The 56,898-nt window shown below is 72.3% G+C and carries 51 protein-coding genes and 3 pseudogenes (1 of these 54 only partly in view); 19 read left to right on the top strand and 35 right to left on the bottom strand.

Features of this window, described 5'->3' with window-relative positions:
- The 3 genes in view from whiA to rapZ are tightly spaced (at most 54 nt apart) and all read right to left on the bottom strand, a layout consistent with a single transcriptional unit that may run on beyond the window.
- A protein-coding gene (gene whiA / locus ABZ807_RS11730; protein ID WP_357155498.1) for a DNA-binding protein WhiA crosses the window boundary here: on the bottom strand, positions 1–832 show its 5' portion. Its footprint begins 149 nt before the window's first position; only the first 832 of its 981 coding nucleotides appear in the window; it begins with the start codon at positions 830–832; its stop codon lies beyond the left edge, outside the window.
- Between the two features lie 54 nt (positions 833–886).
- The gene (gene yvcK / locus ABZ807_RS11725) at positions 887–1,849 is read right to left on the bottom strand and encodes a uridine diphosphate-N-acetylglucosamine-binding protein YvcK (RefSeq protein WP_357155496.1); all 963 of its coding nucleotides are present in this window, start codon (positions 1,847–1,849) and stop codon (positions 887–889) included.
- Positions 1,846–2,757: an RNase adapter RapZ gene (rapZ, locus tag ABZ807_RS11720; protein ID WP_357155599.1), complete on the bottom strand. Its 912-nt coding sequence runs from the start codon at positions 2,755–2,757 to the stop codon at positions 1,846–1,848. Before rapZ ends, yvcK begins: the two co-directional genes overlap by 4 nt.
- A 226-nt stretch (positions 2,758–2,983) precedes the next feature.
- On the opposite strand from rapZ, the gene recQ reads away from it, so the two are divergent.
- Positions 2,984–4,825, top strand: coding sequence for a DNA helicase RecQ (recQ, locus tag ABZ807_RS11715; RefSeq protein WP_357155494.1), 1,842 nt, complete (start codon positions 2,984–2,986; stop codon positions 4,823–4,825).
- 61 nt (positions 4,826–4,886) lie between these two features.
- Here recQ and ABZ807_RS11710 read toward each other — a convergent pair.
- The 5 genes and pseudogenes from ABZ807_RS11710 to rsgA form a co-directional block, all read right to left on the bottom strand.
- A pseudogene (locus tag ABZ807_RS11710) lies at positions 4,887–5,015 on the bottom strand (phytochelatin synthase); the annotation flags it as partial.
- A gap of 424 nt (positions 5,016–5,439) precedes the next feature.
- Positions 5,440–7,380 carry an excinuclease ABC subunit UvrC gene (uvrC, locus tag ABZ807_RS11705; protein WP_357155492.1) on the bottom strand — a complete coding sequence of 647 codons (1,941 nt, stop codon included), beginning with the start codon at positions 7,378–7,380 and terminating at the stop codon, positions 5,440–5,442.
- A gap of 47 nt (positions 7,381–7,427) precedes the next feature.
- Positions 7,428–7,913, bottom strand: a complete 486-nt coding sequence (locus ABZ807_RS11700) for a Rieske (2Fe-2S) protein (protein ID WP_357155490.1) — start codon at positions 7,911–7,913, stop codon at positions 7,428–7,430.
- Between the two features lie 157 nt (positions 7,914–8,070).
- Complete coding sequence (gene uvrA / locus ABZ807_RS11695; protein WP_357155488.1) at positions 8,071–11,016, bottom strand: excinuclease ABC subunit UvrA; 2,946 nt, start codon at positions 11,014–11,016, stop codon at positions 8,071–8,073.
- A 196-nt stretch (positions 11,017–11,212) separates the two neighbouring features.
- Complete coding sequence (gene rsgA, locus ABZ807_RS11690) at positions 11,213–12,292, bottom strand: ribosome small subunit-dependent GTPase A (protein WP_357155486.1); 1,080 nt, start codon at positions 12,290–12,292, stop codon at positions 11,213–11,215.
- A 177-nt stretch (positions 12,293–12,469) separates the two neighbouring features.
- On the opposite strand from rsgA, the gene ABZ807_RS11685 reads away from it, so the two are divergent.
- On the top strand, positions 12,470–13,186 hold the full coding sequence (locus ABZ807_RS11685) for a maleylpyruvate isomerase family mycothiol-dependent enzyme (protein WP_357155484.1): 717 nt from the start codon (positions 12,470–12,472) through the stop codon (positions 13,184–13,186).
- 7 nt (positions 13,187–13,193) lie between these two features.
- A complete protein-coding gene (locus ABZ807_RS11680) occupies positions 13,194–13,847 on the top strand; it encodes an MBL fold metallo-hydrolase (protein WP_357155482.1) in 654 nt (217 codons plus the stop codon).
- A gap of 17 nt (positions 13,848–13,864) precedes the next feature.
- Here the strand turns inward: ABZ807_RS11680 and ABZ807_RS11675 are convergent, their stop codons facing one another.
- Together ABZ807_RS11675 and ABZ807_RS11670 are read right to left on the bottom strand one after the other, a co-directional pair.
- Positions 13,865–14,488: a VTT domain-containing protein gene (locus ABZ807_RS11675; protein ID WP_357155480.1), complete on the bottom strand. Its 624-nt coding sequence runs from the start codon at positions 14,486–14,488 to the stop codon at positions 13,865–13,867.
- Between the two features lie 99 nt (positions 14,489–14,587).
- The gene (locus ABZ807_RS11670) at positions 14,588–15,271 is read right to left on the bottom strand and encodes a 50S ribosomal protein L11 methyltransferase (RefSeq protein ID WP_357155478.1); all 684 of its coding nucleotides are present in this window, start codon (positions 15,269–15,271) and stop codon (positions 14,588–14,590) included.
- Between the two features lie 184 nt (positions 15,272–15,455).
- On the opposite strand from ABZ807_RS11670, the gene ABZ807_RS11665 reads away from it, so the two are divergent.
- Complete coding sequence (locus ABZ807_RS11665; RefSeq protein ID WP_088983014.1) at positions 15,456–15,659, top strand: cold-shock protein; 204 nt, start codon at positions 15,456–15,458, stop codon at positions 15,657–15,659.
- A 299-nt stretch (positions 15,660–15,958) separates the two neighbouring features.
- Here ABZ807_RS11665 and ABZ807_RS11660 read toward each other — a convergent pair whose 3' ends face one another.
- On the bottom strand, positions 15,959–17,299 hold the full coding sequence (locus ABZ807_RS11660; protein ID WP_357155477.1) for a DedA family protein: 1,341 nt from the start codon (positions 17,297–17,299) through the stop codon (positions 15,959–15,961).
- Positions 17,300–17,433: 134 nt separating this feature from the next.
- Between ABZ807_RS11660 and typA the strand changes: the two genes are divergently transcribed.
- Positions 17,434–19,302, top strand: a complete 1,869-nt coding sequence (gene typA, locus ABZ807_RS11655) for a translational GTPase TypA (protein ID WP_357155475.1) — start codon at positions 17,434–17,436, stop codon at positions 19,300–19,302.
- A gap of 317 nt (positions 19,303–19,619) precedes the next feature.
- On the top strand, positions 19,620–20,486 hold the full coding sequence (locus ABZ807_RS11650; RefSeq protein ID WP_357155474.1) for a serine hydrolase: 867 nt from the start codon (positions 19,620–19,622) through the stop codon (positions 20,484–20,486).
- A 9-nt stretch (positions 20,487–20,495) separates the two neighbouring features.
- Here the strand turns inward: ABZ807_RS11650 and ABZ807_RS11645 are convergent, their stop codons facing one another.
- Positions 20,496–21,293 (bottom strand): tyrosine-protein phosphatase, encoded by a 798-nt coding sequence (locus ABZ807_RS11645; RefSeq protein WP_357155472.1) that lies wholly within the window; start codon positions 21,291–21,293, stop codon positions 20,496–20,498.
- A 45-nt stretch (positions 21,294–21,338) separates the two neighbouring features.
- Here ABZ807_RS11645 and ABZ807_RS11640 point away from each other — a divergent pair, with 45 nt between their 5' ends.
- Positions 21,339–22,436 (top strand): dipeptide epimerase, encoded by a 1,098-nt coding sequence (locus tag ABZ807_RS11640; protein WP_357155470.1) that lies wholly within the window; start codon positions 21,339–21,341, stop codon positions 22,434–22,436.
- Between the two features lie 59 nt (positions 22,437–22,495).
- A complete protein-coding gene (locus ABZ807_RS11635) occupies positions 22,496–23,410 on the top strand; it encodes an NlpC/P60 family protein (protein ID WP_357155469.1) in 915 nt (304 codons plus the stop codon).
- A 61-nt stretch (positions 23,411–23,471) separates the two neighbouring features.
- Here the strand turns inward: ABZ807_RS11635 and ABZ807_RS11630 are convergent, their stop codons facing one another.
- Entirely contained in the window at positions 23,472–24,470 is a 999-nt protein-coding gene (locus ABZ807_RS11630) for a TerC family protein (protein WP_357155468.1), read from the bottom strand.
- A 471-nt stretch (positions 24,471–24,941) separates the two neighbouring features.
- Between ABZ807_RS11630 and ABZ807_RS11625 the strand changes: the two genes are divergently transcribed.
- Entirely contained in the window at positions 24,942–25,235 is a 294-nt protein-coding gene (locus ABZ807_RS11625) for an antibiotic biosynthesis monooxygenase family protein (protein ID WP_357155466.1), read from the top strand.
- A 246-nt stretch (positions 25,236–25,481) separates the two neighbouring features.
- Here the strand turns inward: ABZ807_RS11625 and ABZ807_RS11620 are convergent, their stop codons facing one another.
- Together ABZ807_RS11620 and ABZ807_RS11615 are read right to left on the bottom strand one after the other, a co-directional pair.
- Positions 25,482–25,880: a hypothetical protein gene (locus ABZ807_RS11620; RefSeq protein ID WP_357155464.1), complete on the bottom strand. Its 399-nt coding sequence runs from the start codon at positions 25,878–25,880 to the stop codon at positions 25,482–25,484.
- A complete protein-coding gene (locus tag ABZ807_RS11615; RefSeq protein WP_357155462.1) occupies positions 25,877–26,200 on the bottom strand; it encodes a hypothetical protein in 324 nt (107 codons plus the stop codon). Before ABZ807_RS11615 ends, ABZ807_RS11620 begins: the two co-directional genes overlap by 4 nt.
- Positions 26,201–26,628: 428 nt before the next feature.
- On the opposite strand from ABZ807_RS11615, the pseudogene ABZ807_RS11610 reads away from it, so the two are divergent.
- Positions 26,629–26,814: pseudogene (locus tag ABZ807_RS11610) on the top strand (DUF4158 domain-containing protein); the annotation flags it as partial.
- Between the two features lie 54 nt (positions 26,815–26,868).
- Here ABZ807_RS11610 and ABZ807_RS11605 read toward each other — a convergent pair.
- The gene (locus ABZ807_RS11605) at positions 26,869–27,093 is read right to left on the bottom strand and encodes an ATP-binding cassette domain-containing protein (RefSeq protein WP_357155460.1); all 225 of its coding nucleotides are present in this window, start codon (positions 27,091–27,093) and stop codon (positions 26,869–26,871) included.
- Between the two features lie 195 nt (positions 27,094–27,288).
- Positions 27,289–27,567 carry a hypothetical protein gene (locus tag ABZ807_RS11600; protein WP_357155458.1) on the bottom strand — a complete coding sequence of 93 codons (279 nt, stop codon included), beginning with the start codon at positions 27,565–27,567 and terminating at the stop codon, positions 27,289–27,291.
- 463 nt (positions 27,568–28,030) lie between these two features.
- Here ABZ807_RS11600 and ABZ807_RS11595 point away from each other — a divergent pair, with 463 nt between their 5' ends.
- Both ABZ807_RS11595 and ABZ807_RS11590 read left to right on the top strand, forming a co-directional pair.
- Positions 28,031–28,810: an alpha/beta hydrolase gene (locus tag ABZ807_RS11595; RefSeq protein WP_357155456.1), complete on the top strand. Its 780-nt coding sequence runs from the start codon at positions 28,031–28,033 to the stop codon at positions 28,808–28,810.
- Entirely contained in the window at positions 28,800–29,261 is a 462-nt protein-coding gene (locus ABZ807_RS11590) for a hemerythrin domain-containing protein (RefSeq protein ID WP_357155454.1), read from the top strand. Before ABZ807_RS11595 ends, ABZ807_RS11590 begins: the two co-directional genes overlap by 11 nt.
- Here ABZ807_RS11590 and ABZ807_RS11585 read toward each other — a convergent pair.
- The 4 genes from ABZ807_RS11585 to ABZ807_RS11570 form a co-directional block, all read right to left on the bottom strand.
- The gene (locus ABZ807_RS11585) at positions 29,254–29,844 is read right to left on the bottom strand and encodes a TetR/AcrR family transcriptional regulator C-terminal ligand-binding domain-containing protein (RefSeq protein WP_357155597.1); all 591 of its coding nucleotides are present in this window, start codon (positions 29,842–29,844) and stop codon (positions 29,254–29,256) included. The genes ABZ807_RS11590 and ABZ807_RS11585 overlap by 8 nt on opposite strands.
- A gap of 225 nt (positions 29,845–30,069) precedes the next feature.
- Complete coding sequence (locus ABZ807_RS11580; RefSeq protein WP_357155452.1) at positions 30,070–30,834, bottom strand: hypothetical protein; 765 nt, start codon at positions 30,832–30,834, stop codon at positions 30,070–30,072.
- A gap of 71 nt (positions 30,835–30,905) precedes the next feature.
- Entirely contained in the window at positions 30,906–31,565 is a 660-nt protein-coding gene (locus ABZ807_RS11575; RefSeq protein ID WP_357155451.1) for a transposase, read from the bottom strand.
- Between the two features lie 121 nt (positions 31,566–31,686).
- The gene (locus tag ABZ807_RS11570; RefSeq protein ID WP_357155449.1) at positions 31,687–32,607 is read right to left on the bottom strand and encodes a helix-turn-helix transcriptional regulator; all 921 of its coding nucleotides are present in this window, start codon (positions 32,605–32,607) and stop codon (positions 31,687–31,689) included.
- Between the two features lie 172 nt (positions 32,608–32,779).
- Here ABZ807_RS11570 and ABZ807_RS11565 point away from each other — a divergent pair, with 172 nt between their 5' ends.
- The gene (locus ABZ807_RS11565; RefSeq protein ID WP_357155447.1) at positions 32,780–33,121 is read left to right on the top strand and encodes a YciI family protein; all 342 of its coding nucleotides are present in this window, start codon (positions 32,780–32,782) and stop codon (positions 33,119–33,121) included.
- 74 nt (positions 33,122–33,195) lie between these two features.
- Positions 33,196–34,189, top strand: a pseudogene (locus ABZ807_RS11560) (DUF6596 domain-containing protein).
- 8 nt (positions 34,190–34,197) lie between these two features.
- Here ABZ807_RS11560 and uvrB read toward each other — a convergent pair.
- A complete protein-coding gene (uvrB, locus tag ABZ807_RS11555; RefSeq protein ID WP_357155445.1) occupies positions 34,198–36,306 on the bottom strand; it encodes an excinuclease ABC subunit UvrB in 2,109 nt (702 codons plus the stop codon).
- 302 nt (positions 36,307–36,608) lie between these two features.
- On the opposite strand from uvrB, the gene ABZ807_RS11550 reads away from it, so the two are divergent.
- The gene (locus ABZ807_RS11550) at positions 36,609–38,285 is read left to right on the top strand and encodes a hypothetical protein (RefSeq protein ID WP_357155443.1); all 1,677 of its coding nucleotides are present in this window, start codon (positions 36,609–36,611) and stop codon (positions 38,283–38,285) included.
- Between the two features lie 4 nt (positions 38,286–38,289).
- Here the strand turns inward: ABZ807_RS11550 and coaE are convergent, their stop codons facing one another.
- Entirely contained in the window at positions 38,290–39,471 is a 1,182-nt protein-coding gene (gene coaE / locus ABZ807_RS11545) for a dephospho-CoA kinase (RefSeq protein WP_357155596.1), read from the bottom strand.
- A 639-nt stretch (positions 39,472–40,110) separates the two neighbouring features.
- Positions 40,111–41,601, bottom strand: a complete 1,491-nt coding sequence (gene rpsA / locus ABZ807_RS11540) for a 30S ribosomal protein S1 (RefSeq protein WP_357155441.1) — start codon at positions 41,599–41,601, stop codon at positions 40,111–40,113.
- Positions 41,602–42,042: 441 nt separating this feature from the next.
- On the opposite strand from rpsA, the gene ABZ807_RS11535 reads away from it, so the two are divergent.
- The 4 genes from ABZ807_RS11535 to ABZ807_RS11520 are packed head-to-tail and all read left to right on the top strand — an operon-like array spanning position 42,043 to position 44,100.
- Positions 42,043–42,846, top strand: coding sequence for a class I SAM-dependent methyltransferase (locus ABZ807_RS11535; protein WP_357155439.1), 804 nt, complete (start codon positions 42,043–42,045; stop codon positions 42,844–42,846).
- A 56-nt stretch (positions 42,847–42,902) separates the two neighbouring features.
- Positions 42,903–43,505 carry a Uma2 family endonuclease gene (locus ABZ807_RS11530; RefSeq protein ID WP_357155437.1) on the top strand — a complete coding sequence of 201 codons (603 nt, stop codon included), beginning with the start codon at positions 42,903–42,905 and terminating at the stop codon, positions 43,503–43,505.
- A gap of 42 nt (positions 43,506–43,547) precedes the next feature.
- Positions 43,548–43,766, top strand: coding sequence for a DUF2945 domain-containing protein (locus ABZ807_RS11525; RefSeq protein ID WP_357155435.1), 219 nt, complete (start codon positions 43,548–43,550; stop codon positions 43,764–43,766).
- Positions 43,753–44,100: a DUF3140 domain-containing protein gene (locus tag ABZ807_RS11520; protein ID WP_357155433.1), complete on the top strand. Its 348-nt coding sequence runs from the start codon at positions 43,753–43,755 to the stop codon at positions 44,098–44,100. Before ABZ807_RS11525 ends, ABZ807_RS11520 begins: the two co-directional genes overlap by 14 nt.
- Before the next feature lie 137 nt (positions 44,101–44,237).
- Here ABZ807_RS11520 and polA read toward each other — a convergent pair whose 3' ends face one another.
- From polA to ABZ807_RS11465, 11 genes are all read right to left on the bottom strand, one after another.
- Positions 44,238–46,937: a DNA polymerase I gene (gene polA, locus ABZ807_RS11515; RefSeq protein WP_357155431.1), complete on the bottom strand. Its 2,700-nt coding sequence runs from the start codon at positions 46,935–46,937 to the stop codon at positions 44,238–44,240.
- 86 nt (positions 46,938–47,023) lie between these two features.
- Positions 47,024–47,833: an amino acid ABC transporter ATP-binding protein gene (locus ABZ807_RS11510; protein ID WP_357155428.1), complete on the bottom strand. Its 810-nt coding sequence runs from the start codon at positions 47,831–47,833 to the stop codon at positions 47,024–47,026.
- Positions 47,830–48,810 (bottom strand): amino acid ABC transporter permease, encoded by a 981-nt coding sequence (locus ABZ807_RS11505; protein WP_357155426.1) that lies wholly within the window; start codon positions 48,808–48,810, stop codon positions 47,830–47,832. Before ABZ807_RS11505 ends, ABZ807_RS11510 begins: the two co-directional genes overlap by 4 nt.
- Positions 48,811–48,812: 2 nt before the next feature.
- Complete coding sequence (locus ABZ807_RS11500) at positions 48,813–49,724, bottom strand: ABC transporter substrate-binding protein (RefSeq protein WP_357155424.1); 912 nt, start codon at positions 49,722–49,724, stop codon at positions 48,813–48,815.
- Between the two features lie 33 nt (positions 49,725–49,757).
- Complete coding sequence (locus ABZ807_RS11495; protein WP_357155422.1) at positions 49,758–50,468, bottom strand: ABC transporter ATP-binding protein; 711 nt, start codon at positions 50,466–50,468, stop codon at positions 49,758–49,760.
- Positions 50,458–51,222 carry an ABC transporter ATP-binding protein gene (locus ABZ807_RS11490; RefSeq protein ID WP_357155595.1) on the bottom strand — a complete coding sequence of 255 codons (765 nt, stop codon included), beginning with the start codon at positions 51,220–51,222 and terminating at the stop codon, positions 50,458–50,460. The genes ABZ807_RS11495 and ABZ807_RS11490 overlap by 11 nt, the downstream gene beginning before the upstream one ends.
- A 163-nt stretch (positions 51,223–51,385) precedes the next feature.
- Complete coding sequence (locus ABZ807_RS11485; protein ID WP_357155420.1) at positions 51,386–52,495, bottom strand: branched-chain amino acid ABC transporter permease; 1,110 nt, start codon at positions 52,493–52,495, stop codon at positions 51,386–51,388.
- Positions 52,492–53,442 carry a branched-chain amino acid ABC transporter permease gene (locus ABZ807_RS11480; RefSeq protein WP_357155418.1) on the bottom strand — a complete coding sequence of 317 codons (951 nt, stop codon included), beginning with the start codon at positions 53,440–53,442 and terminating at the stop codon, positions 52,492–52,494. Before ABZ807_RS11480 ends, ABZ807_RS11485 begins: the two co-directional genes overlap by 4 nt.
- A 102-nt stretch (positions 53,443–53,544) precedes the next feature.
- Positions 53,545–54,705 (bottom strand): branched-chain amino acid ABC transporter substrate-binding protein, encoded by a 1,161-nt coding sequence (locus ABZ807_RS11475; RefSeq protein WP_357155416.1) that lies wholly within the window; start codon positions 54,703–54,705, stop codon positions 53,545–53,547.
- A 260-nt stretch (positions 54,706–54,965) separates the two neighbouring features.
- Positions 54,966–56,153 (bottom strand): hypothetical protein, encoded by a 1,188-nt coding sequence (locus ABZ807_RS11470; RefSeq protein ID WP_357155414.1) that lies wholly within the window; start codon positions 56,151–56,153, stop codon positions 54,966–54,968.
- A 64-nt stretch (positions 56,154–56,217) separates the two neighbouring features.
- Entirely contained in the window at positions 56,218–56,838 is a 621-nt protein-coding gene (locus tag ABZ807_RS11465) for a response regulator (protein WP_088972284.1), read from the bottom strand.
- Between the last annotated feature and the right edge of the window lie 60 nt (positions 56,839–56,898).

The following is a 56,898-nucleotide window of genomic DNA, read 5'->3' as shown; positions in this document are numbered from 1 at the left end:
CCTCCAGCGAGGCCTGCCGGTGCTCCAGGCGCAGTTGCCCGGCCGAGGTCAGGTGGTTGGGGGCGTCGTCGGCCAGGATCTCCAGCGCCCGGGTCACCCGGGCGGCGGCGGCCACCGCGGCGCGGGCCGAGCGGCGCAGGTTGGCGTCGTCGAAGTTGGCCAGCCGGTTGGCGGTGGCCCGGACCTCGCGGCGGACCCGGCGCTCCTCCCAGGCCAGCACACTGGAGTGCGCGCCGATCCGGGTGAGCAGCGCGGCGATCGCGTCGCCGTCCTTGACCACCACCCGGTCCACCCCGCGCACCTCGCGGTTCTTGGCGGTGATGCCGAGCCGGCGGGCCGCGCCGACCAGGGCCAATGCGGACTCCGGCCCCGGGCAGGTGATCTCCAGCGCGCTGGAGCGGCCCGGCTCGGTCAGCGAGCCGTGCGCCATGAAGGCGCCTCGCCAGGCGGAGACCGCGCAGCACACGTTCGCCGCCACCACGTGCGGCGGCAGGCCGCGCACCGGGCGGCCGCGCACGTCGAGCAGGCCGGTCTGCCGAGCCAGGGCCTCGCCGTCCTTGACCACCCGGACGATGAAGTGGCTGCCCTTGCGCAACCCGCCGGAGGCCAGCACATGGATCTCGCTGGGGTAGCCGTACACCTCGGCGATCTCCCGGCGCAGCCGCCGGGCCACCGCCCCGGTGTCCAGCTCGGCCTCCACCACCACGCGACCGGAGACGATGTGCAGCCCGCCGGCGAAGCGCAGCAGCGCGGCCATCTCCGCCCGCCGGCAGCAGGGCTTGGGCACGTCGACCCGACTCAGCTCGTCCTTGACCGCAGCCGTCATCGCCATTCTGCGCCCCTCCACGGACCGGTACCGGCGTGTCGCCGATGATTACGTACGTGCTTAACGATCGGCGCCCAGGACAGGCACCAACGCGGCGCCCAGGGCGGCCGGATCATGACGGGGAGAGCCGTCGGGGACGGCAACGGGGGCGAGGACCAGCCGGGCACCCAGCGATTCTGCCGCACGTCCAGCCGGTTCGGGGTCACCCACCGCCTTGGAATCGGCCAGCACGAAGTCCACGGTGAGCTGCGGCAGGTACGAGTGCAGGGCGGTCAGGTGGTCGGCGACGGAGAGGCCGAGGGTCTCCTTCTCGGCCGCCAGGTTGAGGGTGACCAGCCGTCGGGCCCGGCTGGTCACGATCGCGGCGGCCAGCCCCGGCACCAGCAGGTGCGGCAGCACGCTGGTGTACCAGCTGCCCGGCCCGAAGATCAGCCAGTCGGCCTCGCCCACTGCGGCCACCGCCTCGGCGCAGGCGGCCGGGGCGGTGGGGGTGAGCCGCAGGGACTCCACCCGGCCGGTGGTCACCGCGACCTGGTGCTGGCCGCGCAGGGTGCGAACCTCCTCGGGGTGCTGCGGGTCGGCGCCGCGCACCCGCGCCTCGATGCCCACCGGCTGGCGGGACATCGGCAGCACCCGGCCCACCGCGCCGAGCATCGCCCCGGCGTGCTTCAGCGCGGCCACCGGGTCGCCGAGCTGCTCCATCAGGCCGCAGAGCACCAGGTTCCCCACCGCGTGCCCGGCCAGCCCGTCGCCGGAGTCGCCGGCGAACCGGTGCTGGAAGAGTCCGGCGCTGCGCCGGGTGGCCGGGTGGTCGCCGGCCAGCGCGACGAGGGCCTGCCGCAGGTCGCCCGGGGGCAGGCCGCCACGCTCGGCGCGCAACCGGCCGCTGGAGCCGCCGTCGTCGCCGACGGTGACCACCGCCGTGATGTCCAGGTCGAGGTCGCCGGCGCAGTGCCGCAGCGCGCGCAGCGAGGCGGAGAGCCCGTGCCCCCCGCCGAAGGCGACCACCTTCGTCGCCGTCATTCCCGCCCCAGGTCCCGGTGCTGCGCGTAGGCGGCCAGATCCGACTGGCGCAGCCGGCCGGCCAGTTCCTCGGCGATGGCCACGCTGCGGTGCTTCCCGCCGGTGCAGCCGACCGCCACGGTCAGGTAGCGCTTGCCCTCCCGCTCGAAACCGGCGGTGGTGGCGTTGACCAGGTCGGCGTACGCGGCGACGAAGGCGTCCGCGCCCTCCTGGCCCAGCACGTACGCGCTGACCGCCTCCTCCCGCCCGGTGTGCTCGCGCAGCTCCGGCACCCAGTACGGGTTGGGCAGGAACCGGGCGTCGAGCACGAAGTCGGCGTCCGGCGGCAGTCCGTACTTGAAGCCGAAGGAGAGCACGGTGACCCGCAGCCGGCGGGCGTCCTCGCCACCGAAGAGCTCCTCGATGCGCCGCCGCAGCTGGTTGACGTTCAGGTGGCTGGTGTCGATGATCACGTCGGCCTGGTCGCGGGCCTCCTCCAGCAGGCCGCGCTCCACGGCGATGCCGTCGGCCAGCCGCCCCTCGCCCTGCAGCGGGTGCGAGCGCCGGACGCTCTCGAACCGGCGGATCAGCACCTCGTCGTCGGCGTCGACAAAGACCACCCGGGGCGAGAAGCCACGCTCGCGCAGCTCGCGGATCGCCCCGGCGAGGTCGGTGGAGAAGGCCCGCGAGCGCACGTCCAGCACCATCGCGGTACGCCGGGCCGCGCCGCCGGCCTTGACCGCCAGCTCGGCCATGTCCAGCATCAGCGCCTGGGGCAGGTTGTCCACCACGTAGTAGCCGACGTTCTCCAGGGCCCGGGCGACCGTGCTGCGACCGCCCCCGGACAGCCCGGTGACCACCACCAGCGTGGTCTCCGCCTCCGCCGTCGCCGCGCCGCCGTCCGGGGCGTACCCGTCGGCCGTCCGCACCTCGCTCACCTACTACCCCCCAGCCGTGCCGCGTCCGGTTCGTCCCGGACCCGCATGGTCGATCAGCGACTCTATCCCGCCGGGCGGCATCGATCGGTTCCCGCCCGTCCGACCGGCGCCGGTGTCGGCAGACCCGGCCTTCGGAAAAACCGGCCCCAGCCGACCCGGTATTCCCGCCCCGGGTCGGCGACGACCGGTTGTCGGCGCCGGCTCGTAGACTGCGCGGATGACCTCCCCCACCGACCTGCGCACCGAGGACGCGCTGCGGGTGCTCCGCCGGGTCTTCGGCTACGACGCCTTCCGCGGCTTCCAACGGGAGGTCATCGACCACGTGGTGGCCGGCGGCGACGCGCTGGTGCTGATGCCCACCGGCGGCGGCAAGTCGCTGTGTTACCAGATCCCCGGCCTGGTCCGCGACGGCGTGGCGGTGGTCGTCTCCCCGCTGATCGCGCTGATGCAGGACCAGGTCGACGCGCTGACCGCGGTCGGCGTCCGGGCCGGGTTCCTCAACTCGACGCAGGACCTGGAAGCTCGCCGCCAGGTCGAGAAGGCCTTCCTCGCCGGCGAGTTGGACCTGCTCTACCTCGCCCCGGAGGCGCTGGGCTCCCGGGCCACCCTCGGCCTGCTCGACCGGGGCCGGATCGCCCTGTTCGCCATCGACGAGGCGCACTGCGTCTCGCAGTGGGGGCACGACTTCCGCCCCGACTACCTCGCCCTGTCGATGCTGCACGAGCGGTGGCCGCAGGTGCCCCGGATCGCGCTCACCGCCACCGCGACCAGCGCCACCCGTGCCGAGATCGCCACCCGGCTCAAGCTGACCGACGCGCGGCACTTCGTGGCCAGCTTCGACCGGCCCAACATCCAGTACCGCATCGTGCCCAAGAAGGAGCCGCGCCGGCAGCTGCTCGCCCTGCTGCGCGACGAGCACCCCGGCGACGCCGGCATCGTCTACTGCCTGTCCCGAGCTTCGGTGGAGAAGACCGCCGAGTTCCTGGTCGCCAACGGGGTCGCCGCGCTGCCTTACCACGCGGGACTGGACGCGACCACCCGGGCGACCAACCAGCAGCGCTTCCTGCGCGAGGACGGCCTGGTGATGGTGGCGACCATCGCCTTCGGGATGGGCATCGACAAGCCGGACGTCCGGTTCGTCGCCCACCTCGACCTGCCGAAGTCGGTGGAGGGCTACTACCAGGAGACCGGGCGCGCCGGGCGGGACGGGCTGCCGTCGACCGCCTGGCTGGCGTACGGACTGCAGGACGTGGTGCAGCAACGCAAGATGATCGAGACGTCGGAAGGCGACCTCGCACACCGGCGCAACCTCGCCACCCACCTCGACGCGATGCTGGCCCTCTGCGAGACGGTCCGCTGCCGCCGGGTGCAGCTGCTGGAATACTTCGGCGACACCGGCGAGACCGGCTGCGGCAACTGCGACACCTGCCTCACCCCGCCGGAGACCTGGGACGGCACGGTGCCGGCACAGAAGCTGCTCTCCACCGTCTTCCGGCTGGACCGGGAACGCAACCAGCGCTTCGGCGCCGGGCACTGCGTCGACATTCTGCTCGGCCGGCAGACCGACAAGATCGCCCAGTACGGCCACGAATCGCTGAGCACCTTCGGCATCGGCGCCGAGCTGCGGGAGGCCGAGTGGCGCGGGGTGGTCCGGCAACTGCTCGCCGAGGGCCTGCTCGCGGTCGAGGGCGACTACGGCACCCTGGCGCTGACCGATGCCAGCGCGGAGGTGCTGGGCCGCCGCCGCACGGTGACCATGCGCCGCGAGCCGGAGCGGCCGGCCGCCGCCCGCTCGGCCAAGCCGCGCGGCGCCGCCACGGTGACCGCCGAGCTGACCCCGGCCGCCGCGTCGCTGTTCGAGCGGCTGCGCGCCTGGCGGGCGGCCACGGCGAAGGAGCAGGGCGTGCCCGCGTACGTGATCTTCCACGACGCGACCCTGCGCCAGATCGCCACCGACGCGCCCACCTCGCTGGCCGGGCTCTCCGGGGTCAGCGGCGTCGGGGAGAACAAGCTGGCCAAGTACGGCGAGGCCATCCTCGCCGTACTTGTCGAGGGCTGACAGCAGCGGAGACGACAAGGGCCGGCCCCCGGGTGGGGGCCGGCCCTGTCGTTGTGGTGTGTCAGGAGGTGGCGGAGTAGCCGCGGGTGGCGATCCAGTCGGCGAGGTTGTCCACGCTGATGCGGTAGGAGGCCATGTTCGGGTCGGCCGAGTCGGCGATGGTGACGGTCTTGCCGCCGTCGCGGTAGCCGGCCCGTCTGCCATTCCACCGCCGGCCTGACCATGGCCACGGGACCCCGGAGGTCCAACCGGACATCGGGTCGGTAGACACCCGTCCGGAAACGGACATCAAGGCGTCGAGCCGGTGGGTGGGTGACGACCTCCGTCCGGGCGTCCGGCGTCATGCCACGGAGCCCAACGCTCAGTCGACGCCCCTGCACGGGTACCCGCGGGCCAGGCCGGGGGTGATCAACTCCCTTTGCGGGATGTCGCGGCATCCCCGCCGCCGGGACACCGCAACACGCCGCAAACGGGGCGGGCACCCCGGCATGAGCATCCCGGCATGAGCACGCCGCCCGGAGCACCCCGCCCGGGGTGGCCAATACCGAGTTGGGTCGACCCCGAGGTGCGCTCCGGATCGTGGGCGGCGAGGGGAACGGCCGACTGCCGGAGGGTCAGTGACCCGGACCCGCCTTGGTGCCGTCGTCCAGGGCGGCGAGAATGGCCTCCGCGGTCCGCTTCCCCACTCCGGGCACCTCGGTGATCTCCTCCACGGTCGCGGCGGAGAGCCGCTTGAGCGAGCCGAAGTGCCTCAGCAGCGCCTTGCGGCGTACCTCGCCGAGGCCGGGGACGTTGTCCAGCGCGGACTCGGTCATCCGCTTCGAGCGGCGCTGGCGGTGGAAGGTGATGGCGAAGCGGTGCGCCTCGTCGCGGACCCGTTGCAGCAGGTAGAGCCCCTCGGATGTGCGCGGGAGGATGATCGGGAACTCGTCGTCGGGCAGCCAGACCTCCTCCAGCCGCTTGGCCAGGCCGCAGAGCGCCACGTCGTCGATGCCCAGCTCCGCGAGGGCCTGGGCGGCCGCCGCCACCTGCGGCGCGCCGCCGTCGACCACCACCAGCTGCGGCGGGTACGCGAACTTCCGCGGCCGCCCGGTGGTCGGGTCGATGCCGGGCCGGTCGGGGTCCGACGCGGTCTCCTCGCCCAGCTCGCCCGTCTCGGCGCGGGCGTCGAGGTAGCGGGCGAAGCGGCGGCGCAGCACCTCCGACATGGCGGAGAGGTCGTCGGTGGCGCCCCGGACGATGAACCGGCGGTATTCGCTCTTGCGGGGCAGCCCGTCCTCGAAGACGACCATGCTGGCCACCACGTCGGTGCCCTGGATCTGGGAGACGTCGAAGCACTCGATGCGCAGCGGCGAGGTGCGCATGGTGAGGGCGTCGCTGATCTCGTCGAGCGCCTTGCTCCGGGTGGTCAGGTCGCCGGCCCGCTTGAGCTTGTGCCGGGCGAGCGCGTCCTTCGCGTTGCGCTCCACGGTCTCCAGCAGGGACTTCTTGTCGCCACGTTGCGGCACCCGCAGGCTCACCCGGCTGCCCCGCTTGGTGGCGAGCCAGTCGGCGAGCGCGTCGGCGTCGGCCGGCAGCTCGGGGACCAGCAGCTCGCGGGGCACGTCCGCCTCGCCCTGCTCGCCGCCGTAGACCTGGGTGCAGAAGTGGTGCACCAGGTCGCCAGTGCTCAGCTCCTCGGTCTTCTCCACCACCCAGCCGCGCTGGCCGCGCACCCGGCCGTCGCGGACGTGGAAGACCTGCACGGCGGCTTCGAGGGGGTCGTCGGCGAAGGCGACCACGTCGGCGTCGGTGCCGTCGCCGAGCACCACGGTCTGCTTCTCCATTGCCCGGCGCAGCGCGGCGACGTCGTCGCGCAGCCGGGCGGCCCGCTCGAACTCCAGCTGCCCACTGGCCTCGGTCATCTCGCGTTCCAGCTTGCGGACCATGGTGTCGGTGCGGCCGGCCATGAAGTCGCAGAAGCCGTCGACGATGTCGCGGTGCTCGTCGGCGGAGACGCTGCCGACGCAGGGCGCGGAGCACTTGCCGATGTAGCCCAGCAGGCAGGGCCGGCCCACCTGGCCGGCCCGCTTGAACACGCCGGAGGAGCAGGTCCGCGCCGGGAAGACGCGCAGCAGCAGGTCCAGCGTCTCGCGGATCGCCCAGGCGTGCGAGTACGGCCCGAAGTAGCGCACCCCCTTGCGCTTGGCGCCGCGCATCACCTGCAGACGCGGGTACTCCTCGTCGAGGGTGACCGCCAGGTAGGGGTAGGACTTGTCGTCGCGGTAGCGGACGTTGAACCGGGGGTCGTACTGCTTGATCCAGGTGTATTCGAGCTGGAGCGCCTCGACCTCGGTGCCGACGGTGACCCAGTCCACCGACTCGGCGGTGGTGACCATCTGCTGGGTGCGCTGGTGCAGGCCCCAGAGGTCGGCGAAGTAGGAGTTGAGCCGGCTGCGCAGGTTCTTCGCCTTGCCGACGTAGATCACCCGGCCGGTGCCGTCGCGGAAGCGGTAGACCCCCGGTGACTCCGGGATGGTGCCGGGCGCGGGACGGTAGGTCGAGGGGTCAGCCACCCGTCAAGCCTAATCCGCACCCCCGACACCGCCGGGCAGGAGACGACTCAGGCCAGGCTGATCTGGTCGCCCTGGACCTTGAGCTGCTTCGGGGCCAGCGGCCTGGTCGCCGGGCCCTGCTTGACCGAGCCGTCGGTGATGGAGAACCTGCTGTTGTGGCAGGTGCAGTTGATCGTGCCGCCGTCGACGTTCGACACCGGGCAGCCCTGGTGGGTGCAGATCGGGTCGAAGCCCTTGAACTGGCCCGCCTCCGGCTGGGTGATCACCACGCCCTCGGCGGCGAGGACCCGCCCTCCGCCGACCGGGATGTCGCTGGTCGTCGCCAGCGAGGACGCGCCGTGCCGGTCGCCGCCCCCCGCGTCGCCAGCGGTGGCGCCCGACGGTCCGCCGCTGGTCGGCGCGGTCGCCCCGCCCCCGGAGTCGTCGCCCCCGCAGGCGGTCAGGAGGACCGACGCCCCCACCGCGCCGGCGCCCGCGAGCAGGGCCCGTCGCGTCTGCGTACCGGGCCCGGTCAACACCTGGTCGTCACTCATCTCCGGCCTCTCTCTCGATTGCCGCCGCCGGTCGTCGACCGGGCGGCTCACCGGCGCACACGCAACACTGTGCCCGACGGTTCACCCGCTCGCCCACGATCCGCCGAGGACACCAGACGGGCGGGCCGGTTTCCCGGCCCGCCCGTCTGTCCGTCGCTCAGCGCGCCCCGGCCGGCGCCTTACGGGTACGCGACCTGGTGGCGCTGCCGTTGGCCTTGGCCGCCCGGGTGGTGGCCGCCTTGGCGCCCTTGGCCTCGCCGTCGAGCTTGAGCACCTGGCGCAGGAACTGGCCGGTGTGGCTCTCGGCCACCTCGGCGACCTCCTCGGGGGTGCCGGTGGCGAGCACCGTGCCGCCGCGGTGGCCACCCTCCGGGCCCATGTCGATCAGCCAGTCGGCGGTCTTGATCACGTCGAGGTTGTGCTCGATGGTGATCACCGTGTTGCCCTTGTCGACCAGGCCTTCCAGCACCATCAGCAGCTTGCGGATGTCCTCGAAGTGCAGGCCGGTGGTCGGCTCGTCGAGCACGTAGACCGTCCGCCCGGTGGAGCGCTTCTGCAGCTCGGAGGCGAGCTTGACCCGCTGCGCCTCGCCACCGGAGAGCGTCGGCGCGGGCTGGCCGAGCCGGACGTAGCCCAGACCGACGTCGACCAGCGTCCTGAGGTGCCGGTGGATGGCCGGGATGGCGGAGAAGAACTCGGCCGCCTCCTCGATCGGCATCTCCAACACGTCGGAGACGGTCTTGCCCTTGTAGTGCACCTCCAGGGTCTCCCGGTTGTACCGGGCGCCCTTGCACACCTCGCAGGGGACGTAGACGTCCGGCAGGAAATTCATCTCGATCTTGATGGTGCCGTCACCGGAGCACGCCTCGCAGCGGCCGCCCTTGACGTTGAACGAGAACCGGCCGGGGCCGTACCCCCGGACCTTGGCCTCGGTGGTCTCGGCGAAGAGCTTGCGGACGTGGTCCCAGACCCCGGTGTAGGTGGCCGGGTTCGACCGGGGCGTCCGGCCGATCGGCGACTGGTCGACGCCGACGACCTTGTCCACGTGCTCCAGGCCGCTCACCCGGGTGTGCCGGCCAGGCACCAGCCGGGCGCCGTTGATCTGGTTGGCCAGCACCGCGTAGAGGATGTCGTTGACCAGCGTGGACTTGCCGGAGCCGCTGACCCCGGTGACCGCGATGAGCTGGCCGAGCGGGAAGGCGACGGTGAGGTTGCGCAGGTTGTGCTCCCGCGCCCCGTGCACCACCAGTTCCCGCTCTGGGGTCTGCGGGCGGCGCTGCCGGGGCGTCGGGATCGACCTGCGCCCCGACAGGTACGCCCCGGTCACCGACTCCGGGTTCTCCAGCAGCGCCGGCACCGAGCCGCTGTGCACGATCTCGCCGCCGTGCTCGCCGGCACCCGGGCCGATGTCGACGATCCAGTCGGCGACCCGGATGGTGTCCTCGTCGTGCTCCACCACGATCAGCGTGTTGCCCAGGCCGCGCAGCCGCAGCAGGGTCTCGATCAGCCGGTGGTTGTCCCGCTGGTGCAGGCCGATGGACGGCTCGTCGAGCACGTAGAGCACGCCGACCAGACCGGAGCCGATCTGGGTGGCGAGCCGGATGCGCTGCGCCTCGCCGCCGGAGAGGGTGCCGGCCGGGCGGTCCAGGGAGAGGTAGTCCAGACCGACGTCGAGCAGGAACTTGAGCCGAGCGTTGATCTCCTTGAGCACCCGCTCGGCGATCATCTTCTGCCGGTCGGTGAGCTCGATGCCGGCGAGCAGCTCGGCCGCCTCCCCCACCGACAGGTTGCAGACCTCCGCGATGCTCCTGCCGGCCAGGGTGACCGCGAGCACCTCGGGCTTGAGCCGGGTGCCGCCGCAGGCCGCGCAGGGCACGTCCCGCATGTAGCCCTCGTACTTGTCCCGCGACCACTCCGACTCGGTGTCGGTGTGCCGGCGCTCGATCCACTGCACCACGCCCTCGAAGCCGGTGTAGTAGGAGCGCTCGCGGCCGTACTTGTTGCGGTAGCGCACGTGCACCTGGTCGTCGGAGCCGTGCAGGATCGTCTTCTGCGCCCGCGACGGCAGCGCCCGCCACGGCGTGTCGATGTCGAAGTGCTGGCTTTCGCCGAGCGCCTCCAGCAGGCGGAGGAAGTATTCCAGGTTGTGCCCGGTGGCCCAGGGCTGGATCGCGCCCTCGCGCAGGCTGCGCTCCGGGTCGGGGACGACCAGCTCGGGGTCGACCTCCTTCTTGGTGCCCAGGCCGGTGCACTCCGGGCAGGCGCCGTACGGCGCGTTGAAGGAGAAGACCCGGGGCTCCAGGTCCTCGATCGCCAGGGGGTGGTCGTTGGGGCAGGCCAGGTGCTCGGAGTAGCGGCGTTCGCGGTCGGGGTCGTCCTCGGCCAGGTCGACGAAGTCGAGCAGCACCAGGCCGCCGGAGAGGCCCAGGGCGGCCTCGACCGAGTCGGTCAGCCGCTGCTTGGCGCCGGCCTTGACGCTGAGCCGGTCGATCACCACCTCGATGGTGTGCTTCTCCTGCTTCTTGAGCTTGGGAGGCTCGGTCAGCGGGTGCACCACGCCGTCGACCCGGGCGCGGGCGTAGCCCTTGGCCTGGAGTTCGGCGAAGAGGTCGACGTACTCGCCCTTGCGGCCGCGCACCACCGGGGCGAGCACCATGAACCGGGTGCCCTCGGCCATGGTGAGGACCCGGTCGACGATCTGCTGCGGGGTCTGCCGGGAGATCCGCTCGCCGCAGACCGGGCAGTGCGGCTCGCCGATGCGGGCGAAGAGCAGCCGGAGGTAGTCGTAGACCTCGGTGATGGTGCCGACGGTGGAGCGCGGGTTGCGCGAGGTGGACTTCTGGTCGATGGAGACCGCGGGGCTCAGGCCCTCGATGAAGTCGACGTCGGGCTTGTCCATCTGGCCGAGGAACTGCCGGGCGTACGACGACAGCGACTCGACGTACCGGCGCTGGCCCTCGGCGAAGATGGTGTCGAAGGCCAGGCTCGACTTGCCGGAGCCGGAAAGCCCGGTGAAGACGATCAGGGCGTCCCGGGGCAGGTCGAGACTGACGTCACGCAGATTGTGCTCGCGCGCGCCACGGATGATCAGTCGGTCGGCCACTGTGCGTGTACTCCCGGGTGAAGAAATTGAGGCGGATCCGTCCGCTCGGAGCGTGGTCTGAGCGGATTGCGGGCGCAGAAATGACGCCGCGGCAACTCTAGCCCCGAGGTACGACAACTTTCCGCGCCCGCACATTCCCCCAGCTCACACCGGTCACGCCGAGGTCGCCCGCGCCGAGGCGGCCCGCCCGGCGGGTTCAGAATCCGCCGGGCGACGGGGGCGGCGCTGGACGCGTCGGGCGGCGCCGGCCGCCCCGCCACCCACCCCGCTGCTCGGCGGCCAGCCGGGTCTCCCGGCGGCGGCTCTCGTACGCCACCTCCCGCTGCAACCGGCGCCAGCTCTCCCAGCGCCGCGCGGGCAGCTCCCCGGTCTCCAACGCCGCCCGCACGGCGCAGCCCGGCTCGGCCTCGTGGGCGCAGTCGCCGTACCGGCAGCCGGTGGCGAGCTCGGCGATGTCGGCGAAGGCCCGGTCCAGCCCGGCGGAGCCGTCCAGCAGGCCCACCGCCCGTACGCCCGGGGTGTCCAGCACCGCGCCGCCGCCGGGGACCGGCACCAGCGCCCGCCAGGTGGTGGTGTGCCGGCCCTTGCCGTCCACCCGGCGGATCGCCTGGGTCGGCATGACCGCGGCCCCGGCCAACGCGTTGACCAGGCTCGACTTGCCGGCCCCGGACGGCCCCAGCAGGCCGAGCGTGCGCCCGGGGGCGACCAGGGGGCGCAGCGGCTCCAGCCCGGTGCCCCGCTCGGCGCTGACCGGCAGCACCGGCACCCCCGGCGCCACGGCGGCGAGCTGCCGGGCGACGGCCGCCGGGTCGGCGGCCAGGTCGACCTTGGTGAGCACGACCACGGGCCGCGCCCCGGACTCGTGGGCCAGCGAGAGCAGCCGCTCGATACGGGCGGCGTCCGGTTCGGGGTGCACCGGCTCGACGACCGCCGCGGCGTCGAGGTTGGCGGCGAGCACCTGCCCGCTGGCGTCCTTGCCCGCGGTCCGCCGCACCAGCGCGGTACGGCGCGGCAGCACCGTCTCGACGGTGACGGGCCCGTCCGGCCAGGTGGCGAGCAGCACCCAGTCGCCGGCGCAGGGCAGGGCGGTCAGGTCCCGGGCCGCGGCGGCGAGCACCGCCGGGCCGAGGCTGGCGCGGACGGGTCCATCCGCGCAGAGCACCGTGCAGACCCCGCGGTCGACCCGGGCCACCCGGCCCGGACGGCGGTCGGGGCACCGTCGTGCGTACGCCGCCCGGTCGGCGTCGAAGCCGAGGGCGGTCAGATCGATCGTCATGGCATCCTCATCAGAGTCGGAGCTGGTTGTGGCGGTGCACGCGTACTGCTACCGGCATGATCACCACCTCCGTCCGAGGTCCGGTGCCGCGTTCGGGACCGACGGTAGGGGGCGCGCCGACGCGCCGAAAGCGATTTCCCCGGCGACGGGCCGGCCCCGTACCGCTAGGGTCGGTGCGTGACCAGGGATCCGCTTCTGCTGACCGGCGAGGTGGACGACGCCACGGCCCGACTCCTGCGCGCCGCCGACGCTCTCGACGCCGCGGACGTCGCGGCGCCCTCGCTGCTGCCGGGCTGGACCCGGGGGCACGTCCTGGCGCACCTGGCCCGCAATGCCGACGGCTTCGTCAACCTGCTCACCGCCGCCCGCACGGGCGAGCCCATTCCGATGTACGCCAGCACGGCGGCCCGCGCCGCCGACATCGAGACCGGCGCCTCCCGGCCGCCGGCGGCCCACCTGGACGACCTGCGCCGCTCCGCCGAGCGCTTCGCCGAGGCGGTGGCGGCCATGCCGGTCGAGGCGTGGTCGGCCACGGTCGAGACCCGGCGCGGCCCGTGGAAGGCCGCCATGCTGGTCTGGGGCCGGCTGCGCGAGATCGAGGTGCACCACGTGGACCTCGCCGTGGGTTACCGGCCGGCCGACTGGCCGTCGGCGTTCGCCCACCACCTGCTGCACGAGGTGGTCGCCGGGCTGGCCGCCCGCACCGCCGTCCCGGCGATGGTGCTGCGCTTCGACGGCAGCCGCCACGAGCTGGTCGTCGGCGAGCCCGAGGGCGCGCCGCTGGTCACCGGCCCGGTCGCCGGGCTGGCCGCCTGGTTGATCGGGCGCAGCCGCGGCGACGTGCTGACCGTCACCCCCGACGGCCCCCTGCCGATCCCACCGGAATGGATATAGACACGTCATGAGCTACACCGGAGACGTCACCGCCGGCGGCCCGCCCGCCGTCCGGGAGCTGGGCCCGCTCACCGTCACGAAGGTGTCGGTGGGCCCGATGGACAACAACGCCTACCTGCTGCGCTGCACGGGCACCGGCGAGCAGGTGCTGATCGACGCGGCGAACGAGGCGCCGCGCCTGCTCGACCTGGTCGGCGACGCCGGGCTGGCCGCGGTGGTCACCACGCACCAGCACATGGACCACTGGGTGGCGCTGGAGGAGGTCGTCGCGAAGACCGGCGCCCGCGCCCTGGTGCACGCCGCCGACGCCGACGGCCTGCCGATCGAGGCGGAGCGGCTGGCCGATGGCGACACCGTGCCGGTCGGTGACTGCGCCCTGGAGGTGATCCACGTCAGGGGGCACACCCCGGGCTCCATCGCGTTGCTCTACCGGGACCCAGCCGGCACCCCGCACCTGTTCACCGGGGACAGCCTCTTCCCGGGCGGGATCGGCAACACCGACCAGGACCCGGAACGCTTCGGCCAGCTCATCGACGACGTGGAACACAAGCTCTTCGACCGGCTGCCGGACGAGACCTGGTTCTACCCGGGGCACGGCAGGGACAGCACCCTCGGCGCGGAGCGCCCGTCGCTGCCGCAGTGGCGCGCCCGCGGCTGGTGAGGATCTCCCGGCGTCGGTCAGCCCGGCTGGCCGGCGCCGGTCAGGGCCCGCAGCCGGCGCCGGGTGCCCAGCAGCACCGCGCCGGCCAGCGCCAGGCCGACCGCCATGGTGACGAGCACCGGGCTGCCCTGCCCCGGCAGCAGCCCGGCCAGCGACCGGGACGCGGTGCCCAGCGCCAGGTAGAGGCCGGCCCAGAGCGCGGCGCCCGCCGTCGCACAGGCCACGAACCTCCGGTACGACATCCGCAGCCCGCCCGCAGCCAGCGGCAGCAGCGCGTTGAACACCGGCAGGAAGGGCGCGACCAGCACCATCCACCCGCCACCGGAGCGCAGGATCCCCTCGGCGGCGGCCCAGCGGGCCTCCCCGATCCAGCCGCCGACCCGGCTGTGCCGCAGCCGCTCGCCGTACAGCCGGCCGGCGAGGAAACTCAGCGACCAGCCGGCGACGCAACCGGCCACCACCGCGGCGACGGTGGCCGCGCCGGTCGCCGGCCGGCCCACCCCCACCGCCGCGAGGACCGCGACGTCGCCGGGGACCAGCACCCCCAGCAGCGGTACGGCGTCGGCGAGCATGACCAGCCCCAGCGCCCCCATCAGCAGGGTGGTGGGCAGCTCCCCGACCTGGGCCAACGAATCCAGCATGGCCACGACGCTAGGGCCCGGGGCGATTTCGCACATCGGGTCCGGTCCCCCACACCGCCCTGAACCCGACTCGGGGTCACCCCTGAGCCGCCCGCCGGGTCAGCGCGGCCGGAGCACCTGCACCCGGCGTACCGGCGAGTCGACGAAGGGCTCGGTGGTGGGCACCGGGTAGCTGGCGACGACGTCCAGCGCCGCGGCCGGCAGGTGCCCCCGGTCGGGATCGCCGACCAGCACCACCGCCCCGGCGGCGGCGGCCCGGCGCAGGAACGGCAGCACCCGCCCGGCCAGCGCCGCGTCGTAGAGCACGTCGCCGGCGAGCAGCAGGTCCACCCCGGTGCCGTCGCCGTCGAGCAGGTCGCCCTCGCGCGCCGCGACCGCCACCCGGTTGGCCCGGGCGTTGACCGTCACCGCCGCCACCGCGTACGGGTCGATGTCGTTGGCGACGACCTCGGCGGCGCCGGCCAGCGCGGCGGCGATGGCCACCAGTCCGGACCCGGCGGCCAGGTCGAGCACCCGGCGCCCGGCGGCCAGTTCGGGGTGGTCGAGCAGGTGCCGGGCGAGCGCCTGCCCGCCGGCCCAGGCCGACGCCCAGTACGGCGGCGGCAGGGCACGGCCGGCCGCCGCCTCCATCCGGGCCCACCAGACGATCGCGTCCTCGGCGAGGTGCAGCCAGACCTCCGGCACGAACGGCGTGGGCACCAGCCGCAGCCGGTCGAGCCCGTCACCCGGAGCGTCGATCTCACGCTCCAGGACGGTCAACGCCGCCGTGCTGGGTCCGCCCACCGGTCGAGCATGCCGGAGCCGACGGGGCACTGCCCCGCTTTCGCGTCCGACTCGCGACTTTCCGTTCGCCGCCTTGCGGCACTTCAGCCAGCGAACGGGGGATTCGCCGGTTACTGTCGGGGAGATACAGGGCGAGCATCCGCCGACGCGCGGGTGCTCACCCGTCTTGGACAGGGAGAGATGCATGGCAACCGGCACGGTCAAGTGGTTCAACTCGGAAAAGGGCTTCGGCTTCATCGAGCAGGACGGCGGAGGCCCGGACGTCTTCGTCCACTACTCGGCGATCGCGACGAGCGGTTACCGGGAGTTGAATGAGGGCCAGAAGGTCGAGTTCGAGGTGACCCAGGGGCAGAAGGGTCCGCAGGCGGACAACGTCCGTCCGCTGTAGTTCCGTGCCGGTGGCGGCGGTCGGGGTCGGCCGCCGCCACTGCGCGCTTCAGGCCCTTCCGGCCGCGCGGGCAGGTCGCGCCGCCGCCGGATCGGGCCCCCCGGGATCAGCGGCGTCACCGCCAGCCAGCCGGTCATCACCAGGACGGCCCGGCCCGTAGCCGGTCCCCACCGCTGCGGCGAGCACCGCGGCCGGTGGGATCCCCCGTAGCTGAGCGGCTGTGTGCTGAACCTCACTCGGCCCGGCAGCTGGTGCGGGGTGTCCGTCTGCTCGTCGAGCGGCACCCCGGCCCCGACCGGTCAGTTGGCGCGTACCGCCCGGTCCCGGGTGGCCCAGGCGACCACGAACACCACCGTCCAGGCCACCCCGAGCAGCATCGAGGTGGCCGTCCCGCTGGCCGTGCTCCAGCCCAGGTAGAGGCGGGCCCCGCCGAGCACGGCGATGCCGGCCGCCGCCGTCGTCCAGGCGGCCACCGCCATCGGCCAGCGGGCGTCGCGGGAGACCAGCCAGGCGAGCGTGCAGAGGCTCGCGGCCACCACAGCGTTCTGGGTCGGGAACATGACAGCGGCCCGGGCCGACGGGACGGCGTCGGCGACCACCGCCAGGACCACCAGCGGCAGGAACGCTCCGACCGTGCCGAAGACGCTGAGCAGGTCCGCCCGCCAGGGCCGGTGCCGCCAGGCGAGCACCCCCGCCACCGCCGCCACGAGCACGATCAGGATCGACCCCCGCAGCATCGAGACCGCCGCCAGGGCGGCCTGCACCGCGCCCGGCGTGCGGCGGTGGGCGAACCAGTCCGCGATCACGCCGTCGACCACGGCCAGCCCGCTGAAGCGCACCACCGCCTCCAGCAGCCAGGCGACGGCGAAACCGACCGCCGACAGCAGCAGCAGGCCGGCGCCGAGGTTGACCAGCAGCGCCCAGCCCGGCCCGACACGCATGGCGATCAGGAAGAAGAGGATGCCGTACCGGTTGGTGACCCAGCGCACGGGCGGCAGCGCGACGGCCCGGATCAGCAGCGCCCGCGCCGGGTCGGGGTGCCGTCCGAGCCACCGCCCGGCCAGCACGATCGCAGCCAGCACGGCCAGCAGCACCAGCACCACCCCGGTGGCCCGGCCCAGCAGCCGGGAGACCGTCTCGTACGACTCGCCGGCCAGGTTGCCCAGCAGCACCGAGCCGCCCACCCAGGTCGTCACCCCGGCCAGGTTCCACGGCGCGAACCGCCGGTACGGCATGCCGGCCGCGCCGGCCAGCCGGGGCACCAGGGTGCGGGCGAAGGCCACCCAGCGGGCAGCGCACACCCCCCGCCCGCCGAGCCGACCGAGCAGCGCGTCGGCTCGGGCCCACCGCTGCGGCCCGACCCGGGCGCCCAGCCCGCCGGCGCGCAGCCGGGGGCCGTACCGGCGGCCGGACCGGAAGGCGAGTGTGTCACCGATCACCGCAGCGCCGATCATCAGCAGCAGCGCCGGGCCGATCCGTAGCGTGCCCGCGTACGCTAGGAAGCCGACCAGCAACAGGGTCGCCTCGCCCGGCACCAGCAGCCCGAAGATCACCGCGGTCTCCCCCGCGACGATGATCGCGGCGATCACATAGATCAGCAGGGACGGCAGGCCCTGCAGCGAAGTCAGCAGGTCATGCATCCGGTCCCCATGAACACGGGGGCCAGCATGCCAGCCGCTGGAACGGTCGGAACAGCAGTTCCGGCAGAGATCCGGGCCATCCGGGGGTGACCCCGACACGTGCCCCGGCAACCATGGACAGGAGTATGGAGGGTATGCAGCTTCGCACCGACCTCCGCAACGTCGCCATCATCGCCCACGTCGACCACGGCAAGACGACCTTGGTCGACGCCATGTTGCGGCAGGCCGGCGCCTACGGCGCCCGCGGCGAGGTAACCGAGCGGGTCATGGACTCGATGGACCTCGAACGGGAAAAGGGCATCACCATCCTCGCCAAGAACACCGGCGTGCGGTACCTGCCGGCGGACGGCTCCGACCCGGTCACCATCAACATCATCGACACCCCCGGCCACGCCGACTTCGGCGGCGAGGTGGAACGGGGCCTCACCATGGTCGACGGCGTGGTGCTGCTGGTCGACGCCAGCGAGGGCCCGCTGCCGCAGACCCGCTTCGTGCTCCGCAAGGCGCTCAAGGCCCGCATGCCGATCATCCTGGTGATCAACAAGGTGGACCGTCCGGACGCCCGGATCAAGGAGGTCGTGGACGAAGCCTACGAGCTCTTCCTCGACCTGGACGCCGACGAGGAGCAGATCGACTTCCCGATCGTCTACGCCTGCGCCCGCGACGGCATCGCCTCGCTGACCCAGCCGGCCGACGGCGCGGTGCCGGACGACAGCACCTCCCTGGAGCCGCTGTTCCGCACCCTGCTGGACACCATCCCGCCGCCCGCGTACGAGGAGGACGCGCCGCTGCAGGCGCACGTCACCAACCTCGACGCCTCCCCGTTCCTCGGCCGGCTGGCGCTGTGCCGGGTCCGGCAGGGCACCATCAGCAAGGGCCAGACCGTGGCCTGGTGCCGCACCGACGGCAGCACCCAGCGGGTCCGCATCTCCGAGCTGCTGATGACCGAGGGCCTGGAGCGCAAGCCGGCCGACTCGGCCGGGCCGGGCGACATCATCGCCGTCGCCGGCATCCCGGAGATCATGATCGGTGAGACCCTGGCCGACGCGGAGAACCCGCAGCCGCTGCCGCTGATCACCGTTGACGAGCCGGCCATCTCGATGACCATCGGCACCAACACCTCGCCCATGGTCGGCCGGGTCAAGGGCGCCAAGGTCACCGCCCGGATGGTGAAGGACCGGCTCGACAAGGAGCTGATCGGCAACGTCTCGCTGCGGGTGCTGTCGACCGAGCGTCCGGACGCCTGGGAGGTGCAGGGCCGTGGCGAGCTGGCGCTGGCCATCCTGGTCGAGCAGATGCGCCGCGAGTCGTACGAGCTGACCGTCGGCAAGCCGCAGGTGGTCACCCGGGAGGTCGACGGCAAGACCTGCGAGCCGGTGGAGCGGCTCACCATCGACGCCCCGGAGGAGTACCTGGGCGCGATCACCCAGCTGCTGGCGACCCGCAAGGGCCGGATGGAGCAGCTGGTCAACCACGGCACCGGCTGGATCCGGATGGAGTGGCTGGTCCCGGCGCGCGGCCTGATCGGCTTCCGCACCGAGTTCCTCACCGACACCCGGGGCACCGGCATCCTGCACCACGTCTTCGAGTCGTACGAGCCGTGGTTCGGCGAGCTGCGGACGCGGCAGAACGGCTCCCTGGTCGCCGACCGGGCCGGCGCGGTCACCTCGTTCGCGATGATCAACCTGCAGGAGCGCGGCCAGCTCTTCGTCGAGCCGACCACCGAGGTGTACGAGGGCATGATCGTCGGGGAGAACTCCCGCTCCGACGACATGGACGTCAACATCACCAAGGAGAAGAAGCTCACCAACATGCGGGCGTCGACCTCGGACGAGACCGAGAAGCTGATCCCGCCGCGCAAGCTCTCCCTGGAGCAGGCGCTGGAGTTCTGCCGCGAGGACGAGTGCGTCGAGGTCACCCCGGCCGCGGTACGGATCCGCAAGGTGGTGCTGGACCAGACGGTGCGCGGCCGGACCGCCGCCCGCCGCAAGCACGCCGGCTGACCCGCCGCACGGCGCCACACCACCGGAGCCCGGACCGCCCCCAGCGGTCCGGGCTCCGCCCGTTCACCCCCCCCTCGCCGTCGATCGTGCGGGTGACGGCGCTGGCGGCGATCGACGACCCGGTCGACCTCGCGAGCGACACGGTTCGACGGCGTGCGGGGCGAAGAGGTCCGGGACCGGGCCGGAGCCGGACCCGGTGGTGCGGGTCACCAATCGGCGTGGGCGTCGTACGCGGCAACCCGTCAGGTCGGCACGTCAGGCGCTCCCGCCGGGTCGCGCCGCCCCGTGCCGGCCGATGATCGGCTACGGTCACCGGCATGACCTGGGATGATCTCGACGCCCACCTGGACCGGGTGCCCGGCACCGTCTCGGCGTACGCGGGGCGGCTGGGCGCGGCACCGACCTGGACCCGCCAGCCCGACGCCACCCACTATGCGGCCAGCACGATGAAGGTCGCGGTGCTGCTCGCGGTGCACCGGGCCGCCGAGGCGGGCGAGCTGGACCTCGACGCGCCGATCCCGGTGGTCAACGAGTTCGACTCGGCGCAGCCAGGGACGCCCCGGTTCGCCTGCGCGCAGCACTACGACAACGACGACGCGGTGTGGGACCGGGTGGGCGGGACCGCCCCGCTGCGCTGGCTCGCCGACCGGATGATCACCCGGTCCAGCAACCTGGCCACCAACATCGTGCTCGGCCGGGTGGGCCTGCCGGCGGTGGCCCGGGCCTGGGCGCTGGCCGGCGCCCGGCACAGCGTCACCGGCCGGGGCATCGAGGACTTCGCCGCCCGGGACGCCGGCATCACCAACCTGGTCACCGCCGCCGACCTGGCGGCGGTGCTCGGCGGGCTGGTCACCGGGGCCGCGCGCCCCGGGCCGCTGGCCTCCCGCGCCGCCTGTACGGCGATGGTGGACGTGCTGCTGGCCCAGGAACACCGCGAGGACCTGGCCTCCGGGCTGCCCGAGGGCACCCGGATCGCGCACAAGAACGGCTGGGTACGGGGGGTCCGGCACGGCGCCGGCGTGGTCCTCCCGGACGACGCGCCGCCGTACGTGATCGTCGTCTGCACCACCATGGACCTGGCCGACGGCGGCGCGACCGGCGAGGAGGTCGAGGACGACGCCTGCCGGCTGATCGCGCACGTCTCGGCGGCGGTCTGGGCGGCCCGGCACGAGCTGGCCGGCTGAGCCGGCGCGTCAGTCCAGCAGGTTGTCCCGCAGCGCGTCGCGCACCTCGTCGGTGACGCCCAGTCCGTCACGCAGGTACGCGTCGAACGAGCCGTGCACCCGGCGCACCTCCTCGTAGGCGGCGTCCAGGTACTCCGGGCGCACCTCCAGCACCGGGTGCACCGTCTCCGGGTCCAGCGCCGGCTGCCGCCGGGCCATCGCCGCCAGCAGCACCTCGCGCAGGCTGACGGTCAGCTCGTTGTGGCACAGGTAGTCGGCCCGGATCGCCGCGGGGTCCACGCCCAGCGCGCTGAGCAGCACCACCGCCAGCCAGCCGGTGCGGTCCTTGCCGGCCGAGCAGTGGAACAGCAGCGGCAGGTTGTCCGCGCCGGCCGCCAGCCGTACCGCCGTGCCGAACCCCACCCGGGCGGACTCGCCGGTGACGAACCAGCGGTAGATCGCCGCCATCGCCGCCGGGGTGCCCTCCCGGGCCAGCTCGTCGTACGCCGCCAGGTCGTGACCGAGCAGCACCGCCGAGACGTACGTGAAGACCGGGTGCGCCGGGTCGTGCACCGGCAGGTGCACCACCCGCGGCTCCCCCACCAGCCGGTCCGCCGGGGCGACCGACATCTCGGAGGCGTCCCGCAGATCCACCACGCAGGCCGGGGCGAGCTTGCCCAGCACCGGCAGGTCGGCGTCGGTGAGCCGGCCCAGCGCCGGGGTGCGGATCAGCCGGCCGGCGCGTACCCGGCGCCCGTCGGCGGCCGGTAGCCCGCCCAGATCACGGGCGTTCGGCGCGCCCACCAGTTCCCAGTCCCGCCTGCCCATCCGGCCCTCCCCCTCGGTTGCCCGTCTGCGTATAGGGTGCCGCACATGACGATCGCCGCGGTACGCACCCACCGGCTTTCCGCCCCCTTACACACCCCGTTCGTCACCGCGCTGCGCCGTACCACCACCGTGGACACCCTGGTGGTCGAGGTGATCGACTCCGACGGGCGGTCCGGCTTCGGCGAGGCGCCGCAGGTCTGGCAGGTGACCGGCGCGTCGATCGCCGGGGCGGAGTCCTGCGTACGCGACATGCTGGCCCCCGCGGTCGCCGGCCGCGACGCCGACGACCTGGTGGCCCGCTGCGCCGAGGTGCGGACGGCGGTGGCCGGGAACGAGTCGGCCAAGGCGGCGCTCGACGTCGCGCTGCACGACCTGGCGGCGCGCCGGCTGGGCGTGCCCCTGGCGCGGCTGCTCGGCGGCACGACGCTGCGCGTCCCGACGGACGTGACGCTGGCCGCCGGCGACGCGGCGGAGCTGGCGGCGGCGGCCAGGCAGCGCCGCGCCGAGGGTTTCGACGTGCTCAAGCTGAAGGTCGGCACGGACGCGGCGACGGACCTCGACCGGGTGCGCGCGGTCCGGACGGCGGTCGGCCCCGGGGTGCGGATCCGGCTGGACGCCAACCAGGGCTGGACCCCACGCGAGGCGGTCCGGGTGATCCGGGGCATCGCCGACGCCGGCCTCGACGTCGAACTGGTCGAGCAGCCGGTGTCCCGGTGGGACCTGGACGGCCTGGCCTGGGTCAGCGACCGGGTGGAGGTGCCGATCCTGGCCGACGAGTCGGTCTTCGGCGTCCGTGACCTGGTCGAGGTGATCCGCCGCCGGGCGGCCGACATGGTCAACGTCAAGTTGGCCAAGTGCGGCGGCCTGCACACCGCCCGCACCCTGCTCGACCTGGCCCGCGCCCACGACATGGGCACGATCGTCGGCTCCATGATGGAGAGCGCGGTCGGCGTCGGGGCGGCCGCCAGCCTGGTCGCCGCGTACCGCACCACCGCCGTCTCCGACCTGGACGCCGCCTGGTGGTTGGCCTGGTCGCCGGTGCGGGGCGGGATCCGGTACGACGGCGCCACGGTCGTGCTGCCGGACGCGCCCGGGCTGGGCATCTCCTCGGTCACTGAAGCAAAGGTGCAGTCTCGCGGTTGATGACCGTTGGTTTTTTTCATAGGGTCGCGAATAGCCGCCCGCCCGAACCGGAGGTCCACGTGAAGCTGCAACCGGGCCGCGAGGCCGTCGTCCGGGTCGCCGTCGCGACGCTCTGGGCCACCCCCGAGGCGGTACGCCCCGTCGACCGCCCCGCCCTCGCCCCCCGCACCGACATCGCGGCCTGGATCGCCGGGATGGACACCGACCAGCGGGTCGGCGAGTGCGTGCTGAGCCAGCTGCTGCTCGGCGAGCGGGTGCTGGTCACCGAGCTGCGCCCGGACGGCTGGGCCCGCGTGGTCGCCGTCGAGCAGCCCGCGGCGGAACTCGACCCGCGCGGCTACCCCGGCTGGCTGCCCACCGCCCACCTGGCCCCCGATGCCCCGGTCACCCCCACCGGCGCCCCACTGGTGGTCGACGCCGCGGTCAGCGCCCTGCACGTCACGCCGGGCGGCCCGGTGGCCCTGCCCGGCGTCGTCCTCGGCACCCGACTCCCCCCGGCCGGCGGCTCCGTCGACGGATGGCGACCGGTCCACGCCCCCGGCCACCCCGGGCCGCTGTGGATCCCCGAGGCGGACGTGGTCCCGCTCCCCCACGGGCGACCGCAGCCCGGCGAGGTGCTGGCCGTCGCGGAGCGCCTGCGCGACGTGGTCTACATCTGGGGTGGCGTCTCCAGCCACGGCATCGACTGTTCGGGCCTGGTGCACCTGGCCTGGCGCCGGTTCGGGGTGACCCTGCCCCGGGACGCCGACGACCAGGCTGAGGCCACCGCCCCGGTGCCGCTGGGCGAGGAGCACCCCGGCGACCTGTACTTCTTCGCCCGCCCCGGGCGTCCGATCCACCACGTCGGCTTCGTCACCGCCGAGCCCGGTGGCGACCGCCGGATGCTGCACGCCTGCTACCGGCAAGGGCGGGTGCTGGAGGAGCAGCTACCGGCCGACCGGGCCGCCACCCTGGTCGCCGTCCGCCGGGTCTGACCGGTACGCGAGAAGGGGCACCCCGACGGACGGGCTGCCCCTTCTCGCGTGCGCAGGTCGGTCAGCGCCGGGCGTCGGCCAACTCGCGGCGGCGGTCCCGGGACGACTTGGCCAGGCTGGCGGCGGTGGCCACGGCGAGGGTGCCGAGGATGACCGTCAGGGAGAGCCAGATCGGGATGTGCGGGGCCCACGCGACGTGCTCGCCACCGTTGATGAACGGCAGGTTGTTGTCGGCCAGCGCCTCCAGCACCAGCTTGACGCCGATGAAGCCGAGCACCGCCGCCAGGCCGTAGCTGAGGTAGATCAGCCGGTCCAGCAGGCCGCCGAGGAGGAAGTAGAGCTGCCGCAGCCCCATCAGCGCGAAGACGTTCGCGGTGAAGACGAGGTACGGCTCCTGGGTGATGCCGAAGATCGCCGGGATCGAGTCCAGCGCGAAGATCAGGTCGGTGGTGCCGATCGCGATCATCACGACCAGCATCGGGGTGAAGAGCCGCTTGCCGGCCTGGTGCGTGGTCAGCTTCGCGCCGTCGTAGTCCCTGGAGATCGGCAACGCCCTGCGGCTCCACCGGATCAGCACGTTCTCGCTGAACTCGTCCTCGTCCGGCTCGCCCTGCCGGGCGAGGTTCACCGCGGTGTAGATCAGGAACGCGCCGAAGATGTAGAAGACCCAGGAGAACTGGGAGATCAGCGCCGCGCCGGCGGCGATGAAGCCGCCGCGCATGACCAGGGCCAGCACGATGCCGATGAGCAGCACCTTCTGCTGATACTGCCGGGGCACCCCGAACCGGGCCATGATGATCACGAAGACGAAGAGGTTGTCCACCGAGAGGCTGTACTCGGTGAGCCAACCGGTGTAGAACTGGCCGGCCACGCTCGCGCCGGAGGTGAGCCACAGCCCGGCACCGAAGAGCAGGGCCAGACCGACGTACAAGCCGACCCACAGGCTCGACTCCCGGACACTGGGTTCGTGCGGTCGCCGACCGATGATGAAGAGGTCGATGAGCAGGACCGCCGTCATCGCGACGAGGGTTCCGGCCCACACCAATCCGGACACGTTCAATCCATTCCTCCGGCAGACACGCGGCGTCGGGCACACCGTACGCCGAGTGACGGCGGGGCGGGCGGCGACGAGGACTCTGGTGACTGTCGGAGGTCTCTTCCGCCAGCGACCCGCAAGCGGGACGATGACCGACGGCGCCGGGTCGGGCCGCCGGGTTCGGCGGTCGACCGTGCTGACGACTCCGTCGCGGGGGAATACTCCCCTCCTCGGGGGCCATTGTTCCCCATCGAGGGTGGCCACCGCATCTCCAGGTACCAGGATTGCCGGCAGTATCGCCTTCCGACACGGTGCGTGCCACACACCCGACAGGCCATCCTAGGAGGCTAGGTGTCAGGACGGAGCTGGCCGTCACGGTCCGCTGCCCGACGAAGACCGTCGCCGCCGGGCGCGCAGCCGGGCCAGCTTGCGGTGGGACCGGCGAGCCAGACCCCGCGCCGCCGGTCCCACCGCCGGCCGTGCGAGGCTTCGGTCATGGTGCTTGAGGTCGCGCTCATCGACGTACTGCCCGGACACGAGGACGAATTCGCCGCCGCCTACGCGCAGGCGTACGGGCTCATCACGGCGGCCGAGGGCTGCCGGTCGGCCCGGATGACCCGGGGCGTCGAGACCCCGACCCGGTTCGTGCTGCTGGTCGAGTGGGACTCGGTCGACGCGCACGACCAGAACTTCCGGGCCACCGAGGCGTTCGGGAAGTGGCGGGCGCTGATCGGCCCGCACTTCGCCGGCCCGCCCCGGATCGAGCACTTCGTCGACGTGCCAGCCTGAGCCCGCCGATCCACCCCGTCGTTGTCGTACCCCCCGGTTATCGTGCGGCGCACGCGCGGTACACCGGCCCCGGCGCGTTCGGGGGCGCCGGGTCCGGTGCCCCCGCGGCGATAACCCCTGGCGCCGGCCCGGACGCGGCGGGTTGACTGTCGATCATGAGTGATCGGGTCTTCCTGGTGACCGGCGTGAGCCGGCGGATCGGCATCGGCACGGCCGTGGCCCGGCTGCGGCTCGGCTCGCCGCAGGTCATCCCGGGAAGTAGATCAGCGGCACCCCGTCCCCGTACCGGGGGCCCTCACTGGTGAGCACGGCGGCGGCGTGGGCCAGGCCCGCCACTGCGGCCGCGGCCAGGTCGAAGCGGTCGGTCCTGCGCCGCCAGTAGGTCAGCTCCAGCAGGTCCTGCTCCCGCTCCGGCAGCAGCGCGCAGGCGGGCAAGGCCAGCAGCCTGTGCAGTAGGGCCAGGTCCTTACCGGTCGCCATGACCAGGGCCTCGGCGGCTGCCGCCACCGGCACCCCGAACCGCACCCCGTCCTCAATCACCTCGTGGACGGGCTCGCCCACATGCACCGTCCGGAGCACGGCGTACCCCAGCAGGGCTGACCGGTCCAGGATCAGCCGGACCGGCGGCCTCGTCTCGGGGGTCACGCGGCGTCAGCGCGGTGAGCAGCGTCGTCGCCGCTCAGCTCAGCCTCCATGTCGGCGCGGATCTTGGCGCGCTCGGCCTCGAACCGCTCCTGGGGCCACTCGGCTTCCACGCCTAGGCGGCGGGCCCTGGCCTCGGCGAGACCCTGCTCGGTGACGTGGATGCCGGCGGCGAGCAGCAACTCCTTGTGCTGTTCCACCCGCTTGCGACGGCGTACCGACTCGGTGACGTAGGCGCTGGCCATGCGGTTGCCCTGGCTCTCCAGGGTCTGAGCCACGTCCGGGGGGACGGAGATCGTGAAGCGGCGCCGAGGCTCTGTCATACGCAGAGCGTACGCCTGTCATACTGCTTGCGTACAGCGACGCCGGATACCCGTCCGGGGTCAGCTTCTCGGCCCTGAAGGTGCCCTGAAGGGCCGAGCTTGCAGATCGTGCTCGATGCTGGCTGCACCGGTCACGCCGCGTTCGGCAGGCTGACTGCTGCCCAGTCGGGGCACCGGTAAGAACGGGGTCACGAACACCGCTATGGCGTTCAGTCTGCTGAACATCTTGTTTTTGATCGCGCCGTGATCGGGGGCGTCAGCGTGGTCGGAACGGGTTGTCCGCCTCGAACGGTGGGGGGTGTCGCCGAGATGAGCGCCAACCCCGCCAGTAGTTGATCTTGAGGTTCGGGGCGAGCGGCCGTCACCCGTTTGGCTCAGCGTCGTTGGTGGTGGGATGTTGACCATCGTCTTGGGGCCTGGGGTGGGTTGTGGCCTCGATCGAGCGGACCGCGTATCCGCGGTTCAAGCGGCTGATCACCGCGCATGAGCTGCATCTGTTCTTCACGCCGACTCGGGAGGAGGCGGCGTGGGCGGCGGAGCGGATGGATTCCGATGAGCATCAGCTCGCGTTGCTGCTGGCGCTGAAGTCGTATCAACGGATGGGGCGTTTCCCCAAGCCAGAGGAGTATCCGGAGATGGTCGTCGACTTCGTGCGGCGTGCGGTCGAGTTACCGGAGGGAGAAGGTGGTCTTGCCGGAGCCGTTCTCGCCGACCAGGGCGATCAGTTCGCCCTGGCGCAGGGTGAGGCTGACGCCGTCGACCGCCGGGGCCTCGGCGCCCGGGTAGGTGTACGTGATGTCCTTCGCCTCGATCACGCGCGGGGCACCGGCCGGGATTGTCTTGGTGCCGCGTGCGGCGCGCAGCGTCTTCGCGTGGCGCAGGAAGGACGGCAAGCTCCAGGTATAGGCTGGTGCGGAACGTGCGGGCGGCGGCCATCACCAGCGACGTCAGCGCGCCCGTCGAGGTCCGTAGGGCGGTGACGGCGGTCGCGGCGACGGCAAGGTCCATCCGGCCGGTCGCGGCGAGCCATCCGAGCGCCGCCCAGGTCGCGGCGAGCATGAGCCCGCCGGCGGCGGAGCCGGCCAGGGTCACCCGCAGCAGGGCGGGGGGCCGCGGCCCGGTGGGTGGCCTTGATCCGGTCGGTGATCTCCCGGTACCAGCTGGTGAGGAAGCCGGACATGGTGGCGGCGCGGACCTCGGCGGCGGTCGGTGGAGTAGTACCGCAGCAGGTAGCGCAGGTGGTTGTCGGAGATGTTCTGGAAGTCCGCGCGGTGCTTGATGCGCGCGGTGGTCACCGCGGCGGCGCCCTTGGGCACCACGGCCAGCAGAAGCAGCGGCGGCAGCAAGGGGGTAGTCGTTGCAGACACCGTGTCCCCCGCAGGTTGTGTCGCATTCTGGAGGGCTGGCGCTCCGGCCTGTGACGCGCTGCGGTGCATCGGCGTGTGCCTTTCCCGGGTGTTACGAGTAACCAGCATCCCAGTCGGAGGGGCCGCCGCGCGGCTGCTTGAGAAGGCGGCATGCGCAAGGCGCGCTTGACCGGGTGCTGCGCGTCTTTCCCGGACAGCTGGCGGCTATGGACCGGTGATGCGGTCCACAGCCCGGAGGGGTTGCTGCGTCAGGCATTGAGGCCCGGATCTGCTTGGAATGTTGCCGAGAACGCAGTGTGAGGCGATGACGCCGACTCGCGGTCCTCGGAGACTGCGTGCTCACCCTGACGCCATTGCGGCAGCGCAACGCAACCGCCCATCTGGCCTTCGCGGTTATAGTTCCAGGCAGCGTCGCGTGCCGGTGGCGGATGGCTCGTCAGGCATGGAGGCGTCGTATCGAAAGGTGGCTTCGGCCATTCCCACCCCAATTTCACAGAAGATCACGCTTTACCCGGCCGAGGACCGGTTCTTCGGCCCCCGACCCGCCGTCCTCGTCCTGCCCGGCGGCGGCTTCCGGGAACTTCCACCGCACGAGGGCGAAGGCTACGCGCGCTGGCTGTCCGGCCTCGGCATCCACGCCTTCGTCCTGTCCTACCGGCTGCTGCCGGACCGGTTCCCGGCCCCGCTCGAAGACGCCCGGGCCGGGTTGGACCACATCCGCAACGGCGACCACGGCCTCGACGTCGGCCGGGTCGGCGTCATCGGATCAAGCGCGGGCGGCCAACTCGCTGGCCTGCTCATGACCGGCCAGGTTCTGTCCATCGAGGAAGGCGTCGCCGACCCGCCCCGACCGGACTTCGCGATCCTGGCCTACGCGCTGGCCGACCTCGACCTGCTGCCGCCGCCGGTGGTCGAGAACCTGCTCGGTGACCTGCTGCCCATCAAGGACGAGCTATCCCCGGCCAAGCATGTGGACGCGTCGGTGTGCCCGACTTTCGTATGGGCCACCGCTCAGGACCCGCCGGGCTTGCCCAACGCCCTGGAGTGGACCCGGGCGCTGGCGGCCGCCGCGGTACCGGTGGAGTTGCACGTCTACCCGGGCGGCAGCCACGGCATCGGCCTCGCCGACGGCGTGGAATACGGCGGCGAGCCGCATAAGTTCATTGCGCGCGAGCCGCACACCGCGTCCTGGACGACCGCGTGCGCGGCCTGGCTGCGACGGGAGGGCGTTCTTGCCGACTGACCGCGTCACCGCCTGGGGCGGGGAACTGCAGCGGGTGCACGGCAAGCTGCGCAATGCGTTGGCACTGGCGCGGGCGGGACTGGACGGCGGCGACCCCGCCGACGCCGCCATCGACCTGCTGTTGTTCTGCCACGGGTTCTGCGCTGCCCTGTCCGGCCACCATCGCGCCGAGGACGGTTCGCTGTTCCCGGAACTGGTACGGGCGCGACCCGACCTGGCGCCGGTGGTCGCGAAGCTGACTCAGGACCACAACATGATCGAGCACCTCATCGGTGGATTGCAGAAGGCGGTGGCCGACTCGACCGACCCGGAGGTGGCACACCGCCACCTGGACGGGATCGAGGCGGTCATGGAGACGCACTTCAAGTACGAGGAGAAGCAACTGGGAGCGGTGCTGGACGGCATGGATGCCGACTTCGACCGCACCGAGATCTTCGGCCCGATTAGCTGAGCCGCGTCCCGTTCGCGCCGCCCGCCGACGGCGCGAACGGGAATCCACCTGGGTTCGAGAAGGCGCCGGCGGATGCCGCAAGGGCGGCGCTCCTGGCTGCGTGGTCGGGCAGACGAGGATCGGGTGGCGTGCGGAGAAGTATCAGTTGGTGGTACAGCGGCGCGGTGGCGGCGATGAGCAGTTGCCGCGCGTTGGTGTGCGCAGGGATGTCCCCGCGCCGGGCTGCTCGCTGCACGACGATCTCGCAGCGTGCGTACCGGTCTTCCCAGAAGCGCTGTAGGGCGCGGGCGGCTTCGTCGGAACGGAAGGAGGCGGCGATCAAGGCTGTGGTGATCGGCGGCTGGGCGGTCAGTGCCGTCTGGATCTGGTGGTTCAGTGCCGCCAGGTCTCCTGGCAGGGAGCCGGTGTCCTCGGGCTGCCAGTCGTCGTAGCTCGCGGCGTCGAGGACGTCGGCGAGCAGTCCGCCGACGCCCCGCCAGCGTCGGTACACCGTCGTGCGGTGGACGCCCGCGCGGGCCGCGACGGCGTCCACGGTGAGTGCGTCGGGCGGCCTGGTGAGGGGCTCGCGGGAAAGGGTGGGCAGCCGGGATGGCGCGGGATCTGGGCCTGGACGAGGTCAGGGCTACACCCTGCGCGTCACCGCGGTGCCCGACGGTCCACCGCCGACTCCTCGACATCTGCCAGCCCCTCGACGGCGCCCCGGGGACTTCCGCAGTCCCGGCACAGCGCAAGGCCCGCCGCGAATACGAGAACCGCGTCAACGCCCTCACCACGGACACTCACCGCTGACCCCATCAAGCGTTCAAGATCAACTACTGGCGGGGTTGGCGCTCATCTCGGCGACACCCCGTGGGGTGTCGGTCTCACCGCGTCGGTGTCGCTCGGCCTGCCAGGCGTCCCAGGCGCGTTCGAGCTGCGGGGTCGAGGAAGCCGGCAGTTGCTTGCGGCGGCAGAACTCGCGGAAGTCCAGGTCCGGCTCGGCAACCCGGCGGCGACGCTCGGCACGCCGGTCTGGCAGGACAGCCGCGTTCTCCAGGTCGGCGACGCGGCGGACGCGGGCCAGCTCGTCAACGTCGATGGCGATGCGGTACAGGATCGCCGCCACCCGCGGCACGTCCACCACCACCTGCGCCCGGTCCGGGTGGTCTCCCTCAGGCCGCAGATTTACAACGGGCGGGTACAGCTGGGTATGCAGATGGATCAGCCAGTCGGCGCATTGGCGCAGCCAGCCCACCTCGTCGATCAGCCGGTCGGCGACCAGCTCCCGGCTGTCGAGTTCGGCGTCATCGTCGCCGTCGGGGTCTTCCGGGGCTGGCCAACCGGCCGCCCGTAGCTCGCCTAGCGCGGCGTCGAGCGCGTCAAGATCAGCGGCGGCCACGATCTGGTGCACCCGCGTCGGTGACAGTCCCGCCACGGCGGCCCGCTTGCGGATCGACACTCCTTCGGCCCGCGCTGAGACCAACGCCCAACTGCGTTCGGCCTCGGCTTGGTCCAGCCGCCACGCCGCCCGCGACACCCGCCGCAGCACCCGACGCTCTCGCCGCCAAGCGGCCATCCGCTCCACGATCTTCACGAGTCGCCACCCTGCCCGCTCGATGGGTGTTCAGCAAACTGAACACGCTGGCGTTACTCATGGGGCGGTTCTTACCAACGCCCCCAGTCCGCATGACCGCGTCCGGCGATGTTGCGGACTGCGTTCACGTCGGCGTGCTCAGCGAAGCCGCACGACGTGCACCGAAAGGTGGATTGGTTAGGCCGGTTGGCCTTGGCGATGTGCCCGCAGGCGGAGCAGCCCTGCGAGGTGTACGCCGGGTCCACGTGGACGAGCGCCACCCCGGCCCGGGTCGCCTTGTAGGCGATGTACTGGCCGAGTTGGTGAAATGCCCACCAGTGCAGGGTGACCCGCTGGGGCCGTCGGAGCCGTACCCGGTCGCGGATGCCCGTGAGGTTTTCCAGGGCGATACCACGGCCGGCGCGTTCGGCCTCGGTCACGATCTGCTTGGCGATGCGATGGTTGGTGTCGGCCGCGAACCGGGCTTCCTTACGGCGGCGGGCCTTCAACAGCCGCTTGGCCGATTTGGTGCCGACCCGCTGAAGTTTGGCCCGCAGCCGCTGGTTGCGATGCCTGACCCGGTTCAGGCCCTTGCCGGCGTGTCGGGTGCCGTCGTTGGTGGTGGCGATGTTGGCGATGCCCACGTCGACGCCGAGGAATCCGTTCGGCTCCTCAACCCCGGGCCGACCGACACCGGCTACGCCCCGCCGGACGTGCACGCCGCGGTGGCCCGGCTCTTCCCCGCCGGGCACTGGGGCACCCCGGCCGACGCAGCCCGGCTGATCCGCTTCCTCTGCTCACCGTAGGCCGGCTGGATCACCGGTCAGGTGATCGACTCGGAGGGCGGCTTCCAGCGGCATCGCTGAGCGCCGCTCACCCGCCGCCGGCGCGACCCGCCGGCTCCCCCTCGGTGCCGGGGCGAGCGACGTCGGCGGCCCCGGCGGCCCGGTCGCGCAGCAGCGCCCCGGTCTCCTCCCCGCTCAGCGCCACCGCCGACAGCCAACCGGTCATCCGTTCGTAACGGGCGACGTCGGCGTCGGTCACCAGCCGCACGTCGCTGGTCAGCGTCTCCAGCATCACCGTGCGAGGGTCGGCCGGGTCGGGGAACGAGTAGCAGGAGTATGCGGTCAACGGGTGCACCGCGCCGGGCGGAGCGGCCGTCCCGGGAACGACCCGGATCGTCACGTTCGGCAGGTCGGCCAGGGCGAGCAGGTGCCCCAACTGCTCCCGCCAGACCTCGACCGGCACGCCGGCCGGGTCGCAGACCCGCTCGTCCAGCAGCGCGGTGTAGCGCGGCGGGTCGGGGCGACGCAGCACCTCCTGGCGGACGAGCCGGGCCCGCACGTCGGCCTCCACGTCGACGTCCGGGTGCAGCAACCGGCCTGCGAGGACCCGCAGCCGGGCGTACCCCGGTGCCTGGAGCAGACCGGGCACGAGAGCCGGCTGGTACTCCACGATGGCCGCCGCCCCCGCCTCCAGTTCGGCGTAGGTGCGCTGCCGCTCGTGCATCTCGCCGAACGCCTTCCACCAGCCGCGGCTGGTCGCGGCGTCGCGGGCGATGACGATCAGCGCCTCCCGCTGCGGCGATGGCACCTGGTAGACGTCCAGCAGGTCGAACACGTCGGCGAGGTCCGGCCGACTCTGCCCCAGCTCGATGCGGGACAGCTTCGAGGTGGAGGCCCAGCCGAGCAGCCCACACACCTGTTCCAGGGTGAGCGCCTCCCGTCTGCGTAGCTGGCGCAACTCGGCGCCGAGTCGCGCACGTCGGATGACAGGACTCGATGACAACGGCATCCCGGCCTCCCCACGACGGAGGGTACGCAGGACCGTCACCCAGGGCAATACCTCGCTTGCGTACCGCAACCGCGCGGAGCTCGCCGGGAACAATGTCCCGGACCGCTGTCGAATCCGGCTGTGCCCGTGCGTCGGCGAGGCAGAGGATGAACACCGATTCGAGGAGTACCCGATGCCCCAGTACGCGATCCTGATCCACTCGCCGGCGCCCGCCGACCCGATGGACCTCACGCCCGACTACGTGGCACTGCTGGAGCGGTACCCGGCCCAGGTGGAGGAGCTGGGCGGCCGCATCGTCACGGGGTTCGCGCTGCAGCCCAGCACCACCGCCACGTCGATCCGCGGCGACGTCGTCACGGACGGCCCGTTCGTCGAGGCCAAGGAGGTCGTCGCCGGGTTCTTCGTGCTGGAGGCGCCCGATCTGGACGTCGCCCTGCGGATCGCCACGCTCAACCCGGCCACCCGGGACGGCGGCGTCGAGGTCCGGCCGCTGTTCGTGCCGCCGGCCGAGTGAGCGCCGGCAACCACGGCGGTACGGCGGCGGTCGAGCGCGCCGTGGCGGACGCGCACCGTCGCGAGTGGGCCTTCGTGCTCGCCGCGACGGCGCGCGTCGCCGGCGACCTCGACGTCGCCGAGGAGTGTGTCCAGGACGCGTACGTCGCCGCGTTGGACGCCTGGGCCCGCGACGGCGTACCCCGCAAGCCCGGCGCCTGGCTCACCACGACCGCGAAACGCAGGGCGCTGGACGTGCTGCGCCGGGAACGGGTGTTCCGGTCGAAGATGCCCCTGCTCGTGGACCCGGGCCAAGAAGAAGATCTCGGCGGCCCACATTCCCTACCGGGTGCCGGGCGCCAGCGAGCTGCCCGAACGGCTGGACGCGGTACTGACCGTCATCCACCTGCTCTACACGACCGGGCACACCGCGCCGTCCGGCACCGACCTGGTCCGCGCCGACCTGGTCGACCGCGCGCTGAGCCTGACCCGCATGCTGCTGACCCTGATGCCCGACGAACCGGAACTGCGCGGGCTGCTCGCGCTGTTGCTGCTCACCGACGCCCGTCGGGCCACCCGGACCGACGCCGAAGGGCGGCTCCTGGTGCTCGAGGAGCAGGACCGTTCCGCCTGGGACCGGACCGCCATCGAGGAGGGCTGCCGGCTGGCCGTCGCGGCGTTCCGGACCGGCCGCGTCGGCCGGTACGCGCTCCAGGCCGCCATCGCCTCGCTGCACGCCGTCGCCGCCAGCTACGCCACCACCGACTGGCACCAGGTGCTGCGGCTCTACGACGAGTTGCTGAAGGTCTGGCCCTCGCCGGTCGTCGCGCTCAACCGGGCCGTGGCGGTGTCGATGGTCCGCGGACCGCAGAACGCCCTCGACGAGATCGAGGTCCTGGAGCGGGACGGCCGGCTCGCCGGGTACCACTATCTGCCGGCCGTCCGAGCCGACCTGCTGCGCCGTCTCGGCCGCCAGCGGGAGGCGGCGACCGCCTACCGCGCGGCGTTGGACCTCGCGGACAACGAGGCCGAGCGGGAATTCCTCACGGTCCGTCTCGCCGAGGCCGTCGATTCGGGATCGGAAAGGTAGCCGACCCCCTACTTCACGCCCGCGGCGTCCATCCCGCGCAGCTCCTTCTTGAGGTCGGCGACCTCGTCGCGGATCCGGGCGGCCAGCTCGAACTGCAGCTCCCGGGCGGCGGCCAGCATCTGGTCGTTGAGCTCCTGGATGAGCTGCGCCAGGTCGGCGCGGGCCATCCCCTCCCGGGACGGGCCGGCCGCGGTGACCCGGCTGCGGCTGCGGGTCTCCTTGACCGGGGCCTTGCCCCGGGAGAGCTGGCGCACCGCCCCGCCGACCCGGCTGTTCTCGGTGTCCTCCGCCTCGCGGTAGATGTCGTCGAGGATGTCGTGGATCTTCTTGCGCAGCGGCTCCGGGCTGATGCCGTGTGCCTCGTTGTGCGCGATCTGCTTGGCCCGCCGCCGGTTGGTCTCGTCAATCGCGTTCGCCATCGACGGAGTGATCTTGTCGGCGTACATGTGGACCTGGCCGGAGACGTTCCGGGCTGCCCGGCCGATGGTCTGGATCAGCGACCGGCCGCTGCGCAGGAAGCCCTCCTTGTCGGCGTCGAGGATCGCCACCAGCGACACCTCGGGCAGGTCCAGGCCTTCCCGGAGCAGGTTGATGCCGACCAGCACGTCGTAGTCGCCCTTGCGCAGCTCGCGCAGCAACTCGACCCGGCGCAGCGTGTCGACCTCGGAGTGCAGGTAGCGCACCCGGATGCCGTTCTCCAGGAGGTAGTCGGACAGGTCCTCGGCCATCTTCTTGGTCAGCGTGGTGACCAGCACCCGCTCGTCGCGCTCGGTACGCAGCTTGATCTCGTGCATCAGGTCGTCGATCTGGCCCTTGGTGGGCTTGACGACGACCTCCGGGTCGATCAGGCCGGTCGGGCGGATCACCTGCTCGACGTACTCCCCCTGGGCCTGCTCCAGCTCCCATGGACCCGGAGTGGCGGACAGGTAGACCATCTGGCCGACCCGCTCCAGGAACTCGTCGAAGCGCAGCGGGCGGTTGTCGGCGGCGCTGGGCAGCCGGAAGCCGTGGTCGATCAGCATCCGCTTGCGGGACGCGTCGCCCTCGTACATGCCGCCGATCTGCGGGATGGTCACGTGCGACTCGTCGACCACGGTGAGGAAGTCGTCCGGGAAGTAGTCGAGCAGGCAGTGCGGCGGGCTGCCGGGCAGCCGGCCGTCGATGTGCATGGAGTAGTTCTCGATGCCGGAGCAGAAGCCGACCTGGCGCATCATCTCCAGGTCGTAGGTGGTGCGCATCCGCAGCCGCTGCGCCTCCAGCAGCTTGCCCTGCCGCTCCAGCTCGGCCAGCCGCTCGGCCAGCTCGGTCTCGATGTCGCGGGTCGCCCGCTCCATCCGCTCCGGGCCCGCCGCGTAGTGGGTGGCCGGGAAGATCAGCAGGTGGTCGACTTCCTTGACCACGTCACCGGTGAGCGGGTTGAGGTAGTAGAGCTTCTCCACCTCGTCGCCGAAAAGCTCGATCCGGACCGCCAGCTCCTCGTACGCCGGGATGATCTCCAGCGTGTCGCCCCGGACCCGGAAGGTGCCCCGGTTGAAGGCCATGTCGTTGCGGGTGTACTGGATGTCGACCAGGCGGCGCAGCAGCTGGTCGCGGTCGAGCTCCTGCCCCGCGGCGACCCGGACCGCGCGGTCCAGGTATTCCTCCGGGGTGCCCAGGCCGTAGATGGCGGAGACCGTGGCGACCACGATCACGTCCCGGCGGGTGAGCAGGGACATGGTGGCCGAGTGGCGCAGCCGCTCGACCTCCTCGTTGATCGAGGAGTCCTTCTCGATGTAGGTGTCGGTCTGCGGGATGTACGCCTCGGGCTGGTAGTAGTCGTAGTACGAGACGAAGTACTCCACCGCGTTGTGCGGGAGCAGCTCGCTGAACTCCTTGGCCAGCTGGGCACAGAGCGTCTTGTTGGGCGCGAGCACCAGGGTGGGACGTTGCAGCCGCTCGACGAGCCACGCCGTGGTGGCGCTCTTGCCGGTGCCGGTCGCACCGAGCAGCACCGTGTTGCGGTCGCCGCGCCGGACCCGACGCTCAAGCTCATCGATGGCCGCCGGCTGGTCGCCGGCCGGCTGGAAATCGCTGACGACCTGGAAGCGGCCGTCGAGCCGGGGAATGTCGAGCGCCATGACCCCAACGGTACGCCGAGGGTCCGACACTCCGCCGCGACTACGGCCGGTCCCTGATCGGCTTCAATATTCCCATTGTGGGCCACATCCCGCCGCGCTAGCCTGGACACCGTAGGCCGCTCGCGGCGGCCGACCGGGCCGGTGGCCGGGCCCTCATCGGGCTCCCACCCCCGGCACAGAAGGTCGCAGCACCCGGACATCGCCGGCGTGCGCACCCGACGTGGTCGCGCCCACGGCGCAGACCGGCCGCCGCGAGCGTCCCTACCTCGTCACCCTCTCCGCCTCCGGCCGTTCAACCACTCGTGGAGACCTCCCCCGACCGGCCGCCCCCGCCCGCCCCAACGGGCCCGCCCCCCGACCCGCGACCGACGCCGCATCCGTCCGCCCGTACCCCGGCACCCGCCGGCACCGGCGACTGGCCCGGGCCGGCCGACCACCCGGACCGGCGGCGGCGCAGGCCCGGCCGGCGGCGGCGCCGGTCCGCCCGGCATGCGCTCGCCGCCCGACCGCACCTGAATGCGGTCGGTCCCTCCCCGGAGCCCGCGCGCCGGCGCATCACCCTGGTCGCGCTCGGCGTGGTCGCCGCTGCCTCGGCCGCGGCGCTGGTCGCCGGCCTGCTGAGCTGGGGGCCCGCCCCCGGAGAAGCGGCCCGGGCGCTGACCCAGGGCGAGGCCGAGCGGCTGGCCGCGACCCGGGTCACCAACTACCGCGACGTGCGTGCCGGGGTACGGGTGACCGTGGGGGCCGGTGGCACCCGCACCGACCTGGTCGGCTGGGTCGACTGGTCCCGGCCCCTGGCCTACCTCGACGTGGGCGGCCCGGGCGCGGGCGCCGACCGGGGGCTGGTGCAGGCGACGCCCTCGGTCGTCATGGTCCGCCCCGACCCCACCGCGGTCCCCACGCCGGCGCCGCCGCCGCTGGTGCCGCCGGCGGACCGCTGGCGGCTGCGCGACCTGCCCGGCGACCGGACGCTCGCCGGGGTGCTCGACCTGCTCTTCGGACTGAGCGCGAACCGGGCGGAGCCGGCCGACCCGCTGCGCCGCGGCGCGGGGCGGTGGGTGGGACGGGAAACGCTCGCTGGCGAGCCGGTGGACGTCCTCCAGGCCCCGCGGCCCGGGCCCACCGCCGCCGCCGACCCCACCGCCAGCCCACCCGCCCCGGCGGCGGCCGGGGACGGCGACCCCCGCTGGTGGGTCGACCGCGACGCCCGACTGCACCGGTGGGAGGGGCGGCTCCCCGGCGGGCAGGCGGTCGCCGTCGAGCTGGACCGCGGCATGCGGCCCACCATCTGGCCGGTCGACGCGCTGGGCGGCCGGCCCGGGCTGCCCCGCGCGCTCACCGACGCCGAGGCCGACCTGCTGGCCGGGCTCCCCGCCCGCCTGCGGGCCGAGCCCGGCGCCGCGGTCACCGTCGCCGTCCCGATCGGCAGCGCCGCCAACCTGCGCGGCTCGGGGTGGCTGAGCTGGTCCGGCGGGGCCGCGTACCTGTCGGTGGCCGAGCTGGACACCCTCGGCCGGCGTACCCTGCTGCGGCGCGACCGGGCCGGCTTCGCTCGCGCGGAGGTGCCGGTCGAGCCCAGCACCGGCAGCGCCGGCAACGGGCCGCCGCTGCCACCACCGGCCGGGGCCGGATGGCGGACCGGCGCACGCGGGCTGGACGACCTCGACCTGCTGGTCGACGCGGCGCTGCGGGCGGCCACCACACCCGCCCGACCCGGTGCCGCCGTGCGGCTGCGCGCCGACCGGGTCGCCGGCCGGGTGGTGGAGGTGGTCGAGCTGCGCGCCCAGGGCCTGCGGCTGCGCTACTGGCTCGACCGCACAGGCATGCCCCGCCGGCTGGAGCTGCGCACCCGGGCGGGCGCCTGGGCCCAGCTGGACCTCACCCCCGGGCCGGTGCCGGAGGCGATCGTGCCGCCCCGGCCCGGGCCACCCGGCCCGAAGGCACCGGCGGCGCGGGCCGGCACGGCGGGCCGCCGCTGACCGGTCAGGGTCGCCAGCCGGCCTGCGCGGCCCACTCCTCGGCCCGCAGGTGCTCCTCGTCGAACCAGGGGTCCTTCGCCGTCGCGTACGCGCCGCTGTCCGGTGCCGAGGCCACCAGCTCCCGCTTGAGCAGCAGGTAGGCGGCCCGCTGGTCCGGATCGGCGCGCAGGTGGTCCCGCATCAGCAGGGCGTACCGCCAACCGGGCGAGCCGGCCACCCGCAGGTGGAGATTGACCGGGCGCCCCGGGTCGGCGCTGCCGTGCAGCCGCTTCTCCCACCGCCCGCTGCCGGCCAGGCGGGGGTTGTCCCACCACTCGCCGGGCAGCCGCGGGAAGCCCGCCCGGGCGAGCCGTTCGGCGAGCGGCCCGTCCGCCTCGTCCAGCGACGGCACGGTCACCTGGACGTCGATCACGTCCTTGGCGGCCAGGCCGGGCACGGCGGTCGAGCCGATGTGGTCGATGCGCAGGTCCGCCGGGGCGACGGCGTGCCGGATCCGGGCGGCCAGCCGGGCGTACTGCTGGGGCCAGGTCGGGTCCGGCTCGGTCAGCACCACGCGCTGCGGGCGGACCGGCCGCCGCTCGCGGACGTTGTGCTCGTAGGGCAGCAGCCGGTCCCGCCAGAGGGTGTCCACGGCGGCGTGCAGCTGGTCGAGGGTGCTGTCGTTGGTGAGCACCACGTCCGCCGCCGCGCGCCGGCGGGCGTCGTCGGCCTGCGCGGCGATCCGCCGCTCCGCCTCCGCGCGGGGCATGCCACGGGCGCGTTCCAGCCGCTCCAGGCGGGTGGCGACGGCCGTCTGCACGACGACCACCAGGTGGTACGTCGGCGCGAGCCCGACCTCGACCAGCAGCGGCACGTCGTTGACCACCACCGCGTCCGGAGACGCCGCGGCGGCCAGCTCGGCGGTACGCGCCCGCACCCGCGGGTGGGTGATCGCCTCCAGCCGGCGGCGGGCCACCTCGTCCCCGAAGACCACCGCGCCCAGCGCCGCCCGGTCCAGCGCGCCCCCGGCGTCGAGCACCCGGTCACCGAAGGCGGCGACGACCTCGGCCAGCCCCTCGGTGCCCGGGGCGACCACCTCGCGGGCGATCCGGTCCGCGTCGAGGACCACCGCGCCCCACTCGGTCAGCCGGGCCGCCACGGCGCTCTTGCCGGACCCGATCCCTCCGGTCAGTCCCACCATCAGCACCGGACCAGTCAACCGGATCACCGCCCGCAGCACCAAACCGCGCCTCACCCGCGCCCCGCCGCTGTCCCCTCGCGCGGCGGTGCCGCCAGCCCCGCCGCGTTGGCGCTGCCGCCAGCCCCGCCGCGTTGGCGGTGCCGCCAGCCCCGCCGCGCTGGCGGTGCCGCCAGCCCCGCCGCGCTGGCGGTGCCGCCAGCCCTACGGGCCTGTGGCGGTGCCGCCCGCCCTGCTGCGTCGGCGGGTGCCGCCAGCCCTATGGCGTTCGCGGTGCCGCCAGCCCTGCGGCGTGTGGCGGTGCCGCCCGCCCTGCTGCGTCGGCGGGTGCCGCCAGCCCTATGGCGTTCGCGGTGCCGCCAGCCCTGCGGCGTGTGGCGGTGTCGCCCGCCCCGCGGCGAGGGCGGTGTCGCCAGATGCGGCATGTCGCGGTATCACGGCGTTCGGACACCGCCACATGCCGCAAAGGGAGTCGATCATGCGCCTGCGCCGGCCCGACAGGCCGGGCGGGATGACCCTTGGGCCGGGCGGGATGACTCCTCCGCGCGGGGGTGGCGCGGGGCCGGGCCGGGGACACGCGAGGGCCCCGCCCCCGGCGATCCGGTGTCTCACCGGATCGCGGGAACGGGGCCCGTCGTCGTCAGCGGGTCACTTGCCGCCGGCGAGCTTCTCCCGCAGAGCGGCGAGCGCCTCGTCGGTGGCCAGGGTGCCGGCCGGCTCCTCGGCCTGCCGGCTCGGGGCCGTGCTGGTCGTGGTGGTGGTGCCACCCGTGACGGCCGGAGCCGGGTTGGCAGCGGCCTCGGCGTCGGCGGCCCGGGAGGTCTGCACCTGCTTGGTGTGGGCCTCCCAGCGCTGACGCGCCTCGGCGTACTGGTTCTCCCAGGTCTCGCGCTGCTTGTCGTACCCCTCGAGCCACTCGCCCGTCTCCGGGTCGAAGCCCTCCGGGTAGATGTAGTTGCCCTCGGTGTCGTAGGTCGCGGCCATGCCGTAGAGGGTCGGGTCGAAGTGCTCCTCGCCCTCGACGAAGCCCTCGTTGGCCTGCTTGAGCGACAGCGAGATGCGGCGGCGCTCCAGGTCGATGTCGATGACCTTGACCATGACCTCGGAGCCGACCTGCACGACCTGCTCCGGGATCTCCACGTGGCGCTCGGCCAGCTCGGAGATGTGGACCAGGCCCTCGATGCCGTCGTCCACCCGGACGAAGGCGCCGAACGGCACCAGCTTGGTGACCTTACCCGGCACGATCTGCTGGATCGCGTGGGTACGGGCGAACTGACGCCACGGGTCCTCCTGGGTCGCCTTCAGCGACAGCGAGACCCGCTCGCGGTCCAGGTCGACGTCCAGGACCTCGACCTCGACCTCCTGGCCCACCTCGACGACCTCGGACGGGTGGTCGATGTGCTTCCAGGACAGCTCGGAGACGTGCACCAGACCGTCCACGCCGCCAAGGTCGACGAACGCGCCGAAGTTGACGATCGAGGAGACGACGCCCTTGCGGACCTGGCCCTTCTGCAGCTTGTTGAGGAACTCGGTGCGCACCTCGGACTGCGTCTGCTCCAGCCAGGCCCGACGGGACAGGACCACGTTGTTGCGGTTCTTGTCCAGCTCGATGATCTTGGCTTCGAGCTCGCGGCCGACGTACGGCTGCAGGTCACGCACCCGCCGCATCTCGACCAGGGAGGCGGGCAGGAAGCCGCGCAGCCCGATGTCGAGGATGAGGCCACCCTTGACCACCTCGATGACCGAACCGCGGACGACGCCGTCCTCGTCCTTGATCTTCTCGATCGTGCCCCAGGCCCGCTCGTACTGCGCCCGCTTCTTGGAGAGGATCAGACGACCCTCCTTGTCCTCCTTCTGGAGGACCAGGGCCTCGATGTGGTCACCGACCGAGACGACCTCGGCGGGGTCCACGTCGTGCTTGATCGACAACTCCCGAGAGGGAATGACGCCCTCGGTCTTGTAGCCGATGTCGAGCAGGACCTCGTCCCGATCGACCTTGACGACGGTGCCTTCGACAATGTCGCCGTCGTTGAAGTACTTGATGGTCTCGTCGATCGCGGCGAGGAAAGCCTCCTCGGAACCGAGATCGTCGTGGGTGACCCGGGTGGCGCTCGAGGGGGCCTCGATGCTGCTCGTCATGTGGGCGGTTGCTCCGGTCGGATGGGTTGTCACAGCAGGCGTGGTGTCGCGGTGACCATTTCGCGCCAGCGGATCCGCCGCCGGGCACACCGAACGATCGCCAAGTGAAGATCATTAGTGGCTCCGGTGACCGCGCACCTGCTCCCTGCCGAGGCACACGATCCGCGAGCGCATCGTCTAGCCTACCCGCTGCATTACCACAGCGTGCAAGGCCTCCCGTGTCCTCGCGACCTCGTCAGCTGCGAAAGCGGAGATTTCGGTGGCAAAGCGTCCCGCCTGTCTCCTGCGTCACATCCACACCACGCGCAGAGAAGGTAGCGCATCGCCGTCCGGCCCGCCGTCCGCCCGGCCCGTCCACCGCCGGTCCCGCCGACTGTCCGTCCCGTCCGCCGCCGGCCGGGTGCCGTCGGAGCCGACCGGGGTAGGGCCTAGCGTGAGCGGGTGGACGACGACAGGGTGACCCGACGGCGGGTCGGCGACGCGGAGACCCGGCGGGCCAACCGGGGCTGGTGGGACACCGACGCCGACGACTACCAGGCCGAGCACGGCGCCTTCCTCGGCGAGGTCGACTTCGTCTGGTGCCCGGAAGGGCTGCGCGAGCCCGACGCGCGGCTCCTCGGCGACGTCGCCGGGCGTCGGGTGCTGGAGGTCGGCTGCGGCGCCGCGGCCTGTGCCCGCTGGCTGGCCACCCAGGGCGCCCGACCGGTCGCCTTCGACCTCTCCGCGGGCATGTTGCGGCACGCCGCGCACGCCGCCGCCACCACCGGGGTAGGCGTGCCGCTGGTGCAGGCAGACGCGCTGGCGCTGCCCTTCGCCGACGGAGCCTTCGACATCGCCTGCACCGCCTTCGGCGCGATCCCCTTCGTCGACGACTCGGCCGCACTGATGGCCGAGGTGGCCCGGGTGCTGCGCCCGGGCGGCCGCTGGGTGTTCTCGGTGACCCACCCGATGCGCTGGATCTTCCTCGACGACCCGGGCGAGGGCGGGCTCACCGCCGTGCACTCGTACTTCGACCGCTCCCCCTACGTCGAGCAGGACGAGCGCGGCGTGGCCACGTACGTCGAGCAGCACCGCACCCTCGGCGACCGGGTCCGCGAGCTGGTCGGGGCGGGGTTCCGCCTGGTCGACCTGGTGGAGCCGGAGTGGCCGGAGGGACACGAGGGGATCTGGGGGCAGTGGAGCCCCCTGCGCGGTCGACTCTTCCCCGGCACCGCCATCTTCGTCACCGAGAAGCCCGCCGACTGACTCCTGTCGCACGCTCGGCGCGTTGAACGTCCATTGAATCGGCGTAGCCTGAGCGGGTGAGCGCCGAGCCGATCCCCCACTCCCCGGGTCCGTGGTGTCCGGATCCGCGCCGGCAGCAGCGTGCCGACTACACGCTGGAGGACCTGCTCAACCTGCCGGATGACGCCCCCCGCGTCGAACTCGTCGACGGAGTAGTCCAGGTGACCCCCTCCCCCACCCTCGGCCACCAGGACATCTCTTTCCTGTTGCGGTTGTGGTTGCACTCCCACGCGCCACGACACCTTCGAGCCGCCCAGGACGTCGGGGTTGAACTGACCGTCAACACCAGCCGCCGGGCCGATGTGCTGCTGTGCCGGGCCGGGGTGCCGTCAGGCCTGTCCCTCATCAGCCCGGCGGATGTCGTCCTCGCGGTGGAGATCGTCTCGCCCGGCACTCGCCGGGTCGACCGGTTCGCCAAGCCAGGCGAGTACGCAGCCGCTGGTATCCAGTACTACTGGCGTATCGAGCAGGACCCCGTTCACGTGTACGCCTACCGGCGGGGCGACCGGCTCGGGCCAGGTGGCGAGCGGCAGTACGAGCTGGTCGCCGACAGCGCCGAGCTGATCGAGTTGACCGAGCCGTTCGAGATCAAGCTGTCCGTCGCCGAGATCACCCCCTGACCGGCGTCGTTTCCGTCCGCCTGGCCCGGGTACCCGGAGGGCATGGCCGAGAAGGAGTTCCACACCGGCGACCACGTCTCCTGGGCCAGTCACAGCGGTCGGGCGCACGGCGTGGTCAAGGAGAAGATCACCGAGCGGACGCACGTACGCGGACACGCCGTGAACGCCTCGCCGGAGGACCCGCAGTACCGCATCCGCAACGACGACTCGGGGCGGGACGTCGCCCACCGACCGGAGGCGTTGCGCCGTGAGTCGACGTGAGGACCCGCAGCAGACCTACCGGGAGTTCACCGAGGCGGTGAACATGAGGCCCGGCGAGTTGTCCAGCTGGCTGGAGAGCGACGAGTCCAAGCAGGTGGGCTGGCACAAGGGCGGCCGTTCCGGTGCTGGCGAGTCGGTCGGCCACGAGTCCGGCCGCAAGATCATCAACCTGCTGCGGCGCAAGCGCGACCAGCTCTCCGAGGGCGACTACCGGCACATGCGCACGGTGGTCGGGTACGTCCACCGGCACCTGGCGCAGCGCCCCTCCGGCGACGTCCGCAGCACCAGGTGGCGCTGGTCCCTCATGAACTGGGGCCACGATCCCCTCAAGTAACAGAAGATCACCAGCGGACCAGGCCCGACCACAGCGACCCGCGAGGAGCTCCGGGGCAGCCCGACCCGCGCAGGGATCAAGCCTGACCGCCCGGAGCGGGTCGGGCTGCCCCGAAACCCCCACCGCGACAACACACATCAGTGGTCGGCGCTGTTCCAGTCCCGCCCCTCACCCACGGAGACCTCCAGCGGCACCGACAGCGGGTATGCCCCACCCATCTCCCGGCGCACCAGCGCCTCCAGGGTCTCCCGCTCGCCCGGGGCCACCTCGAAGACCAGCTCGTCGTGCACCTGCAGCAGCATCCGGGAGCGCAGCCCGGCGTCGCGCAGCGCGGTGTCGACGTGCAGCATGGCGACCTTGATGATGTCGGCCGCGGAGCCCTGGATCGGGGCGTTGAGCGCCATCCGCTCGGCCATCTCCCGGCGCTGCCGGTTGTCGCTGACCAGGTCGGGGAGGTATCGCCGGCGGCCGAGGATGGTGGAGGTGTAGCCGTCGTGCCGGGCCCGGGCGACCACCTCCTGGAGGTAGTCCCGGACCCCACCGAAGCCGGCGAAGTAGTCCTCCATCAGCCCGCGTGCCTCCTCGGCGGTGATCCCGAGCTGCTGGGAGAGGCCGAACGCGCTCAGCCCGTACGCCAGGCCGTAGTTCATCGCCTTGATCTTGCGCCGCTGGTCGGCGGTGACCTCGCCGACCGGCACGCCGAAGACCGACGACGCGGTGACGGCGTGGAAGTCGGCGCCGGAGTTGAACGCCTCGATGAGCGCGTCGTCCGACGACAGGTGCGCCATGATCCGCATCTCGATCTGGCTGTAGTCGGCGGTGAGCAGGCACTCGTAGCCCTCCCCCACCACGAAGGCGCGACGGATCCGGCGCCCCTCCTCGGTGCGGATGGGGATGTTCTGCAGGTTGGGCTCGGTCGAGGAGAGCCGACCGGTGGCCGCCACCGTCTGGTTGAAGGTGGTGTGGATGCGGCCGTCGTCGGAGACCGACTTGAGCAGCCCGTCGACGGTCGTCTTCAGCTTGGCCACGTCCCGGTGGCGCAGCAGGTGGGCCAGCACCGGGTGCGGGTTCTGCGCGTGCAGCCACTGGAGGGCGTCGGCGTCGGTGGTGTAGCCGGTCTTGATCTTCTTGGTCTTGGGCAGGCCCAACTCGCCGAAGAGGATCTCCTGCAACTGCTTGGGCGAGCCGAGGTTGAACTCCCGGCCCACCGCCTCGTACGCGCCCTGCGCGGCGGCCTTCACCTCGGCGGCGAAGTGCGCCTCCAACTCCGACAGGTATTGCGTGTCGGCGGCGATGCCGGTGCGTTCCATGCCGGCGAGCACCCGCATCAGCGGCAGCTCCACCCCGGCCATCAGCCGCGCCGACTGCTCGCCGTCGCGGGACAACTCGGCGTCGATCGCGTCGGCCAGGTCGAGGGTGGCGCGGGCCTGGAGCATGAGGTTCTGCTCCGCCTCGCCGTCGTTGCCGAACCCGTCGAGGGTGAGCTGGCCGTTCTCCGGGGCGTCGACCCGCAGCTCGCGGTGCAGGTAGCGCAGGGCCAGGTCGGTCAGGTCGTAGGACCGCTGGTCGGGGCGGGCCAGGTAGGCGGCGATCTGGGTGTCGCGGAGGATGCCCTCCAGGCTCCAGCCGTGCGCGCCGAAGGCCAGCACCGCGGGCTTGCTGTCGTGCAGCACCTTGGGCCGCCCGGCGTCGGCCAGCCAGGCTGCCAGTGCCGCCTCGTCGGTCGGCTCCAGCGTGGCGGGATCGAACCAGGCCGCCGCGCCGCCGGCGGTGGCCAGCGCCATCCCGGTCACCGAGGCGGTATGCCGCCGGTTGGGGCCCGTGTCGAGCTTCGCCGCCAGGCCCACCGGGTTACCGGCCGGCGCGTGCGTCTCCAGCCAGCCGGCGAGCGAGCCGGGCGCGGTGAGCATTTCGCCGGTCAGGTCGAAACCGGACTCGGCCTCCGGCTCCACCGCCTCCAGGTACTGGTAGAGCCGGTCGCGCAGGATGCGGAACTCAAGGGTGTCGAAGACCTGGTGGACGGCCTCGCGGTCCCACCCCTCCCAGCGCGCGCCCTCGGGGCGCAGCGGCAGCTCCAGGTCGGAGACCAGGCAGTTGATCTCGTAGTTGCGGATCACGTCGGCGAGCCGCTCGCGCAGGCTCTCGCCGGCCTTGCCCTTGATCTCGTCGGCCCGCGCGACGACCCCGTCGACCCCGCCGTACAAGTTGATCCACTTCGCGGCGGTCTTCGGGCCCACGCCCGGGACGCCGGGCAGGTTGTCGCTGGTCTCGCCCACCAGGGCGGCCAGATCGCGGTAGCGGTCCGGGGCGACGCCGTACTTCGCCTCGATCGCCGCCGGGTCCATCCGGGCCAGGTCGGAGACGCCCTTGCGCGGGTAGAGCACCGTGATCTGGTCGTCGACGAGCTGGAACGCGTCCCGGTCGCCGGTGCTGACCAGCACCGACATGCCCTGGTCGCGGGCCTGGCAGGCGAGGGTGGCGATGACGTCGTCGGCCTCGTAGCCCTCCTTCTCCACCACCGGGATCCGCAGCGCGGCGAGGACCTCCTTGACCAGGCTCACCTGGCCCTTGAAGTCGGTCGGGGTCTCGCTGCGGCCGGCCTTGTACTCCGCGTACTTGTCCGTGCGGAAGGAGCGGCGGGAGACGTCGAAGGCGACCACGATGTGCGTGGGCTGCTCGTCGCGCAGCACGTTGATCAGCATGGACGTGAAGCCGTAGACCGCGTTGGTCGGTTGCCCCGTCGTGGTGGAGAAGTTTTCCACCGGCAGGGCGAAGAAGGCCCGGTATGCCATGGAGTGTCCGTCGACGAGGAGCAGGCGCGGCGTCGTAGCTGTCACGCGAGCGACTCTAGCCGCCCGCTCCGACACTTCAGGACACCGGCACGGGTGCCGGCGCGGCCCGCTGGGCCGCGCCGGCATCCCGGTCAGAGCACCTTGGCCAGGAACGCCTTCGTCCGGTCGTGCCGGGGGTTGGCGATCACCTCGCGCGGGTTGCCCTGCTCGACCACCACACCGCCGTCCATGAAGACCAGCGAGTCGCCGACCTCCCGGGCGAAGCCGATCTCGTGGGTTACCACGATCATCGTCATGCCGTCCCGGGCCAGGTCCTTCATCACGTCCAGCACCTCGCCGACCAGCTCCGGGTCGAGCGCGCTGGTCGGCTCGTCGAAGAGCATCAGCTTCGGCTGCATGGCCAGGGCACGGGCGATCGCCACCCGCTGCTGCTGGCCGCCCGAGAGCTGCCCGGGGTACGCGCCGAGCTTGTCGCCCAGCCCCACCCGCTCCAGCAGCTGCGCCGCCCGGTCCCGGGCCTCGGCCCGCTTGGCCCGGCGCAGCAGCACCGGCGCCTCGGCGATGTTCTGCAGCACGGTCATGTGCGGGAACAGGTTGAACCGCTGGAACACCATGCCGATCGCCCGGCGCTGCGCGGCCACCTCCTTGTCCCGCATCTCGTGCAGCTTTCCGCCGCGCTCCCGGTAGCCGATCAGGTCGCCGTCCACCCAGATCCGGCCGGCGTTGATCTTCTCCAGGTGGTTGATGCAGCGCAGGAAGGTGGACTTGCCGGAGCCGGAGGGCCCGAGCAGGCAGCACACCTCGCCGGCGCGGACCTCCAGGTCGATGCCCTTGAGCACCTCCAGGGGCCCGAACGCCTTGTGCACCTGCTCGGCCCGGACCATCGGGCCCGGCGTCTCCTCCGCCGAACCCGCCTGCCGGGGAATGGCCGTCTCAGTCATCGTTCCGCCGTCCCGCTCGCGTTGCCGCCGCTCTCGGCGGTGATGTCACGCAGCCGCTGCCGGGCCCGCTCGCTGCGCCCGAAGCCCTTCGAAAAGTGCCGCTCCAGGTAGTACTGCCCGACCAGCAGGATGCTGGTCAGGAACAGGTACCAGAGGGTGGCCGCGACGTACATCGGAAAGGCCTGGTAGGTCCGGCTGACGACCGCCTTGAGCTGGAAGAACAGCTCGCCGGTGACCGGCACGTAGGCGACCAGCGAGGTGTCCTTGAGCATCGCGATGGTCTCGTTGCCGGTCGGCGGGATGATCACCCGCATGGCCTGCGGCAGCACGATGCGGCGCATGATCTGCCCCCGGCTCAGCCCGAGCGCCTGCGCGGCCTCGGTCTGGCCCTCGTCCACCGACTGGATGCCGGCCCGGACGATCTCCGCCATGTACGCGGCCTCGGAGAGGCCGAGGGCCAGCACGCCGGCGACGAACCCGGTGAGGATGTCCCGTGCGCTGAACCCGAACAGCCGCGCCTCGAAGTCGTGGACCCCGAACAGCGCGCCGATCTGCCGGTCGAAGGGCAGGCCGAACTCCAGCCGGGACCAGAGGAGGCCCAGGTTGCCGAAGACGAGGCCGAGCACCAGCCGAGGCACCGCCCGGAAGAACCAGGTGTAGACCCAGGCGACGCCCTTGAGGATCGGGTTCGGCGACAGCCGCATGATCGCGATGACGATGCCGAGCCCGATGCCGATCAGCATGGAGAACACGAGCAGCGCGATGGTGCCGCGCAGCCCGGCGATGATCGGCGGCCGGAACATCTCGTCAACCATCATCGACCAGTTGAACGCCTTGTTCGTCACCAGCAGGTGCACGAACATGGCGACCAGCACCCCGATCACCGCGACGGCGAGCCAGCGGCCGGGGTGCCGCACGGGCACGGCCTGGATGGGTTCCGGCCGTGCCCGTTCGGGTGTTTCGACGTCAACCGACATGGTCAGCTGGCGGGGTTGAGTTCGGAGCTGGTGACGGCGCCACCCTCGACGCCCCACTTCTCCAGCGCGGCCTTGTAGCTGCCGTCGGCGATGACCGCCTGGACGGCCTCCTTGAGTACCTCGGCGAAGGCCTGCTGGTCCTTGTTCACCGCGTAGCCGTACGGGGCCGACTCGTAGATGTCGCCGAGCAGCGCCAGCTGGCCGCCGCTCTGCTTGACCGCGTACGCGCCGACCGGTGAGTCGGCGAGCATGGCGTCGTCCTTGCCGCTGACCACGGCGGCGGTCGCGTCGCTCTGCGCCTGGTACTGGTCGATCGTGATGGCCGGCTTGCCGGCGTCGGTGCACTTCTTCGACCGGGCGGTCATGTCGTCGACCTGCACGGTGCCGGTCTGCACGGCGATCTTCTTGCCGCAGGCGTTGTCCGGGTCGATGCCGCCCGGGTTGCCCTTCTTCGTCGCCCACTGGGTGCCGGCAGAGAAGTAGCTGACCATGTTGACGGCCTTGAGACGCTCGGCGTTGATGGTGAACGACGAGACGCCGACCTCGTACTTGCCGGAGGCGATGCCGGGCAGGATCGCGTCGAACGGTGCCGACTCGTACTCGGCCTTGAGGCCGAGCTTCTGGGCGACCGCGTTGAACAGCTCCACGTCGAAGCCGATGACCGTCTTGCCGTCGTTGTCGAGGAACTCCGCCGGGGCGTACGTCGAGTCGGTGCCGACCTTGATCACGCCATCGGCCTTGATGGCGTCGGGCACCTTCGCGGCCAGCGCCGAGTCGGCGGCGGCGGTGACGCTGGGGCCGGCGCCGGGCTGCTCGGTGTTCTCCTTCTCGCCGCAGCCGGCCAGCGAGAGGGCCAGCAACGCGGCGCCGGTGACGCCGAGGGCCGCCCGGCGGCCAGCACTGATGTGGAACATGGGGTACTCCTTGCGATGAGGGGTGGCGGCCGGTCAGGCTACGCCGAGGTACGCCTCTTTGACCGACGGGTCGTGCAGCAACTCCGCGCCGGTGCCGCTCTTGACGATGCGGCCGGTCTCCAGCACGTACGCCCGGTGTGCCCGGGCCAGGGCCTGCTGCGCGTTCTGCTCCACCAGCAGGATCGTGGTGCCCTGCTCGTTGATCTCCGTGATGATGGTGAAGATCTGCTGGATCAGCATCGGGGCCAGGCCCATCGACGGCTCGTCGAGCAGCAGCAGCTTGGGCCGGCTCATCAGCGCCCGGCCGACGGCGAGCATCTGCTGCTCACCGCCGGAGAGGGTGCCTCCGGGCTGCTTGCGCCGCTCGGCCAGCCGGGGGAACAGTTCCAGCACCCGGTTGAGGTCCTGGGCGACGCCCGCCCGGTCCCGCCGGGTGTAGGCGCCCATGTCGAGGTTCTCCAGCACGCTCATGCCGGGGAAGATGCCGCGCCCCTCGGGGGCCTGGCACAGCCCGCGCCGGACCCGCAGGTCCGCCCGGAGCTTGGAGATGTCCTCCCCGTTGAACCGGATGCTGCCGGAGGCGATCGGCCGGATGCCGGAGATCGCCCGCATGGTGGTGGACTTGCCGGCGCCGTTGGCGCCGATCAGGGCGACGATCTCGCCCTCGTCCACGGTCAGGCTGATCCCGTGCAGCGCCTGGATGCGCCCGTAGAGCAGGCTCACATCGTCGATCTCAAGCAGCATCGTCCGGTACCCCCAGGTACGCCGCGATCACCTTCGGGTTGTCCCGCACCTCGGCGGGCAGCCCCTCGGCGATCTTCTTCCCGAACTCCAGCACCACGATCCGGTCGGTGACGCCCATGACCAGGCGCATGTCGTGCTCGATCAGCAGCACGGTCACGCCGGTGTCCCGGATCTGCCGGATGAGCTGAAGCAGCTCCTCCTTCTCGGCCGGGTTGAACCCGGCGGCCGGCTCGTCCAGACAGAGCAGCACCGGGTCGGTGGCGAGCGCCCGGGCGATCTCCAGCCGGCGCTGCTCGCCGTAGGAGAGGTTGCGGGCGAACTCGTGCAGCCGGTGCCGGATGCCGACGAACTCCAGCAGCCGCTCGGCCTTCTCCCGGCCCTCGCGCTCCTCGCGCCTGTGCCGGGGCAGCCGGAACAGCGCGGAGACCACACTGGTCTTGTGGTGCGCGTCGGCACCGACCTGCACGTTCTCCAGCGCGGTCATCTCGGGGAAGAGGCGGATGTTCTGGAACGTCCGCGCCATGCCCATCTTGGTGATCTGGTGCCGCTTCCGGCCGCTGATCTTCTCGCCGCGGAACCGGATCTGCCCCTCGGTGGGCTGGTAGATGCCGGTCATCGCGTTGAAGCAGGTGGTCTTGCCGGCGCCGTTGGGGCCGATCAGGCCGAGGATCTCCCCCTTGTAGAGGGTGAAGTCCACGTCGTTCAGCGCCACCACGCCGCCGAAGCGCAGCGTGACGTGGTCGACCTCCAGCAGCGGCTCACGCGTGGGCGCCGCCTCGACGGCGGGCGCGCCCGCCTGGGCCGGTACGGCCGGTACGGCCGGCGTGGCCGGCGTGGCCGGCGTGGCCGGCGTGGCCGGCGTGGCCGGCGTGGCCGGCGTGGCCGGCGTGGCCGGCGTGGCCGGCGTCTGTTCGGTGTCACTCACCGACGATCACCTCCTTGCGGCGGTCCTTGAACTCCGCCGCCCGTCGTCGGTTCGGGATCAGGCCCTGCGGCCGGAAGATCATCATCACCACGAGGACCAGGCCGAAGAAGAGGAACCGGTACTCGTACAGCTCCACGCCGAACAGCTCGATACCGCGGAACCGCTCGATCATGTACGCCACCAGGCCACCGCCGACGATCGCGCCGACGATGTTGCCCGACCCGCCGAAGATGACCGCGGCCAGGATGATGATCGAGTTGAGCAGCTCGAAGTTCTGCGAGTTGACGAAGTTCTGCTTGCCGGCGAAGAGCGCGCCGGCCAGGCCGGCGATCGCCGCGCCCGAGGCGAACGCCCAGAGCTTGAACTTGAAGGTCGGCACGCCCATCAGCTGGGCGGCGTCCTCGTCCTCCCGGATCGAGATCCAGGCCCGGCCGACCCGGCTGTGGGTCAGGTTCCGCACCCCGATCACCACCAGGATGATCAGCGTGAGCACCAGCCAGTAGTACGGGCGGGCGTCGAGCACCCCGAAGAACGGCTTACCGTCGGCGTACTTGCCGGGCGGGTGCGGGATCTGGTTGAACCCGCGCTGTCCCTTGAGGAAGTCGGAGCTGACCGCCGCGATCCGGATCATCTCGGCGAAGCCGAGCGTCACCAGGGCCAGGTAGTCACCGCGCAGTCGCAGCGTCGGCGTGCCGAGCATGACGCCGGAGACCATGGTGAGCGCGATCGCGATCGGCACCACCAGCAGCCAGGGCCAGAGCGTCTTGACGTTGCTGCTCGGCGAGGTCAGCACCGCCACGGTGTACGCACCGACGGCGAAGAAGCCGAAGTAGCCGAGGTCGAGCAGGCCGGCGAAGCCGACCACGATGTTCAACCCGACCGCCAGCAGCACGTAGATCGAGACGGTGAAGAGCACCTGGGTGAAGTTCGCACCCGGGGTCGGGATCGGCCCCAGGTACTGGTAGAACTCCTTGTTCGGCAGCGCGTAGAAGAACACGATCAACGCGGCCAGCAGCGCCCAGCGCACCCAGCGCGGCGCCCCCCGCCAGCGCTCGCCGGCCGCCTCGCGGCCGCTGCGCACCCTTTCCAGGACGGTCGTCATGCCCGTGCCCTCCCCAGCGATTCACCCAGCAGACCGGTCGGCCGGAACATCAGCAGCACCACCAGCACGGCGAAGGCGGCAAAGTCCTTCCACTCGCTGCCGAACAGGCCGGACGCGTAGTTCTCCACCACGCCCAGCAGCAGGCCGCCCACCAGCGCGCCACGCAGGTTGCCGATGCCGCCGAGCACCGCGGCGGTGAACGCCTTGAGGCCCAGCAGGAAGCCCACGCTGTAGGTCAGCGTCTGGATCCGCACGTCGTACAGCAGGCCGGCGACGCCGGCCATGCTGCCGCCGGCGATGAAGACCATCATGATGACCCGGTCCTTGTTCACGCCCATCAGCGCGGCGGTGTTGGGGTCCTGGGCGACCGCCCGGATACCCCGGCCGACCCGGCTGCGGTTGATGAACTGGTCCAGCGCGATCATCATCACCAGGGCGGCGCCGAGGGTGAGCAGTTGCACCCCGTCGATCGGCACGCCGAAGAGATGGAACACCGGCTTCTGGCTGACCAGCGCCGGGGCACCCTCCGGCCGCCGGCGGGTGTAGACGCCGAACGCCTCGGAGATCGCGATCGAGGCGCCGATCGCGGTGATCAGGAAGGCCAGCGGCGGCGCGTTGCGCCTGCGCAGCGGCCGGTAGGCCACCCGCTCGATCACCGTCGCCGTGCCCGCCGAGGCGATAGCCGCGACGATCATGGCGACCAGCAGGTAGAACAGGATCGAGCCGAGCCCGCTGACCTGCGAGTCCTGGTCCAGGCCAAAGCCGTTCCAGGTCCAGATGGCGGCGAAGGCGCCGGCGATGAAGACCTCGGAGTGGGCGAAGTTGATGAGTCTGAGCACGCCGTAGACCAGCGTGTAGCCGAGCGCGACCAGGGCGTAGATCGCACCCTGGGTCAGGCCGGTCGTGGTGAGTTCCCCGATATTGGAGAACAGTCCGTCGAAGTTCACGGGAGGGACGCTCCGTCAGGTTTGGAGAAAAAGGAGGTGCGGCCGGGAGCGAGCTCCCGGCCGCACCCGCGATCTGTCGTCAATCGCTCGCAGCGACTGTTGTCAGGACTTCGGGATCTCCTGGTCCGGGACAACCTTGCCGCCCTGCACCTTGAACGCCCAGACCTTCACCTGCGCCGGGTCCAGCTCGCCGCCCTCGACGAACTTGTAGCTGGACGCGACACCCTCGCCGCTGTAGCCCTTCACGAACTCCAGCAGGTCGGCGCGGGTGGTCTTCTTGGCCTTGATGCCGGCGAGCAGGATGTTCGCGGCGTCGTAGGCGGTGTCGCTGTAGGTGCCCGGCTCGACGCCGTTGAGGGCCTTGTACTCCTCGACGAAGGTGCCCCGGGCCTCGGCGGCCGGCTGGCACGGGCAGGTCAGGATGGTGCCCTCGGCGGCGGCGGCGCCGGCGGAGGTGATGTAGGCGCCGTCGTTCACGCCGTCGCCGGCGACCAGCGGCGCGGTGACCCCGGCAGCGGTGAGCTGCTTACGGATCAGGCCGGCCTCCTGGTAGTAGCCGCCGTAGAAGATCGCCTTGACGTTGGCGGCCTTGACCTTGGTCACCACGCCGGAGAACTCGACCTGCTTGCCCTCACCCTGGACCTTGTCCGAGTCGACGACCGCGGAGCCGAGGACCTTCTTGACCTCGTCGGCCAGACCCGCGCCGTACGCGGACTGGTCGTCGATGACGAAGACCCGGTCGGCCTTCATCACGTTCTTGATGTAGGTGCCGGCCGCGGGGCCCTGGCTGAAGTCGTTGCCGACCGCGCGGAAGAAGGTCTTCCAGCCCTGCTTGGAGAGGCTGGGCCGGGTGGCGGAGGCGGTGATGTGCACCAGGCCGGCCTCGTTGAACAACGGGCCCGCGGCCTCGGACTCGCCCGAGTACGCCGGGCCGACGATGCCCAGGATCTTGGTGTCGTCGATGGCCTTCTGGGCCAGACCGGGCGCCTGGTCCGGGCTGCCCTGCGAGTCGAGCTCGGCCAGCTCGACCTTGCAGTCGGCATTCTCCTTGTTGTACTTCTCCACGGCGAGCTTGACGCCGTTCTTCTCGTTGATGCCCAGCGCCGCCGAGCTGCCGGTCAGCGCGCCGAAGAACGCGATCTTGCTGCCGCAGCCGTCCTTACCGGACGCCGTGTCGTCGCTGCCACTGGAGCAAGCGGTGCCGCCGGCGACGAGCGCCACCATGGCGACTCCACCGATCACGCGTGCGAGCTTCTGCCTCAAGGCCCGAACCCTCCTCCGTCGCATGGCCCGAACCACCCGCTGCCCATTGGCCCTTGCGGGGGGCGGACGAACCAGACCGTCGTCGCCGGTCTGGGGCGGGACGTTATCCCACGGGGAAGCTGTGACGTAAGCCCCAAGAAGCGGGGTTGACCGAACCGTTACACGCCGTGGTGGATTGGAAACGATCGCTGTAAGAACCTTCGGGCCCGAGGGATTTTCACCTTTTATTCGAAGGTAAGGAGTGTGACCCGACTCACCCGCTACCTTCCGACCGTCGGCAACGCACCCCACCAGGCACGGGACCCCCGACCGTCATCGGCCAACAAGAGCAGTCGATCTCCCCCAGCGGCCACCGTCAACGCCGTGTCACCGCCGTCGGACACCGCCACCGGCACCGTTACCGCCCGCCACGACGCGCCGCCGTCCGCCGACGCCCAGGCGCCGCGCGCCGCTCCGTCACCGGTTACCGCCACCAGCCGACCCCCCAACGCCGCCAGACCCACCACCGACAACACCCCCGGCCCGGCCGACCCGAAACCCCCGGCCCGCCGCCACCCGCCGGCGCCGTCCGCCCGCCACGCCGCGAAACCGTCCCGCACCGGACCCACCGCCACCGGCACCCCGTCCAGCACGGTCACCCGCTCCGCCTGCCCCCGGCCGTCCGGGGCCGGCAGCTGCGTCCGCCGCCAGCTCCGCCCGTCCGCCGACGTCCAGGCCAGCGGCGTCAGGGCCGTGCCACCGACCGGCAGCAGCGATCCCACCACCAGCCAGCCCGACCCGGCGGCCACCACGTCGTACGCCGCGGTCCGCCCCCGGGCGTCCCCGGCCAGCTCCGCCGCACCCTCCACCAGCGCGAACCCGTCCGCGTCCGGCGACGTCCAGACCGCCGCGCCGGCCACCCGGGCACCGACCACCAACCAACCACCCGGCCCCGCCGCCAACCGGTTCACCGCCACCGCCCGCGGCCCGCCGAACAGCTCGAACGCCGCCGGCACCTCACGCAGCGCGCCGGTCGCCCCCCGCACCCAGGTCCCGGTACGCGGATTGCCGTGCACGCCGCCGTTCTTCGCGCCCAGCGCCGCCATCCGGCCGTCCCGACAGGCCACTGCGGAGAGCACGTGCTGCCGGCCGTAGAAGGTCCGCGCGTCCACCGGCACCGACGCCCAGACGTCGCCGTCCACGCTGGACCAGGCCGCCGGCCGGGTTTCCCCACCAGCGCCGGTCACCGCGCCGACCAGGTACCACCGGTCGCCGCAGAACGCCCCGTCCCGCAGCACCAGCCGGCCGGGCGGACCGGGCGGCGCCGGCAGAGTCAGCTCCCGCCAGGTGGGACCCAGCGGCACCGGCCGGGCGCCACCGCTCGGACCCCCGCCACCCGGGCCGCCGCCGCAACCGGCCAGCAGCACGGCGAGGAGGCCGGACACCGCGAGCGCGCGCCGACGGGACATGGATCCGATGGTATCGATCCCTGCCGGTCCGATGGGAAGTCCGGCGCGCGGGCGCCGGTGGCCGTCAGGCGGTCGGCTGGGCGACCTCGCCGCCGGCGGTCTCCGCGAGGATCCGCTCGGCGACCTCCTTCATGGTCATCCGGTGGTCCATCGCGGTGCGCTGGATCCACTTGAACGCCTGCGGCTCGGTCATCCCGTACGTGGTCATCAGCGCGCCCTTGGCCCGCTCGACGGTCTTGCGGATCTCCAGCCGGTCGGTGAGCCCGGCGACCTCCGCCTCCAGGGCGGCGATCTCCGAGTAGCGCGACAGCGCGATCTCCACCGCCGGCACCAGGTCGCTCTTCTGGAAGGGCTTCACCAGGTACGCCATCGCGCCCGCCGCCCGGGCCCGCTCCACCAGGTCACGCTGGCTGAACGCGGTCAGGATGATCACCGGGGCGATCCGGGCGCCGGCAATCCGCTCGGCGGCGGCCAGCCCGTCCATGATCGGCATCTTGATGTCGAGGATGACCAGGTCCGGCTTCAGCTCCTCGGCGAGCCTCACGGCGGTCTCGCCGTCACCGGCCTCGCCGACCACCTCGTAGCCCTCTTCGACCAGCATCTCGGCCAGGTCCAGCCGGATGAGCGCCTCGTCCTCGGCGATCAGTACGCGCCTGCGCTCGGCATCCGTCTGCGTCTCGGCCACGAGCCACTCCCACCAGTCTGAGCCCCGACACCCGCCGTGCCGGGTGTCGCCGTCCCTAGC

This window comes from Micromonospora sp. NPDC047548 (assembly GCF_040642975.1).
Taxonomy (GTDB): Bacteria; Actinomycetota; Actinomycetes; order Mycobacteriales; family Micromonosporaceae; genus Micromonospora.
This window is presented reverse-complemented; position numbering and strand designations above follow the sequence as displayed.

Excerpts from the sequence above, each read along its gene's own strand:
- yvcK (WP_357155496.1), bottom strand. The coding sequence starts at position 1,849 with ATGACGGCGACGAAGGTGGTCGCCTTCGGCGGGGGGCACGGGCTCTCC.
- recQ (WP_357155494.1), top strand. The coding sequence starts at position 2,984 with ATGACCTCCCCCACCGACCTGCGCACCGAGGACGCGCTGCGGGTGCTC.
- ABZ807_RS11700 (WP_357155490.1), bottom strand. The coding sequence starts at position 7,913 with ATGAGTGACGACCAGGTGTTGACCGGGCCCGGTACGCAGACGCGACGG.
- rsgA (WP_357155486.1), bottom strand. The coding sequence starts at position 12,292 with ATGACGATCGATCTGACCGCCCTCGGCTTCGACGCCGACCGGGCGGCG.
- ABZ807_RS11680 (WP_357155482.1), top strand. The coding sequence starts at position 13,194 with ATGAGCTACACCGGAGACGTCACCGCCGGCGGCCCGCCCGCCGTCCGG.
- ABZ807_RS11675 (WP_357155480.1), bottom strand. The coding sequence starts at position 14,488 with ATGCTGGATTCGTTGGCCCAGGTCGGGGAGCTGCCCACCACCCTGCTG.
- ABZ807_RS11665 (WP_088983014.1), top strand. The coding sequence starts at position 15,456 with ATGGCAACCGGCACGGTCAAGTGGTTCAACTCGGAAAAGGGCTTCGGC.
- ABZ807_RS11660 (WP_357155477.1), bottom strand. The coding sequence starts at position 17,299 with ATGCATGACCTGCTGACTTCGCTGCAGGGCCTGCCGTCCCTGCTGATC.
- typA (WP_357155475.1), top strand. The coding sequence starts at position 17,434 with ATGCAGCTTCGCACCGACCTCCGCAACGTCGCCATCATCGCCCACGTC.
- ABZ807_RS11650 (WP_357155474.1), top strand. The coding sequence starts at position 19,620 with ATGACCTGGGATGATCTCGACGCCCACCTGGACCGGGTGCCCGGCACC.
- ABZ807_RS11645 (WP_357155472.1), bottom strand. The coding sequence starts at position 21,293 with ATGGGCAGGCGGGACTGGGAACTGGTGGGCGCGCCGAACGCCCGTGAT.
- ABZ807_RS11640 (WP_357155470.1), top strand. The coding sequence starts at position 21,339 with ATGACGATCGCCGCGGTACGCACCCACCGGCTTTCCGCCCCCTTACAC.
- ABZ807_RS11625 (WP_357155466.1), top strand. The coding sequence starts at position 24,942 with ATGGTGCTTGAGGTCGCGCTCATCGACGTACTGCCCGGACACGAGGAC.
- ABZ807_RS11615 (WP_357155462.1), bottom strand. The coding sequence starts at position 26,200 with ATGACAGAGCCTCGGCGCCGCTTCACGATCTCCGTCCCCCCGGACGTG.
- ABZ807_RS11570 (WP_357155449.1), bottom strand. The coding sequence starts at position 32,607 with ATGCCGTTGTCATCGAGTCCTGTCATCCGACGTGCGCGACTCGGCGCC.
- ABZ807_RS11565 (WP_357155447.1), top strand. The coding sequence starts at position 32,780 with ATGCCCCAGTACGCGATCCTGATCCACTCGCCGGCGCCCGCCGACCCG.
- uvrB (WP_357155445.1), bottom strand. The coding sequence starts at position 36,306 with ATGGCGCTCGACATTCCCCGGCTCGACGGCCGCTTCCAGGTCGTCAGC.
- rpsA (WP_357155441.1), bottom strand. The coding sequence starts at position 41,601 with ATGACGAGCAGCATCGAGGCCCCCTCGAGCGCCACCCGGGTCACCCAC.
- ABZ807_RS11525 (WP_357155435.1), top strand. The coding sequence starts at position 43,548 with ATGGCCGAGAAGGAGTTCCACACCGGCGACCACGTCTCCTGGGCCAGT.
- ABZ807_RS11510 (WP_357155428.1), bottom strand. The coding sequence starts at position 47,833 with ATGACTGAGACGGCCATTCCCCGGCAGGCGGGTTCGGCGGAGGAGACG.
- ABZ807_RS11505 (WP_357155426.1), bottom strand. The coding sequence starts at position 48,810 with ATGTCGGTTGACGTCGAAACACCCGAACGGGCACGGCCGGAACCCATC.
- ABZ807_RS11500 (WP_357155424.1), bottom strand. The coding sequence starts at position 49,724 with ATGTTCCACATCAGTGCTGGCCGCCGGGCGGCCCTCGGCGTCACCGGC.
- ABZ807_RS11495 (WP_357155422.1), bottom strand. The coding sequence starts at position 50,468 with ATGCTGCTTGAGATCGACGATGTGAGCCTGCTCTACGGGCGCATCCAG.
- ABZ807_RS11485 (WP_357155420.1), bottom strand. The coding sequence starts at position 52,495 with ATGACGACCGTCCTGGAAAGGGTGCGCAGCGGCCGCGAGGCGGCCGGC.
- ABZ807_RS11470 (WP_357155414.1), bottom strand. The coding sequence starts at position 56,153 with ATGTCCCGTCGGCGCGCGCTCGCGGTGTCCGGCCTCCTCGCCGTGCTG.